The organism is Thalassotalea agariperforans, from assembly GCF_053470345.1.
In genome coordinates this window covers 115344-173014 of sequence record NZ_JBQMWH010000003.1, presented here as the reverse complement: position 1 = coordinate 173014, position 57671 = coordinate 115344, and the positions used below count along the sequence as shown (strand labels likewise).

Below are 57671 nucleotides of genomic sequence, written 5' to 3'. Positions count from 1 at the left end.
CTTATCCCAATTAATAAATTCATGTAAACCGCCATGCTGTTGCACAATATCTGTACCTGGGCGTAACATTAAATGAAAAGTATTACCTAAGATAATTTCAGCCCCAAGATCTTTGATCTCTTCGGTTTTCATGCCTTTTACCGTACCGTAGGTGCCAACAGGCATAAAAGCAGGGGTTTCAACCGTACCACGATCAAACGTTAATCGACCACGACGTGCTTTGCCGTCTTTATTGATTAACTGATAAGTCATTTTATTTTTTGCAATGCTGCTTGCAGTTTTGCTTGTCATTTGGGTTTCCTCTGCCCATCAGCGAAACAGGCTGATAGCAATAAAAACAAGTACGACATTATACTTGTTTAGTTAATTTATGTGCGCTTGCTTAATTACTTTTTGTTAAATACATGGCATCGCCATAAGAAAAAAAGCGATATTCTTGTTCAACTGCCGCTTTATACGCTGCCATAATATGCTCATAACCTGAAAAAGCACTCACCAACATTAATAATGTTGACTCTGACAAATGAAAGTTAGTGATCAAAGCATCAATAATTTCAAATTGATAACCTGGCGTAATAAAAATATCGGTATCACCATAAAATTCAGCCATAGCAATACCATTTTCTATTTGATTATTTGCTCGTGCTGCTTTGGCTGCACTTTCAATAGAACGCACTGACGTTGTACCAACCGCGACTACTTTACCGCCAGCTTGTTTCGTTTGTTGAATTTGTTTTACTACACTTTCAGGTACTTCAACATATTCAGCGTGCATCACATGATCAGCAATTTCTTCCACTTTTACCGGCTGGAAAGTACCCGCACCAACATGCAAGGTGATAAAAGCCAGTTCAATGCCTTTAGCTTTAATTTTAGCTAATAACGCATCGTCAAAATGTAAACCGGCTGTAGGAGCGGCAACCGCACCAGGTTTTTCATTGTAGACAGTTTGATAACGCTCTTTGTCAGACTCTTCATCTGGACGATCAATGTAAGGGGGTAATGGCATATGGCCAATACGCTCTAGAATATCGAGAACTTTTTCATTGTCGGGAAATTTAAGCTCAAATAACGCACCATGACGTGCAACCATAGTGACGGTGACAGAGTCTTCTAAAATAATTTCAGCGCCAGGTTTAGGCGATTTACTGCAACGAATATGTGCTAAAACACGATGTTCATCTAACATCCGTTCAACTAACACTTCAAGCTTGCCGCCAGAGGCTTTTTTGCCAAACATACGTGCAGGAATAACGCGGGTATTATTAAAAATTAATAAATCACCTGCATTTAACTTATCAATTACATCAACAAAGTGCTGATGCTCAATAACGCCACTATTACCATCAAGGGTCATCAAACGGCTAGCACTTCGATCCGCTTTTGGATAACGAGCGATTAAATGTTCAGGTAAATCAAAAGAAAAATCGGCAACACGCATAAAATTTTCAACAAAAAGTAAAACTAAATAAAACGTTAAAATCGGCATTTAAAATACACCGAAAAATCGTGCGCTAGTCTAATGTTCAGAGGCCTGAATAGCAAGTAAATTGCCGACTTTATCCACGAATCTGTCGTCTGATAAAAAAGCAAAACGGATAATAAATGAGCGAACGAACAAAAGCAGTGAATTTTCCGCTTTACCTTTACTAATCCTTGGGTATAATGCTCGTCCATTGCAGGGGTGTAGTTCCAATTGGTAGAACAGCGGTCTCCAAAACCGACGGTTGGGAGTTCGAATCTCTCCACCCCTGCCATTCTCTTTCTTATCTGATATCCATTTTATCTCAAGTTTGTTTTTAACAATTCTATTTCAAACACATTTAAATTTTTTCTGACTCCCCATAAGTTAATAATTTTCGTAATCTCTTGTTAGTCAGTTAACTAAGCTTTATGCTTTGCTTTTTTAAGTTTTACTTTTTTGATGACACTAATCCTATGGCCTTAACCGCTAAACAATTTAATTACCTTAATGAAATGGGCATTAGTCTTTGGCAACAAAAAACTAGCCAAAGTGAAACAAAAGCAACAAAACTTGCACAAAGTAGCCACTTAGCTATTGATTTAGTGACCTTAAAAAACAGCCAGCTATTTCAAGATGTTTTAGCTTACTTTCAATTAAGCGAAGGTGAATTTAAAGTCAGCGACAACCGCATACAATTCGATTTTTTTGACTGGTGTTTCTCGGTGCAAGATTCAGTTAGTTATGCTAATCATCAGTTGATCACACCGGACGTCACCAGCATTGCCCAATCAGTGTCATTAAAAAAACAACTTTGGCAACAATTACAACGTTTTTCAACTAACTAAATTTCTCAAACAGCCGCAATCTAAAGACAACTTATGACCCTTTTATATCACCCTCTTACCCAACAAGATGTAACAAATGTTATGGCGATAGAAAATGCTTGCCATTCTCACCCATGGAGTGAAAAGTTATTTGCCAGTTGTCTTGATGGTCATTATTTTGCCGAATACGCCACTTTAAACGAAAAAATACTAGGGTTCTACGTCGCACAATATGTTGCTGGAGAAGCCACGTTAATGAATATTTGTGTTAGCCCGATTGAGCAAGGTAATGGTTATGGTAAAGAACTGCTAAAGCGATTTTTAAGCCAAGCAAAAAACAAAGGCGCAGAAACCGCCTTTTTAGAACTACGCGCTAGTAATATTAGCGCGCAAATGCTGTATATTAATCAAGGTTTTTCCGAAATTGACCGACGGGTAGGCTATTACCCAAGCGCAAAAGGCTTTGGTTATGAAGACGCTATCGTCATGAGAAAAAGCCTTTAACCTATTTAGCAATTATGGGCGATGACCTTAACAATAATACCAAGGTTCACTCGTCCTAATACAGGTCACGATGATATCTACCAGCAATAGCAAGCTCATCTAGTTCATCTTCACCTAGTATCTCAATTAGCGCTTGATGCACCGCTTTCCCCATGCCTGCTAAACTACCACAAACATAGATATCACCTTGCTCAGCAATAAATTGCTTAACTAGCTGGGCTTGAGCTAATAACACCTCTTGCACATAACGCGCTTCTTGCTGTTGACGAGAATAGGTACGATCAATACGTGTTAATACATTTTGCTGTTGCCACGAGGATAACTCGCTTGCAAGGTGTTGATCCTGAGTTGGCTCTCTTTCGCCATAAACTAGCCAAACCGGACCAGCATCCGCTACCAAAGCTCGTTGTTCAATATGACCAAGTAACCCTGCTAAGCCGCTACCAGCTCCAATTAATATCAATGGTGTAGATTCTGATCGCAACTGACAAGCAGGATTGGCTCGAACTTTAACTTTAATTTCGGTTCCTATTCGGCATTGCTGAGTTAAATAACCAGAAACTAAGCCTTGTTGGCCATCAGGTTTAATATGCAAACGAACTAATAACTTAATGACATTTGTCCCAAGTTTATCACTTGCGGCACTTGCGATGGAGTAACTGCGAGGTACACAATACCCTTGCAGCTCAGGAACAACAACTTCTAATAAATCACCTGGTTGCCATGCCAAAGAAGCAACTTTTAGGCTTAATTGATATAAACCTGGGCTATTACTATTAGGGTTTAAATGCAGACATTCCTGTAATGTTGCGGTACTGAAGGTCTCAATTTCATCTCGGCTACGAGTGGGATCATTGTCATCAATACATTGCATGGGCGCAAGTGGCTGGGCACCAAACTGAGTTAGTTGATGATAAACTTTTTTACCAAAAGCACAAAACGCAGGATAACGACTATCACCAAAGGCAGTAACCGAAAACTTTACCGCTTTAAGTGTGTCGTTATTAATTTTATTGAGTGTTTTAATAAAACCACGACCATTATCAGGCGCTTCACCATCGCCATACGTACTGACATAAAAATGTAATTCTGATGCCGCGACAAAATGTTGTGGTGTTAATCGGTTTAATGGTAATAAGATTGCATCTGCTAATATCGCTAATTGTGATTGCGCAGCTGCTCGTGCTTGCCCAGTTTGGCTCGCATAAACAATAACTGGCTGACCATTTTTAATAGCAACATTAGGGCGTTTACGCCACCAAAGTATAAACACCCAAAGGCACCAAGATAATCCTAGTGCCAATGAGATAATAAGACGAAATGTTTCACTCATTAGTTACAGTGGCAACACTTCTAACGTAGCTGCATAAGCACCTTGACGGGTAGTTGCAGGCAATTGTGCTTTATCATCTTTATACGACGCTTCTAAAAAGTACATACCGGCTTCTGGCCATGTCACATTAAATTCGCCTTTGGCATTCGTTTTTAATGTTATCGTTTCAGAATCATTTCTATAACGCATACCGCCACGTACAACTTCTATTTCAACATCTTTTGCTGGTTCACCATCAATTAAAAATTTAAAGTTAGCCGTTTCCGTTGCAAATAAATCATTCGGATGAGTTAAAGGAACTAGCTCTAAACCTTTATTGCTTGGTTTTAACGTTTGTGAACTTAGCTCACCTAATGTTACAAAGGTTTCAACACGACGTGAGCTATAACTTACTTCAAGATCTTTTGCATTTTTAGGTACTGCAGTTTCAAAACTTTGGTCTTCTGCACTTTTACCTCTAGCTGGCCATCTTTTGCGATTGCCCTCTTCATCACGCCAAGCAGCACGAATTCCGGCAGAAGCTGCACCAATACGGTAGGTACCACTTTTTGTTAATTTCACATCAAAGGTAGAACGGTACTTACCTAATGACATATTTTCTAATTCAACTGAATCACCTTCTGGCCCAGTCGCGATAACACCATTTGCTCGATAGGCGGCATGATCCGCCACAAAGATGGTATTAGAAACAGCAGCATCAAACGTGACATAGCTAGTCTCACCCGACAATACGGTTTTATTCGGCTTAATCCAAACACGATGTGCCTGAACGCTAGCTGATACTGATAAAACGGTTAGCGTAGCAACCGCTAATTTAATGAACTTATTAGATAACATAAGGTGTTCTCCTACACGGCTTATTTTATTGCTGTTAATTGAATTTTTCCTAACTCACGCTTACCGGTTGCAGTTAACGGTAAAGTAGCGGCATTTAAAGGTAAAGTAATAGGTAGTTCGATAAGTTCTCTACCGCCAACTTCTCTTGCGGCTTCCACTCTTATTTTATACTTACCAGGTTTTTGTGCTTTCAATAGTGCCTCTAAATCAACACTAATTAAGTGTGCCCCAGGACCTTTAGTTGCACCTGTTACACCATCAATAGGTAAAGATAATTTTCTACCATCTCGACGCCACCATTGACGAAGATCGGCTAACCATTCTTCACCTTTTTGGTTTTTCATTTCAAAGTCATACCAAACAGCAACTTGTGTTGCTTTGCGTTGTTGATCTTCGATCCAAATAGCAACATAAGGTTTATGGTATTCCGCTACTTGTAACCGAGGAATATTTACCTCTAATTGCAATTTTGCTTGCGCATTGCTAATAAACGCCGATGTTAAAATAACAACGGTAAACAGTGCATTGAAAATTTTACGCACCTTATATCTCCTTAAACATTAAAATGTTAGTGCACAAATACCAGTAAAATAATTGCTGGGATAATGGCACCTAAAATGGTTACCGGCCAAGTCATCCAACGATGATTGGTTTGGCGATAAAGTAAAAGTAATCCCGTTAAACAAAAAACAATACATGCCACAGAAAAGACATCAAGAAACCAGCCCCAAACTACACCCGTATCTCGCCCCTTATGAAGATCATTAAGGTAGGCTATGACACCTCTATCGGTATTTTCATAACTGAGCTCGTTACTAATAAAATCAACAGCAAACCAAGTATCAAAACCTGGCCCGGCTTGAACAACATACAGCTCATCTTCTGACCATTGCGCAACCGCATGTTTTGACACTGATATTGAGTGTGTTTGCTGCAACCAAAAGGTAAGAGAAGCAGGTAATTCAGCTTCAGTAACTTCTTGTTGCGCAATTGTTTTTAAATCAACAAGTATACTTTGGGGTAAGCTTGTTTCGAGTGACGTCACTTCAGGCGTTACTTTAATATCTGTAGCGTGATTAAGCGTAATACCTGTAATAGCGAATAACAGCATACAAACCAAACAGCCTGCTGAACTTATCCAGTGCCACTGTCTTACAGATCCCAATCCCAACCGCATTACTACTCCTCATGAGCTTGCGGCATATTGTCTATGCCGCAAGTTATCATTAAAAACTAACTGAAACACTCGCCCAGAAGTTTCTGGCTTTGTCTTTCACGTTGTAATCATCTTCAAACACAACTTCACTGATAACACCACGTCCTGTTAGGTATTCATAAGTACCATCGTTATTTAAATCGTCATAACTTGTTGAATAAGAAGTAAAGTCTCTATCAAGTAAATTATTAACACGTAAATTTACCATCACATTATCATTTAGTGTCCAACGAGCGCCTAAATTTAATAATGAATAGTTTTTATAATAAAGCTCACGTTCATGAATTGAATCATAACCACGGTAACGATCTGAACGGAATTCACCTTGTAGGTACACTTCAATGGCATCAGTCGCAGACCAGCTAACATTAACATTAGCCATATGCTCTGCAGTATTGGTTAATGGTAAACCTTTTTCTGAACCACTTTTTTGCTCACTATCTGTCCATGTGTAGTTAACATAAGTTGACCATGCTTCATTGAATTGATAACGGCCTGCCATTTCAATCCCTTTTAATGAGACCTCATCAATGTTAATTTTTTGACTGTAAGTGGTGTAACCAAGCTCATCGTATTCACCAAGGTTGACACAAGGGCGAACATTGCCGGTTGTGGTACAACTTTGAATAGTGTCACCACTGGCAATTTTATCTTCAAAATCAGTGTCAAAATACGTGATGTTAAAGTTATGGCCGCCTTGATTCCAATAAAGTGCAATTTCACTATTAACACTGGTTTCAGGTTGTAATTCAGGGTTACCTGCGAATGGGCTAGTACCTTGACCACCAAACCCCGTAATACCGTCGTATAAATCGGTTGTTTTTGGTGTTTTATAACCTGTGCTGACACCACCTTTTACAGTCCATTCATCAGATAAGTTATAAACCGCATATATACGTGGTGATGATTGCTCACCAAAAACGTCATGATTATCAATACGCACACCGGCAGTTAAGGTAAAATCAGGCGTGATCATCCAGTTATCTTCCGCAAAAACTGAATACATTTTTTGTTCTTGAATTGCGCCAGCTTTACCAGATTCAAGTCCAAAAACACCATCTTGTAATTCACCATCAATAACTTGTAAGCCAACAACAAAGTTATGATCACCGGCTAAATTAGCTACTGGGATATCAAAACGTAGATCATAAGTAAATTGGCTACTGTCTAACGGACGCTCTGGACGAGGTAAAAAGGTTTCTTCGGCAAGGGCACGACGCTGTTCTTCCGTCATCCCTTGATAATCACCTGTACCGTCATACATAGCTTGTAATAACTTACGCTCAGCAACACTTAACGGTAAAGTACGGCCGTTATTTTGTGTATCAACATAAGATATAGCTGCAGAAACACCACCAAATTCAAATTCACCGGTATAGGCTAAAGACCACCATTGGCGATCAAACTCTTGTTCTGCCGCATAGCCTGCACGTGGGTTGACTTGGCCTCTACTATCCTGCCACAGACTTTCAATACTATCTTTAGTACCTAACGGATAAATAATGGTATCAGTGTCAATATTATATTCTGGTGTATTATCATATTCTTGATGAGAGTTATCATAATCAAACATTAATTCATGCCCTTTTACAGGCGTGTAATTAACACTAAAACCAAAATGTTCACTGTTGTTGTCTACCGTGCGACCACCACTACCAAATCCTAGTGATCTAACATGAACATCACCATTTGGGTCAACTGCTGGCGAAAATTGTGGCGATGAGGCGTGTTGATCATAAGCGCTGGCTCGTAAACCTAAACTTAATACGTTTTTAATAATTGGTCCTGCAACAGATATATCCGTTGTAATATCATCACCAAAGTCATCATTGGTTTGGAAACTGCGTCCGAAGGTAATCGCGCCATTCCAATTTTCGGTGTGTTTTTTAGTGATAACGTTTATCACGCCACCTAAGGCATCAGCACCATATAAGGTTGACGCTGGTCCACGAATAATTTCTACACGATCAATCGTTTCAAGTGGAGGTAAATGATTAAAAGCATTACCGCCAAAATTATTCGGATAAATATCACCATGGTTATTTTGACGTTTACCATTGATAAGTAACAAAGTGTATTCACCAGTTAGGCCACGCATACTGACACTGCCTTGCCCTGTTTTATCACGGGTTGTGCCTATATCAATCCCTTCTTGAAACTTTACAACATCTAACAATGATGTAAATGAACGTAATTTAATCGTTTCTGATGTGATAATTGAAATACTTGCTGGTGCTTGCGTTAATTTTTGTTCAAAGCCTGTCGCGGTAACAACAATGGTTTCCATCGCGCTTTCTTCTTTAGCTGATCCTGTATCAGCTTGTGCAGTACCGGTAACAGCCGTTTGCAGCGCTACGGCAATTGCCGTGTATTGAAATATATTCTTCATGCCCTTCATGAGATACCTTTAATTTTTTATTAGATAAGTGTTTGAAAATTTTAATTGTGGGCATTATACAGTTAAAAATAACATACGCAACACAAATAAGAGTGATTCTTATTTAGATTTTTATGTATCGACGTGATAAAACAATTCAATGACAAAGCCGAACAATCTGTTTACCAGCTAATATAAACACTGATCAACAGACCCTAATCAAAATGTTACCAAGCTGCGTGTATTAACCGTTTAATTATGGCTTTAAAACAATTTCAATTGCAGCTGAAAACCTCATAACAAAAACAAGCCAAGCCGCTGTTTTTATTAATGAAAAATAAATATAGCTATTTGTAACTTTCATGCTAATATCAAGCGTTTTTAACAATAGCATCAACAACAAAAATAAGGGTTAAAATGAAAAAATCGTTACTATCACAAGCATTGTTTTAGCGCTATCTTGTACTCAAGTTTACGCCGCTAAAAACGGAAAAACGCTAGAAGAGTTTTTACAGCTGCAACAGAAAAAGGCGGCTGAAAAAGGGGTTGAATACACCGAACAAATGAACAAAAATAAAACCAAATTATTTGCAAAAATGGATGCAGATAATAACGGCAAAGTTACTAACGCTGAGATAAAAGCTTACGTTGCCAGTAAGAAAAAATAATTTAGTGTGATTAAAAATGCATGATAGCGATAATTTAAACATTAATTGTCGCTATTTTTATCAACCACCTCTCTATAATCATCTGATATTAAATAAATTTATAGCTATAAGCCGAACTATCCCCCAACTTTACTATGACAGGCGCAATAAAATATTTTATAACATTACGCTGTCAAACAGCGCATGACACTAAGTTTATCAAAGGTAAAATTGACTAATCCTTATTAATTACTGTCTTGTGATAAAGTTTCAGCTATAATAGCGCGCTTTAAATTCTGTCCTATTTTATACTCATTATCACAGGTAACTAGCATGTCTGTTCAACAGCAGGAAGTCGATAAACGCCGTACGTTTGCGATAATCTCTCACCCGGATGCGGGTAAAACCACCATCACCGAAAAAGTTCTTTTATTTGGTCAAGCTTTACAAAAAGCCGGTACTGTAAAAGGGAAAAAATCGGGACAACATGCCAAATCTGACTGGATGGAAATGGAAAAAGATCGTGGTATTTCAATTACTACCTCGGTAATGCAATTTCCTTATAACAAATGTTTAGTCAACTTGCTCGATACCCCAGGTCATGAAGACTTCTCGGAAGATACTTATCGTACCTTAACTGCGGTTGACTCTTGCTTGATGGTTATTGATGTTGCTAAAGGTGTGGAAGACAGAACCATTAAATTAATGGAAGTTACTCGCTTACGTGATACGCCTATCATTACCTTTATGAACAAAATGGATCGTGATGTTCGTGATCCTATGGAAGTGATGGACGAAGTTGAAGATGTCTTAAAAATAAAGTGTGCCCCTATTACTTGGCCAATTGGCATGGGTAAAGAATTTAAAGGGGTGTACAACTTAATGACCAATGAAACTATTTTATACGCTTCAGGCCAAGGCCATACAATACAAGAAAAGCGTGTGATTAAAGGGTTAGATAATCCTGAATTAGATGCTGCTATTGGTGTTTATGCCGATGAATTACGTGAAGAATTAGAATTAGTACAAGGTGCCTCACACGAGTTTGATTTAGACGAGTTTTTAAAAGGTGAGTTAACACCCGTCTATTTTGGTACTGCCTTAGGTAACTTTGGTGTAGATCATATGCTAGATGGTTTAACCGAATGGGCTCCGAAGCCATTACCTAGAGAAACCTCTACTCGCGTAGTGAATGCGGAAGAAGAAAAGTTCTCAGGTTTTGTTTTTAAAATTCAAGCAAACATGGACCCTAAACATCGTGACCGTATCGCTTTTATGCGTATTTGCTCAGGTAAATATGAAAAAGGCATGAAAATGAAACAAGTGCGTATTGGTAAAGATGTAAAAATTGCTGATGCCGTAACCTTTATGGCAGGAGATCGTTCTAACGTTGAACAAGCTTTTGCCGGTGATATTATTGGTTTACATAACCATGGTAGCATTCAAATTGGTGACACCTTTACCGCTGGTGAAGACATGAAGTTTAGCGGTATTCCAAACTTTGCCCCTGAAATGTTCCGCCGTATTCGCTTACGTGATCCATTAAAAGCCAAGCAATTACAAAAAGGCTTAATTCAACTTTCTGAAGAAGGTGCCGTTCAAGTATTTCGCCCGTTTAACTCTAACGAAATGATTGTTGGTGCGGTGGGTGTGCTCCAGTTTGAAGTGGTAGTTCAACGCTTAAAAACCGAATATAACGTTGACGCTATTTACGAAGCAATAAGTGTTGCGACAGCTCGTTGGTGTACTTGTGATAATGAACGCACATTAGAGCAGTTTCAGAAAAAAGCTTATGACAACTTGGCATTAGATGGCGGTGATAACTTAACTTATATTGCACCTACCATGGTCAATTTGAGTTTGGCGCAGGAACGCCACCCGGATATTGAGTTCCATAAAACTCGTGAACACTAAATTTTCTGCTTAGATAGGTATTTAACGGCTTTGCTATCGTTGTTTTTTGTAGTCACATAGAAACCCTATGCTCCCACAAGAAACATCACTTCGGCTTTGTTAAATAGCTATCTACTTTGAAATTTAACATAAAATATTTAGAGTAGAGCTTAACAGCTCCTTAAAAAAACTTATCTAGCTGTGAGTTACTTCTTTCTCACAGCTGGTTCGCTCAAGAGTTAAGAAGATGCGCGAAGCATACGCATGTATGTGAGCACAACGGATGCAACTATTGAGTGAAATAGCACAGAGAAAGAGATAACGAATGAATATTAAAAACTTACTTGCCAACATCGTTTCAGAAGCAATGACAGCTGCGGGCTTACCTGAGGGGACAAACCCAGCGGTTAGCGTATCAACTAAAGCCAATTTTGGTGATTACCAAGCGAATGGCGTAATGGGTGCGGCGAAAAAGTTAAAAACTAATCCACGAGAATTAGCGGCGAAAGTTGTTGAGCAATTAGAGCCTACGCTAGTTGCCAGTGGTATTGCTGAAAAAATTGAATTAGCAGGCCCAGGTTTTATTAATATTCATTTAGCTAAATCATGGTTAAGTGCTCGTTTAAGTGACACCGCCAATGATGAAAAATTAGGTGTTAGCCAACGTGGCTCGCTTCCAGGTGAAAAGCCACAAACCGTCGTGGTTGATTATTCAGCGCCTAACCTTGCCAAAGAAATGCATGTTGGTCATTTACGTTCCACTATTATTGGTGATGCTGTCGTTCGCGCTTTAGAATTCCGTGGTGATAAGGTTATTCGTCAAAATCACATGGGTGATTGGGGCACACAATTTGGTATGCTTCTCGCCCATTTAAGTGACAAACTCGCCTCAGATGAAGTGGCTGAAACGGCGCTAGCTGACTTAGAAAACTTTTACCGTGAAGCCAAAATCCGTTTTGACGATGAAGAAGGTTTTGCCGATAGAGCACGTGATTATGTAGTAAAACTGCAAGGTGGTGACGAAGAATGCGCGACCTTATGGCAACAATTTATTGATATTTCAATTAAGCACAGTGAAGAAATTTACGAACAACTTAACGTTACTTTAAAACGTAGCGATATTATGGGTGAAAGTGCCTACAACCCAGATTTACCAAAAGTTATTGATGAGTTAATGTCACAAAACATTGCTGTTGAAGACCAAGGCGCAAAAGTTGTGTTTATTGAAGAAATGGCAAATAAAGACGGTGATCCTTCGGTGTTTATCGTGCAAAAATCAGGTGGTGGTTATTTATATGCCACCACAGATTTATCCGCCTGTCGTTACCGTGCCGGTGAATTAAACGCTGATCGCATTATTATTTTTACTGATGCCCGCCAAGCACTTCATTTTAAACAAGTGGAAATAGTTGCCCGTAAAGCAGGCTTCTTACCAGAGCATGTCGCTTATGATCATTGTCCGTTTGGCATGATGATGGGTGACGACGGTAAGCCGTTTAAAACGCGTACCGGTGGCACGATAAAATTAGCCGAATTATTAGAAGAAGCTGTCACTCGTGCAACCACGCTGATCAAAGAGAAAAATCCGGATATTAGTGAAGCGCAATTAGCAGAGATTTCACGAAAAGTAGGTATTGGCGCAGTTAAGTTTGCCGATTTATCTAAAAACCGTACCAGTGATTACATTTTCAACTGGAAAACCATGCTAAGTTTTGAGGGCGCAACCGCTCCTTATTTACAATATGCTTATTCGCGTATTCAAAGTATTTTTACCAAAGCCGGTATTAACCCTGCTGACTTACCAAGTGAGCCAAGTATCGCTGAGCCACAGGAAAAAGCCTTAGCAATGAAGTTATTACAATTAGAAGAAGTGCTTGATGCCGTTATTGCTGAAGGTACACCTAACCTACTGTGTAATTACTTATACGAATTAGCAAGTTTATACATGAGCTTTTACGAAGCTTGCCCAATCTTAAAAGACGGTATCAGCGACGAGGTAAAAACCGCCCGTTTAGTATTATGTAAATTAGTCAGTAATACCTTAAAACAAGGCTTAGATATTTTAGGTATCGATGTCATGGAACGTATGTAGTTTAAATAACCTGAGCTCAGGTTAAATACCTTACTGATAAAACTTAAAATTAAGGCGGAAAGTTGTAAATGAAAATTTTATTACTCGATGGTAAACAACAATCGCTAGTAAAATTAACTGATCTGTTAATTAAGCAAAAATATCAAACCGCTTATTTAGATGATCCAATCAAAGCACTTAACGCCTTAAAAAAATATAACTTTGATGTTCTTATTTGCGCACAAGATATCAATAAAACCAGTGCGTTAAATTTATTTAAAGCACTGGCAATTAAATTTCCAACTGTTGTTCGTATCGTGTTATTAACCACGGATAATGAACACGATCTTGATAATGTTAGCCATTATGTTTTTGAACAAAATACATCAGCGGCGCACGTTTTGAGTACGATTAAAGCTTTTGAAGACAGTAAAAAAATTATCACCAAAGAGGTAATTGTTAAAGCCGTTGCCAACGTTAAAACATTACCTAGCCCGCCAAAAGTTTATTTACAACTCAATGCTATATTAAAAAACAATACAACTGACTCCGAAAAAATTGCCGAGATCATCAGCCAAGATCCTGCACTTGTTGCTAAAGTTTTACAGTTTTCAAACACTTCGTTTATGCCTAACGGTAAAAAGCTTACTAACATTACCGAAGCGATTACTAAAATGGGGGTTGAAACCTTAAGCTGCATTGTGATGACGGCGGAATTATTTTCCTATCAACCCAACATTCCCAACTTTTCATTACAAGACGAGCAACTGCATAGTTTAGCTACCGCTCGATTTACCGCAAGCTTGGTTGATGAAACATTAAAGCATGACGCCTTACTTGCCGGTTTATTACATGACATTGGTAAATTAGTATTATTTGAAATAGATAACACTTTAACCTTAAAGTACTTTGATAATTGTGCCAGAACCGCCGATGATATTTTATTAGAGCAAAAAATATTTGCTACCGATCACTGTCAAATTGGTGCTTATTTAATGCATGTATGGAGCTTTCCATACCATATTATTGAAGCAGTGTTACATCACCATAACCCTAAAAAATTATTAACAGATAGTTTTGGCGTGGCGCAAGCGCTATATTTAGCCAATGGGTTATTAACTGACAGCGAACTTGATAAGTCATTTGTTGAACATTTTAAGCTTACTGATAATATCGCAGCGATAGAGAAAAAAGCCGCGCGTTTTAAATAGTCTAAGCTTGGATTAAATAGCCTTCAAACACAGGAACTGGCATGAAATTTACTGATAGCCACTGCCACTTAGATTTCCCTGAACTGTCGGAAAATTTGGCCGATGTAATCAGTCAATGTGCCGCTGACAATATTCATAAAATTATTATCCCTAGTGTCTCGCCTGATAACTGGCAACAAGTATTAAACTTAACTAAACAACATCACCATAAAAATTGTCGCTTATTCGCCTGCTTAGGCATTCACCCTTGGTATTTAAACAAGCTAACCAGCAAAGACCTTAATAAACTTGAAATCGCAGTAAAAAGCCAGCCACAGGATATTATCGCGATTGGAGAAACGGGTATTGATGGCAAGATTGCAGAACAAGAAAATAATTTAACCAAGCAGCTAGCGTTTTTTGAATTTCATTTACAGCTAGCTAAAAGCAGTAACAAGCCAATCATTATCCATCATCGCAAATCACATCAGCATATTGTGCCATTATTAAAAAAGATAACTGTGGATAAAACAGGCGTTATCCACGCATTTTCTGGTAGCTATCAACAAGCTAAAGACTACCTTGATCTCGGTTATAAATTAGGTATTGGTGGCACTATCACTTACCCAAGAGCTGAAAAAACGCTTAAAACAGTAAAAAAACTACCATTAGATGCCATGGTATTAGAAACCGATGCGCCAGCTATGCCACTTTATGGTAATCAGGGACAAGCAAATTCTCCGTTAAGGTTACTTGATGTATTTAACCGCCTTTGCCAATTAAGAAGCGAATCACCAGCAGTGATTGCGGAGCAGTTAGAGCTCAATGTAAAAACCGTATTTTCCCTATAACGCTTTAGCTGATGCTTTGGATGCAGACGCTTAAAGCTTGAGGCTTAAAGCTTGAGGCTTGAGGAAAAATACTAAACTTACAGGAATAGTGTCTTGCTTTTAGCTTTTAGCTTTTAGCTTTTAGCTTTTAGCTTTTAGCTTTTAGCTTTTAATCATTCTTGCCGATTAAGCTTACTTGGCAACCCTAAAACCTTGACGGCTAAAACGACTAAAACTACGAGTTAATAAAAATCCAATAACAACAGCAAAAAGTACTAACAAACGCATCACTTCATGGACATCAAAGCTTGCATTTAATAGCGGTTTTGACACCATTTTTTTATTAACGGTAAAACGTAAATAGCCAAGTAGCTCATCATTTCTAACTTCTTCAACAAAGGTTACATAAGTATCACTTTCATCTTCGGTTAATTCATCAATACCATATAACGAATTAATATTTTTAGCATTGGCCGAACTCGCTAATAATAGACCGGTCTGATCATAATAATGAATATCATAAATAATAGCCGACTCACTTAAACTATTAACATAGTCATTAATGAGCTGTGTATTTTTTTGTGGTAAAAGCACCTTTAAACCGCTCACTGCTTGCTGCAACTGTGCTTTACTTAGCTGTGAAAAGTGCTCTGTTATTACTTGCTGTTGTTGATTTTGACTATGAATTAACATATTCAATAACACGATAATAAAAATAACAGCTATAGCTAATTGCAGAATTTTATTATAAATCGGTGATATTTTAAGGTATAAAGGCAACTCAGAATTTTTCATAAACTAAAGATCTCAAATAATCTATAGTTAACTATAAATCTAATTAATCATGAATGAAACGTATTAACTAAAAAATCGCTTTAGATAATATCCTTTCTTTTCAATAATTGCTTAATTACAGCAAGGACTTAACGTGACAACTGCGGTAAATAAAGTGGCAATAGCCAATTTAACAACGACAACTTTAGCTCAACTTCTCCCGATTGAAAAAGCAGCAGGTAATTTACCTTGCGCGCTATTTATTGAACAAGATCACCTTTTTATCCAAGCTACGTTTCCTTTAACAGCTGAATTTACTGCTAGTTCGGTAGCGCTTTCTCCGATAAAAGACAGTATTGAACTAGTGGTTTTTTCAAACTTAACCTTAGATAAATTTTCAAGCTTAGCCAAGCAATGCCAACTCACGCTAACCAGCTTAAATGCTATAAATTGTCGTAATCAATTAACCAGTTATCGTTTTAATGTCGAAGTGCAAGATCTTGCCTTAGCTCGTCAGCAGTTAGTACAGTTTAACCTAGACCATAAAATTGAATCGATCTTAATTGAAAACGCGCCAAAACTTGCTAGCCCTGGCGTGTTATTAATGGATATGGATTCAACAACCATAAAAATTGAGTGTATTGACGAGTTAGCAAAACTAGCCGGTGTGGGTGAACAAGTGGCTGAAGTCACGGAACTTGCTATGCAAGGTGAATTAGACTTTGCCCAAAGCTTACATCAGCGTGTTGCTACATTAGCCGGTTCACCGGTTTCAATATTAGAAAAAGTAGTAAAGCAATTACCTTTAATGGAAGGATTAGAAACCTTAGTTGCCGAGCTACAAAAACATCAATGGCGTGTCGCTATCGCTTCCGGTGGTTTTACCTTTTTTGCTGATCATTTAAAAGAATTATTAGATCTCGACTCTGCCGTTGCCAATACCCTAGAAATTGTTGACGGTAAACTCACCGGTAAGGTTTTAGGTGATGTTATTGATGCGAAAGCGAAAGCTGATAATTTATTAGCATTAGCTGAAACCTTTGAGATTGATGAAAGACAAACGGTAGCCATGGGCGATGGCGCTAATGATTTAGTGATGATGGATGCCGCTGCATTAGGAGTTGCTTTTCATGCAAAACAGCTAGTAGTTGATAAAGCTGATGTTGGCATCAACATTTTAGGCTTAGATTGTTTATTACATTGGTTAAAATAATATCAGCCCTCTTAAGCAAAGAGCAATCAAGAGGTAACTAATCGTTGCCTCTTTTCTTTTTTGCTTATCAATTTCCCAAGACTTTCCCCATTTCTTTACGAATTTATTGCAATTGGAGCTTATGCTTTAACATCGCTTCTTGAGTAATATCATAAAACTGCATCATACCGGCAACACTATAAATTTCTTGCTCTAATTGTTTACCTCTATGTATTGCATAAGAGCCGACATAACTGAGCTCTGGATTTAAGTGTTTAATATCCGGCTTATCTACTCTAAACACCTTAATTTCAATACAGAAAAACAGCCCTTTTTTTAAGGCATTACTGATAAACATTTGCTTTAATTTGGCGCTAGCTAACTCAGAGCTGACTTTTGTGATCACCGCCTTTTCTAATGATTCAAGACTAGAATCAATGGCGATGTAAAGCACTTCTGTAAACGGTGCATCACCAACCTGCTGTTTTTTTAAGTTTTGGCTAATAACATTTTCAATAATATGATTTTTTAGTAGTGGATATAAATTATAAGCACCGCGTTTATCACTTAGTTGATTCATGGCAGAAATAAATGGGCTATCTACTTTACTAGAGGTTAGCGCTTCAAATTTATAACGACTACCACTTGTTTGAATTACAACGGCTGATGACAACATGGTTCGGCTGTAGATATTACGTAATGACTTTGCCAAACCTGGTGTCATCATGACATATTCATCTGCCGTTAATTTATCTTTATTCTTTTCAATTAACAGCTTAAAAAACGAACGTCCGATATGCTGATGCTGCTTAACATGAACCCTCAAATTAACGATGGTTTTAGCTTTGTTAATCCGCATCACTTCATAAGGTAATTTAGCTAATTCAAAACTTGAGGTGATTTTCTGTAAATTAGGAAAGGTTAAATAAACAATATCACCTTTCATTAACACTGCGGACTTTTCTAGCTCAACTTTCATCCCTGAAATTGAGAAATCTTTTGAAGTGCCTTTCCAGGTCACCTTATCTGCCTCAACAACCACTGGTGTGGTGTAGAAAAAGCGCGGTTCATTGCGGTGATTGCTATAATTAATGCCTACCGCATCAACCGGTTGCTCAAGTGGCTGACGTTTATGACCAAAGCGCTTTAATTTGTCAGTAAGAATACCTTCAAAACTAAACTGGCGGTACTCTTCAATCAAACTATCGGTTGTAATATCAGTAACCACCCCAATGGCAGCAAGGTTAGCAATAATTTCTAACACATCTTTAGAAAAGGGCTCATTTAAATAAGCATCTTTTTTTTCTAAACTTTCAGACAAAGTGATTGGTGAATGAGCATAGGATTGTTCAACATCTAATAAAGACAATTGCGTAATAGCAAAACTATTTTTGGCCGCAGCAAAGCCTAAAAATTGCTTCATAAAGACAAGATCTTCCGCTAATTGTTTGTCATCGGCTGTATAAAAATAACTCTGCCCGTTATTTTCATGAATAAAACTATAAACAATTAACGGCTTACCCAACTTTTGTGCTTTAAGTAGCTTTTCAATACGTTCAGGGGTAAATAAACAATATAAGGTTGATTGCTTACTTTCATTTGACCAATACTCAAATGTTCTTCGGTTGTCATGACAGGTTAAGGCATAACGAGGAATAAGCTGCTCTTTATTTTTGGTAAAGAATACCGGTAACTCATTAATTTTAGGTAATAAATATTGTTCAAATGTTCTTGATTGGAGGGCATTAATGGTATTGTCTAAATTAATTTTATAGCGGCGTTTGTTACCTTGAATAAAACCAAGTAAAAAGCGTCGAAAGCTATCCCTGTTTTTATCGCCACTATAAATACGCTCAGTACCGATCAGTTGCGAACGTTCAATTTGTTGAATATTTTTTATTTCGTAGCTATAGCCTTTTTCGTCATCAAATTGAAAATCTTGTTCAAGCCCAATAAAGCGAATATTGATAGTATCGCCAATGGCTAATTTAATTGGTTTTGTTAAACGAAATTTACAACCATTAACACTTAAATCTGAACTAACACACTCGGTCTTCTCTTTACCAATAGTCACTTCAAAAGGAATAGCAAAGTTCATGCGCTCTTCGATGCGATTATAATATGGACCAAAATTATAAAGCTTAGCGGGATATTGAGTTTTTTCTATTTGCTTAGCATCAACATTTTGTATTGCTGCCGTATTCGATTTTTCACGTTGATAGATAACACGAAAATTATTTTCCGTGTTAGTAACAGCTTCATACACACCAAAAGTATAACCGCCGTAATAAGCGACATTTTCTTCAAAAACTTTAATCGCTATATCATCCAAATAATGAGGACGATCATTATGTTCATAAGTCTTGCATTCGCCATCAACTAACCCCCGCAAATCGATCAAGCGAGTACAAGGTTGAGCCAAACGTTTCAGTTCCATTTTTAATAAAAAACTTTCTGATTTAGGCAATTGTTTTGTTGCGGCGGCAAATTTAGCATCAAAGCCATGAGAAAGCACTTCACCACGGAAGTTGTTTATAATCTTAGCGTACTTTGAAAAATCTTTAATCATGAGTTTGAAAAATTATCACTTAGTTTATCAATTGTTTTTGTGTTTAAATGGTATCTAGCTGAACAGTAAATAATTCATTTTACTAATTAGTGTTGTGAACTTATATCATTAGAATAGTTAACTTATAATATAATGAAAATCCATTTATAAACAAAAGCAATAAATATGCCTTTTAATGTTTAACTCATTTATTTAATAAGACAATAATTATCCCCTAAAACAAGGCTTAATATTGTATTCATTAAACACTATCATTAGAAACAATATAATATCAATAACATAAAAGTAACAATTATATTATTTTAAATAATAGCAAAATTATTGATAAGGTAGGTATCGCCAACATGGCAAAAACGTCAAAAATAGAATTTGTCTGTACTGATTGTGGAATGAATTACAATCGCTGGCAAGGACAATGTCGCTGTGGCGCATGGAATACCTTGGCAGAAATGAAAATTTCAAGTAATACCAATAAAGTAGCAAATAAATCTCGTACGGCCATTGCAGGCTATGCTGGTGGTATTGGTGGCGGCTCAAAAAAAATCAATGATATTCAATCAATTGAAGCAGAAAAGCAACTTACTGGCATCGGAGAATTAGACCGTGTGTTATGTGGTGGTGTTACTACAGGCTCTGTCAATATTATTTCGGGAGACCCTGGTGCAGGTAAAACAACACTGCTGTCCGATTTAGTTGCTCGTATGTCACAGCGCATGGCATCACTTTATTGTACAGCCGAAGAATCACTGTCGCAGTTTAAAAACCGAGTAAATCGCTTACGGTTAGAATATAACGAAAATGAATTATACCTCCTGTCGGAAACGAGTGTTGAAGCGATTATTGAAGAGTTAGACGCCAACAAAATTAAATTTGCCGTTATTGACTCTATTCAAGCCGTTATTACTGACAATGCCAATGGTAGCCCTGGCTCACCTTCTCAAGTAAAAAGTGCGGCTCAAGCCCTTACCCAATATTGTAAACAGCATGACGTAACCATGTTTATTATTGCGCATGTCAATAAAAACAATGAAATTGCAGGTCCACAAACCTTAGTGCATATTGTTGACGCTTTATTACATATTGATACCAACGACGGCCAAATTCGTACCTTAAGGGCAAATAAGAATCGCTTTGGTGATATTGATACTGTTGGTATTTTCCGTATGAGCGAACGTGGCATGATTAGCGTTGATAACCCCAGCGAAATATTTTTATCTGGCTCGACCACTGACTCCCCAGGTTCAGCTATAACTTGTATTCGCAAAGGTAACCGCAATTTATTATTGGAAATTCAATGTTTAACAACAGAAACCGAAGCTGAATTTCCTCAGCGTGTTTGTGTTGGGTTAAATATGAACCGAATAAAAATGTTAACCGGTATTTTGCGTAAACATACTAAAACGAAAATTTATCACGATACCTTTTTTAATATTGTTGGTGGCTTAAAAATTGACGAGTCTGAAACCTGTATTGATTTAGCCTTAGTAACGGCCTTATTAAGTAGCCTTAATGATTTTATTGTGCCACGCACTACCTGCATTATGGGCGAACTCAGTTTAAATGGTGACGTTCGTCCTATCGACAGTGGTGTTCCGAGAGTAAAAGAAGCCGCCCAACATGGCTTTACCGAAATATTCATTCCATTTCGTAATTACCATAAATCCATGGAAGGGCTTGGCGCGAAAATTACCGCGGTAAAAACCATTCATGAATTAATAGCTTTAATCAATTAAAAAGACCTTATAATGCTCCAGATCAGTAACAGTATTACTATTCCCGATGATGACTATGAACTCACTGCCATCCGTTCACAAGGCGCTGGAGGACAAAACGTTAATAAAGTATCGAGCGCCATACATTTACGCTTTGATATTAATAAATCATCTTTACCTGAATTTTTAAAAGAACGTATGTTAATGTTAAAAGATAGCCGCATCACTAAAGATGGCGTGGTGATCATCAAAGCGCAACAATTTCGTACCCAAGATAAAAATAAATCTGATGCTATCGAGCGCTTAATGTTGTTAATTCAAAGCGTAAATAAAGTAGAAAAAATACGCCGAGCGACAAAACCCAGCCGAAGTTCACAATTAAAACGCATGGATAAAAAGAAGCAAAGATCACAAGTAAAAACCATGCGAAGTAAAATTATGTAAGCAAAACAAAGTGATAATGTTAATAAAAAGTTAATTTTTTGGTTATTTTGTCAAAATACTTTACATGCGAATAAAGCCAACTTAACAAAAAAAATTAAAACATTTAAAAACAACACTTTAAAAAGTTGGCACAGTAATAGCTTTATAAGTATTAATTGAATATCCTTATAGATAAGTAGTAATAAAGGAAATAATAATGAAAAATATTTTTATCTTAGTTTTAGCTTTATTTGTTAGTACAGCAAACGCTGATGTTATTAATGCCTTTACCGCAGAATATGATGCGAGCAATTGGCAACTTACCCAAGATCATGGTTCAGCTGAATTTTCTGACGATAAAACCGCATTAACTTTAGTTAGTAGCAATGATGGCCAAACAGAAAATGCAATTACCGATGCAATTTTTGGCAGTGCTCATGCAGACGGTATCGTTTCATTTGATTGGTTATACAACTCTGACGATTTTCCTTTCTCCGATTATTTTGGCTGGTTATTAAATGGTGATTTTAGTTTGCTTTCAGATCGAGATGCTAACGCTGAGAGTAGACAAGAAGGCAGTGCAGCATTCGCAGTCGAACAAGGTGATATTTTTGGTTTTAGAATGGTTTCAGTTGATTCAACAGAAGGTTCAGCAAGAGCTCAAATTTCTGACTTCCAATTCACCGCTAGCGAAGTACCTGAGCCTTCATCAATGGCATTATTTGCGCTAGTGTGTATTTTCATTGGCTTAAATAGAAGAAAAATCGCTAAGTAATCTTATTTAAAAAACAACATAGTGTTCCCTATGTCGCCTCTCTCGTTTTAGTTTAAACCAGAGAGGCTTTTTATTTTTAGCGTGATTTTATCAGATTAACCTAAAATAACGTGATTTAGACACTTTCTTAAGTCATCACATCAAACTACGGTAGAAATCCACCAACTGCTTAGCTTCTCGCTCAACCGAATAATGCTCAAGCACACGTTCACGGCCATTTTTTCCCATCGTTGTTAAGCCTTCTTGATCGCTTAACAATAAATCCATTTTTTCCACCACGGCCGGTAAATCATTAATCGGCACCACATAACCGTCTGTTCCTTGACGAACGACTTCAGGCCATGCACCAGCTTCACTTGCTAATACAGCTGCGCCACTACTCATAGCTTCCAGAACCGTTAAACCAAAACCTTCATTATCACTTAACGCCACCACTAGTGATAAAGCACTAAAAATTTTAGGGATATCAGAAAAGTCCTGCTCACCTGCGAAAATAATGCGTTCACTTAAACCAGCTTGTTCAATTTCTGCCTGTAGTTCTTTAACAAAGCTTTCGTTGCTTGCGCTAATTGAGCCAACTACCACGGCAGTGTAATCAGGATATTTATCCAAAACAGCAATACAGCCCTTAACAAATAAATGCACCCCTTTTTGTGCTCTAACTCGTCCTAAAATTGCAATACCCAGTTTCCCTTTTTGCGCAGATTCCGGTAATAAATTTAACGCTTGCCACGCTGCTGATTTATTTTGAGCAGGAACATATTCATTGGTTTTAACACCATGATAAATAATGGCATCCGGTTGACGATGTAAATAACTTGCCGACGCTTTACACATGGCTAAAACCGCATCCATTTTATTGGTGATCCATAACGTAGAGCCACTGCGATATCGCTGAGCAGCACTACTAAAAATAATTTTGATTTTAGCTCTAAAAATATGTTTTAAAATTAACGCTTGGATCATTTCATCAACTCGGCGCGCATGAAAAACTCTGAATCGGCCATCTGATAACGGCTTAAAACACAATTTAACCACTTGCCAAAAACTAATATTTAACGATTTATCAGGTAAATGGTGTTTCCCCATGACCCGTAAATTAATGTGTTTCTGTTGCTCTGAAAGGAGCTGTAACATAGTGGAAGTGACTCCAGAAAAGTTCGAATTAGAATTACCGATAATTAATTCTATTTCTTTAATTTGAGTATTATCTATTTGCTGACTCATTCAGTATTCTCAAGAAGTATGATGACTTTTAATTTTGCATATTCTACGCGAAAAAAAACCACCGCAACACTTTTTGCCAAAAGAAACAGGTTATGCTTTCATACCTCGGCCTTTACCCGATATAATTAACGCCAAACATAACAAACGCAAGGCGTAGCGCTTGCGAGTAACTATGATGAATATATTGTGAGTAGCAACAAAGTTTTACAGCCCAACTTCAAACTATCGTATTTTTTACCTAAGTATTGGCTAACCTGGTTAGGGGTTATCACTCTATACACAATATCTTGGTTACCTTATCGCTGGCAATTATGGCTGGGCCGCATGATTGGCCGATTGCTCTATAAATTAGGCTACAGTCGAATCAAAGTTGCTAAACGTAACTTAGCATTATGTTTCCCTGAAAAAAGTGAAGCAGAACGAACCGCCTTATTGAAAAAAAATATCGAAAATACAGGTATTGCCTTGCTAGAAACTGGTATGGGCTGGTGGTGGCCAGATTGGCGTTTTAAAGGAAAAGTGACCATTGAAGGCATAGAAAACATTGAAAAAATTAAAGCTCAAGGCCAAGGGGTTTTAATTTTAACCATGCATTATCTTAGTACCGAAATGAACTGTCGAGGCGCTGGTGCTGCAGAGCCTATGGTGGTTTTTTATCGACCAAACAACAATGCCTTAATGGAGTATTTTCAATTTAGAGGACGTAATCGTGCCAATAAATATATGCTGGGCAAACGTGATGTTAAGGGTTTGATAAAAGCTTTAAAAGACGGTGAGTCTTGTATTTATTTACCAGATCAAGATTATGGTCGAAATAAAAGTTTGTTTATTCCTTTTTATGGGATTGATGCCGCAACCACAACCGGCACCTTAATTTTTGCCAAACAAAAAAACTGCCAAGTGTTAATGATGACACCAACACGAAATGATGACGATAGCGGCTATACCATTTCATTTTCCAAACCTTGGCAAAACTTTCCAAGTGGTGATGACGCAGCAGATTTACTACGGGTGAACCAAGAACTAGAAAAAGCGATTTCTTATAAGCCAGAGCAATACATGTGGGTACATCGACGCTTTAAAACTCGCGAAAATGAAAACGATCCGTCATTGTATAAATAAAGATTATTAAGTATGGTTAGCTAAATAACGATAACTAACCTGAACTATCAAGGGATTTATTTAATATGGGTTTTTGGATACGCAATTTAATTTTTGGCGTTATTTTAGCTGCTGCCGCATATATTCTACTTGCCAACCAAGAGTTACTGGTTGATATCATTGAGCTATTTGAAAGTGATGAAAAAGAAGTTGCAGAAACAATAGTAGTATCTGAAAGTACGAGTTCTGAAGATGTAACAGGATTAGCTTCAACACCTGCTCCCAAAAAAATAGTTAAAAACTCAGGCAACGCAGCAGCTGAAGGCTTATCACGCTTTTACGCTAGCATTAACCCAAGTTTTAATGAAAAAGGCCCACGTATTCGTGAAAACATTGTTTATTTACCGGATCCCAAAGGCAACTTAAGTGAGATCTTAGAAGCGCGAAAAAAAGTCACTCGCCCACTACGTAAAAATTGGCGAGGTAACCGCGAAGCAAGGCCTTTTAGAGTTGGTGAAACCTTGTATCAAAAGCTATCGGAATATGGCCAAGAGCAAGGTGTCGAAGTAATGTGGTGGCTTAATCGTGACTTTTTAGTAAAAGACCCCTTTCGCATTGATAAAGATATTGTAAAAACTGCATTTCAAGTAGGTAAAGCGATTGAAGGCCACTTTGAACAGGGTGTCGATATTTATTTTTGTTATAAACATCGAACCCTAGTGTTGATTGCAGAGCCCAATAGCTACTTAACGGCTGAGTGTACTCACTTATCTAATCAACAATCTACTTGGTAAAAATAATTTATTAAAATTTCCGAATCCATTGTAAATTAAGCTAAATATTTATTCACGATTTGGCTTATTGATTGAGTTTGTTCAGCAAATAATTCAGGCTCACTTTGATTCGGCTGGTTTTGTAAACTTAAGCGATGGCCAAAATCTCGCAACTGACAATAAGTCGCAATTAATTGCTCGGCCTCTTCTGGTGTAATTAACTGATATTTTGCCAATAATTCAAAAATTCGCACATTATCTGAATATTCAGTAATGTCAGGGAGTTGATGACTATTATTTAACACTAAATACTGCGCTAAAAACTCAATATCCACCAAACCTCCTTGGCCTTGTTTAACATCAAAAATAAGTTCGCTAGATTTATCTAAATGGCTGCGCATTTTAGCTCGCATATCAACAACAGCAGTTTTAAGTTCGTCGGTATTACGAGGTAAAGATAAAATCATTTGACGAATATGATTAAATTTATTTACTAAATCCAAACTGCCATAAATAGCACGAGCTCTAACTAACGCTTGGTGTTCCCATATCCATGCTTCTACTTGTTGGTATTTAGCAAAGTTATCAATATTCACCATTAATAAGCCTGAATTTCCCGATGGCCTTAAACGTAGATCCAGTTCATATAAAATACCGCTCGCCATGCGGGTATTAAAAATAAGCATCATTTTTTGCGCTAACTTAATATAAAAATGTGACGCCGTCAGCGGTTTATTGCCCGAGGTTTTATCATCTAGTTCACTATTGTGAATAAAAACCAAATCAAGATCAGAGCTATAACCCAGCTCGAGCCCCCCCATTTTACCATAACCTATCACTAACAAACCTTTATCATTGGTTGTTAACAAGCTATTAGGTACACCATGTTTTAGTGTTAATTGTCGCCAAGCAATATTAATCACTTCTGCCAAAATAGCTTCCGCTAAAGCCGTTAAGTGATCACTTACTTTCATGATCGGTAATACACCTGAAATATCGGCCGCCGCTATCCGTAATTGCTGCGCTTGCTTAAATTGTCGCAAAATATTCATTTGTGCTTCTAAGTCATCTTCAGGAATTCGCAGCATCACTTGTTGCAAATCAGAAGCGTAATGGCTTAACGCTGGCGGGTTATGCAGTAATTGTGGGTCAATCAATTCGTCCAACAAAATGGGGTGGTTAGCAATTTGCTCCGCTACCCAATTACTCGCACTACATAATTTAATTAAATGTTTAAGCGCGCCCTCATTTTCAAATAATAATTCCAAATAAGCCGTACGGGTAATAATACACTTTAAAATATGACTAACCCGCTCAAAAACCGTGATTGACGCTTTGTTTTGTTGTAAATGCCATAACAGTAGAGGTAATAACTTATCAAGTACCTGCCGCCCACGAAGACCAATTGCTCGCTTATTAATGTCATCAGTGAATTGCTTAAGCAATTGCCATACTTCCGTGCCCGACCAAAATGGCGCATATTCTTCAATATATTCAATCGACTCTTCGGCACTCCAATCACTTAACAATAAGGTTTGCCAATGCTCGTCATGCGCTTGATGATTAGGCGATTCTTCGCCAATCATTTCACTAAATGCTTGATGAACCGCCTGCATATGTTGATTAACATCAACTAAAAAATCAGACCAGCTTTGATAAGCTAAAATTGTTATTAGTCGTGCTTGATTGAGTTCATCATCCGGTAAAGTTTGGGTTTGTTGATCCGCGAAGGCTTGAATAATATTTTCAACACGTCTTAAAAAACAATAAGCATTTTCTAACGTTTTATAGCTTTCGTGTTCTATTTCTCCGTGTTCGAATAACAGGGGTAAAACCGTTAATAAATTACGCTGCTGTAATTTAGGCTCTCTGCCACCACGAATTAATTGGAATACTTGGACAATAAATTCAACTTCCCTAATTCCACCCGCGCCTAACTTTATATTATTGATTAAATGTTTACGCCGAACTTCTTGTGCAATCATGCGTTTCATTTTTCGTAAACTTTCAATCACACTAAAGTCGATATATCGACGATAAACAAAAGGTTTAATTAGTTGTTCTAATGTTTGATGATAAGGGCTATCACCGATTAAACGCGCCTTTAACATGGCATAACGTTCCCAATCTCGGCCCTGCTCTTGGTAATAACTTTCAAGTGCGCTGAAACTCATCACTAACGGGCCACTTTCTCCAAACGGCCGTAAACGCATATCAACCCGATAAACAAAACCATGCTCGGTGACTTGATGCAATGCTGTAATTAACTTTTGTCCTAAGCGAATAAAAAACTGTTGGTTATCTAAAGCACGTCTTGCGCCTACCGTTTCACCGCCAGCTGGATAACTAAAAATCAAATCAATGTCAGACGAAAAGTTAAGTTCTTTACCGCCAAGTTTTCCCATAGCAAATACTAATAAGGTTTGTCGATTACCCTGCTTATCTTGCGGTATCCCCCATTGTTTTTGGCATAAGTTAGTTAACCACTCTTGGGCGGCAATAATTAACGCCTCCGCCAGTTCAGATAATGCCGATAACGATCTTTTTAACGGTAATTGGCCAAGCATATCACCAACGGCAATCCGCACCATTTCTTGACAACGATAAAGGCGCAATATTTTGTGAAGCTCACTTTCTCTTTCGCATGTTTTAAGCTTGTTACGCAACGCGCTTAAATAATCAATATCAGCTTTAGGAAAAAGCGTTTCAGCTTGAAATAATGGAATAATGTCAGCGGCAGCGCGTTCAATACTTTGATAAACAAAATCACTTAAACTGAGCGCTTGTTTTAATAAAGCGGTTTGTTCATCGGTTAAGGTAGCGAGTTCTGCTTGATGACAAGCAACTAATTGCTGCCACCTTGTTAATTGCATAGTTAATAAAAGATCATTTTCAATAAGCACAGCCACTATGTTTCCTTAACTAGTATTCAAAGCGTAACGCCCTCTACTGTAGAGCCTTATTTTATATACAGCAAGCACAAAACGTTACAAACTAATTTCCCTTAGAACAAACAAACCATTAGACATATTATGTCTCAAATGTTACATATATCGATCTCTATTAGAATTTATGGAAATAGGATCACGGAATGCCATTTTCTCGGATATTGTTTTTTGCCTTGACCATGTTATTAAGCGCATGTTCAGACCCTGTCAAAGAACAAATCACTCAACAGATTCCCATTACTGAACAACGTATAAATGCCTTAAGCCAAGCGCTAGAAAATGGCACCGTTCGTAATGCAAATTTAATTAAACAATATGCTACTAAGGTCTTACAACTGAAACCTGAATTAGCACCATTAATTAATGAATTTAAAAAAGATGCGACCCCACAAGGGCCAATGTTTTTAGCTTTAGTTGATCGACTAAATACCATAAAAACCAATCCGCAAATGTTCACTTCCAGCCAAGCATTATACGAAGAGACCTTAAACTTATATCAAGCAGCTGATCCGGTATTATATTCAGATGCATTAAGTGATCCGTTAAATGTTTTAGCCGATATGTCAGATGGTCAATTACCGAGAGTAAATGCCTTATCCAAAAGCCAAAGTATGCAAGCGAACAAAGCACAAGATTTTGGTGTTGGTGAACAGCTGATTGGCAACCCAAGTTATGGCAGTTGGCAAACTGATAGTAGTGGCATGTCGTTTTGGGCATGGTATGGCATGTATTCTATGATGGGCGATTTATTTGGCTCTCGCCGTCACTCATACAGTAGTTGGGGGCAAAACAGAAATTACAGTTATTATAATGACTATGGCCGCACCCGTTACAGCTCCCCTTCACAATTAAAAAAACAAACAGACCTTGATACTCGCACGCGTAAATCATTCGCGCAAAGAGGGCAAAAATTTACCAGTGCTTACGATAAAAATCGCGCCGGAGCTTCTGGTATTTCAAGTAAAAGTAAACAAGCCCAAAGCAGTTTAAATAAATTTAGAAGCACTTCGACCAATAAAAGTAGCTACAGTAAATCAAGTAGCTCAAGTTTCAGAAACAGTAGTACCACAACATCTCGCGGTTTTTCTCGTGGTAAATAAGCAGAATTTTAGGAAGAAAAGATGAATAACATAATAGAAATGACCGGACTGACCCAAGACTTACTCATTTATTTAATCATTGATGTAACCATTGCCATTATTTTATTAGGTGCAATGCGATTTATTTCAGGGTTATCTGCCAACGTAAATACCACCGACGAACTATCAAAAGAAGACAACTTTGCTTTTGGTATTAGTGTTGCGGGCAGCATTGCTGCCTTAGGCATAGTATTAACTGGGGCGATCACCGGTGAAAATGCCGAGAGCTACCTCATGGAAGCCATTGGCATGTCAGCTTATGGCATATTTGGTTTAATACTGATAAAAATTGGCCGTATTATTCATGATCGTGTAGCGCTACAAAAATTAGATAAAACCGCACAAATTAAGGCAAAAAACCTAACGGTGGGTATTGTTGATGCCGCCGGTGTTATTGCCACTGCCATAGTGATCCGCGCAGTTTTACTTTGGGTGCATGGTTTAACCGTAAGTACCTTTATCGCTATTATTAGCGGGTTTTTGGTTGCTCAAACTATGTTGGTTATTGTTACTCGTATTAAAGAGCGTCAATATGCCAAATATAATCAAGACGATTGTTTACAAGAAGCCTTTGAAAATGGTCAAGTTGCATTAGCATTACGTTATGCTGGCCAAGTGATCAGCACAGCTTTAGCGATCACCGCTGCTAGCCACTTTTTTACCTACAGCCCAGAAACCTTAGTTAATAACTTATTAGGTTGGTTATTATTTGGTTTAGTGATGACTTTATTAGTGGCTTTATTAACCAACATTGCTAAACGCATTGTTTTATTCGGTATTAATTTAGTAGAAGAAGTTGATCAACAACACAACATTGGTGTTGCTGCTGTAGAAATGGCGATCAGCATTGCTATTGCGTTAATTTTAACAGCGTTAATGGCGTAATAAATGACTAAAGTTAATTACATTTTATTGAATAATTTTAGTTACTAATGAAAGCCGCTCGTCGATTATTACTAGACGATAGTTTATTGATCTTAACCATGGCCGTATTAGCCGGCTGTGGTTTGATTTATGAGTATTTACTTTCTCATTACGCTGGCCGAGTGCTGGGCGTAATGGAAAGTACGATATACACCATGATAGGTCTAATGATTGTCGCTATGGGCATGGGCGCATTTGCCGCACGTCATATCCGCTGCGCTTTTAATGGTTTTATTTGGTTAGAGCTGATCATTGCCTTATTAGGTACTAGCGCGATTTTATTGATCGGCGGATTAATCGCCATCACTCAGTTAATGCCACAAATGTTAGCGGAAACCTTTACGCTACCACCCGATGCACTACCTAAAGGTGGCATCTTCAAACAGTTAAGCTTTTTAGCTATTAATTCCCCCTACTTTTTTGGCTTTGCTTTAGGCTTTTTTATTGGTATGGAAATTCCTTTAATTGCCAGAGTACGTGAAATTCTCCACAAAAAACATTTAGAAAATAATTTAGGTACTATGTACGGTGCTGACTATATTGGTGCTGGTATCGGCGCAGCAATTTGGGTTATATTTTTACTCAGTATTGATATCAGTAAAGCATCCGCTATTACCGCAAGCTTTAATTTACTTATTGGTGGCGTATTTTTATATCGTTTTTGGCCACAATTAACATGGCGTAAAACCTTAGTCAGTTTACACTTGTTATTAGCTTTATTTATTGTCGTGATTTTTTATCAAGGTAATGCTTGGCTTAATCAAATGAGCAATATGTTGTATCTCGATAAAGTCGTTTACAGCGACAAAACCCGTTATCAACAGCTAACCTTTACCGAACGTAACATGGGTTCAAGCCATTCATCCGTGATCAACTTTTATTTAAATGGCCGCTTACAATTTTCTTCCAGTGATGAGTTTATTTACCACGATTATTTAGTCACCCCCGTACTTGCCGGCTCGGCACGCCAAGATAATATTTTAATTATCGGAGGTGGAGACGGCTTAGCATTAAGGGATGTACTTAAATGGCAGCCAAACAAAGTCACTTTAATTGATCTTGATGAGCAGTTGATTGAATTATTTAAGTATCCTGAAAACCAATTAGATCCCGATATTGCTAAACAAATTACCCTTTTGACCGAAAATAGCCTGTTAGACAAACGTGCTCATATTATTACCGCGGATGCTTTTCTAGCCATTGATGAACTATTAGCCAATGGTGAAGTGTTTGATGCCATTATTGTCGATTTACCCGATCCAAGCCATCCTGATCTCAATAAGTTATATTCGGTGAATTTTTATGCTCGCTTAAAACAACTTTTAGCAGGAGATGGCTTAATTGGCATTCAATCAACTAGCCCTTATCATGCCAAAGATGCTTTTATTGCTATTGCTAAGACTGTCGCAGCTGCTGATTTTAATGCCGTAGAGCAATACCATGACAATGTCCCTAGCTTTGGCGAATGGGGCTGGACCATTGCCAGTAAAATGGGCGCTAAGCCTTCAACACGCTTAGCTAATATTGAAAAATTACCGGTAACAGGCCATTGGCTAAATATTGATTTATTAAAAGCCGCTTTTATTTTTCCTGAAAACTTTTATAAACATGCCGCTCAGGTGCCAATAAACTATCTCGGTAGCCATGCAATATACCAATTGCATCAACAAGCATGGCGAGATCAACAAGGGCTAAATAATGCCTATTTGCAAATTAACAAAAATAATTAGTATTTAGTTGTTGACATATTATGTCTTAATGCTACATTTAACTCTGGTGACATAATATGTCACCTATAAAAATTAACGCGCGATTATCCGCCTTAATTTTTGCTACTTATCAACATGAGGAACAACATGAACATTCATAAGATAGCGGATCACTTAAACACACTTGCTGATAATTCAGACACAGGAATGGTTTTTGATTGCCAGCCAATTTCAGGCGAAGTAGACGTATTACAAATCTCGATCATTGGCCGTGAAGAATTACCGATATTTTTATCTGTAACCGATGATCAAATTCTTTGTATTACTTACCTTTGGGGTAAGGATGAAGTTAAGCCCGAATGTTTTGCTGCCATGCATGAAAGCATGCTAGAAATGAATATTCCAATGCCATTATCATCGTTTTCAAAAATTGGCGATAAATACGTAATTTTTGGCGCCTTAGCCATTAGCTCGTCATTTGATGATATTGAGCATGAGTTAACTGTACTAAACAACAATGCCATCGAAGTTATCGATGACATGAGTGAATACTTAATCTAATTTCAGGAGCTATTTTATGAGCATTTTTAAAAAAATTATGACGGCAATTCGTGGCGGTGCAACTGAAGTTGGTGAAGCTATTGTTGATGCCAACGCAACCCGTATTTTTGAACAAGAGATCCGTGATGCCGAAAATCATTTAACTCAAGCTAAACGTGACTTAACTGGTGTTATGGCACAGCAAATGGCAGCAAGTCGTGAAGTTGATCGCGTTAAACGTGAAATTGTTGAACACGAAGGCTACGCTGTCCAAGCTTTAGAAAAAGGTGATGAAACCTTAGCCTTAGCAGTCGCTGAAAAAATTGCCGCCTTAGAAAGCGAATTAACAACCCAGCAACAAGCGTTAGAAAGCTTTGAAGGTAACGCTAATCGTTTGAAAGAGTTAGTGAAAAAGAGTGAACGCCAAGTGGCAGAATACAAACGCCAGTTATCTATGGTAAAAACCACGGAAAGCGTGCAAAAAGCAACGTCTGCTATCACAGATAACTTTTCATCAAGTAACTCTAAGTTATTAAATGCAAAAGACTCGTTAGAGCGTATTAAAGCTAAACAACAAAAGTTTGATGATCGCATGAAAGCTGCTGAAGTATTAGAGTCTGAAAACTCAGATAACTCGTTAGAAGCAAAATTAAAAGAAGCAGGTATTGGTCAAGCGGATGCCAGTGCCAATTCAGTGTTAGAGCGCTTAAAAGCAAAACAAAAATAAGGTTTTGTTATTAAATAAGCGGTTACCAAGTCATTGGTAGCCGCTTATTGCGTTTAAGTACAACCCATTAAGAGTAACGTTACGATGAGCTTTCTAAAAAAAATATTTGGTGAAAAAAAAGAAATTCGCCAACTCAATTCCGTTAAAGATCTCACTACCGGTGATATTATTGTGTTAACCGACAGCTTTGCCTTACCTGCAAATCTGCGTCAACAACAATTTCAAGTAACCGCGGTTAATAGTTATGAATATGAGCGATTAACACAAACCGAGTGGGTATTAACCGGTGAAAACGCAGCGGAACTTTATCTAACCCTTGAAGAGGATGATAAAAGTTATTTAAAATTCTCTTTAAAGATTGAGCATGCAGACGTTGAAAGCTTATTTGATTTAGAGCAGTTTTCTGACATTTTTGAAGAAAATAACCAAGCGCAATTAACCCGACAAACAGACAACGATAAAACGCAAGGCTGGACAAGCGAGCTTTATCAACAACATGTGTTCGCCCAAGTCGGTTATTTTCATAAAAAAGACCATCGTAGTGAAACATTAAGTGCTTATGAAGGAAAAGAGGCTGGCGAGCAATTTGAGCTCTATACTTTATATGATCCCGCAGAAGATCGTGGTATTGATGTAGAAGTATGGTCTGACGGTGATACGGATGTATTCTTAACCTTATTTAGACCTCTAACCGACATTGTCGACATGTATCCAGGAAGTTAATTGTGGCAAGAAAAATCCCTGAGAAATGGCAATCATCCGTTACGGCCGCAAAAGCAACACAAATTGCTTTTGATATGGATGAAAAAATTCAAATGGCGATCCGACGAGAAGCACTCGAAGCCGGTATTAGCCCCTCAGACCAAATTCGTACCATTTTAGGATTAACAACAAATAAACGGCCAAAACGTCCAAGATTAACCGTGAGTTTATCACCTGATGACTATATTGAACTTGCCGAAAAATACCAGCTCTCGCCGGATCAACAATTAGAAATCAAAAAGAAACTGATGGAAGAGTTGATTAGTTATGTCATCGATAACGCTTAAGTTAAACAGTGTTAATATATCGTTAATATAAAACTCGACAGCTTTATCAATTTACTGCCATACTGTATTTGCATGAATACTTAAGGACAGGAATACAATATGTTAATTAAAAAAATAACTATCGCAGCTACGATCATTTTAATGGCGGGTTGTGCCAGCAATGAAGCATTAGAGCAACAGGTATCAACATTAAGCAATAAAGTTGATACTTTATCTAGCCAAGTTGCCGATCTTAAAAAGCAGCAAAGCGCTGCCAACAAGTCAGTTGAAGCTGCAAAAAACGCAGCTGAAAAAGCAAAAATGTTAGCAGAAGATGCTAATAGCAAAGTTGACAATATGGTTGCTAGCTATAAAAAATAGCCAACATTGGCTGTAAAATTTACTTGTTATAAAACCGCTTTATTGCGGTTTTATTTTATCTGTACCACTAAGCCTGATGCTTGATTGATTAGCTCAGTTAACGCCGATTCAGATAAATCTTCACCGACAAAATGACGAAGCTGCTGCAATGATTTTTGATATAACTGGCTATTGGTATCACTTAACGGCTGATGGATTTCAAGATGCTTTTGCTGGCCACCTTCATATGACATTTTTATTGGCTGATCAATAATAGTAACGGCAGTTTTTACCGGCACATGATTAAATAGCCATTCAATATCCGCATCAAACATCCGAATACAGCCTGAACTTGCCCGCATACCAATGCCAAACCGTTGATTAGTGCCATGAATTAAATATTCGCTAGTACCCAGTCTTAATGCGTATTTACCAAAAGGATTATTCTCTCCTGGGGGCACAACATCCGCTAAAGGTTTACCATGTTGCTGCAAATAACGCGCTTTCATTTCAGCCGTTGGCCGCCAAACAGGATCTTTACGTTTATCACTAATAAAGCTCACCGTGCTTGGTGTTTTTAATCCTTCCCGACCAATACCCACCGGAAAAACATGCACAACATTTTGCTCTGGCTCAAAATAATACAAACGTAATTCCGCTAAATTAATAACAATGCCATGATGTTTAATAAAGGGCAAAATCAATCTTGTAGGAATAACAAGTTCGGTATTAGGTGCAGGTAAAAAAGGATCAACATTAGGATTTGCAGCCATTAACGCTAAAAATCCTACATTAAAATCTTCAGCAACTTGCTGAAAATAATCGCCCTTTTGTACTTGATAATAGGTATTTTCACCAATAACTCTTAAGCCATTATCAGGTAAAACATACTCTTTGGCTGAACTGGAAAAAAAACAGCAAACTAATAAAGCACCAAAAAAAAGTTTGTTCATTAACTTCGCCAATAAGGAGGAACCACTAACGCCATTTGCCGAGAAGCATCTAACGCTGTTAATAAGTTTTCTATTTTACATTCCAACCAGTTAACTAACTTCTCAGGTTGATCTTCAACCGCTTGTAATTGTAATAATTGCTGCTTAAGCATACATAAGGTTTCTAACTCAGTGATGCCATGCATAATGTCAAGCCAAGGAGCACGATAATCAGCGCGTGCTTTGTCATCAAACAATTGGCCGCACCAACTTCCTGTTAACAAGCTGCGGTTTAAAATACGTTTATAGGATAAATACTGCTCGGCACTGATCGAACTTTCAAAAGAAATATCATCAGCTAATGCATTTAAGCTTTTTTCTAAAGCACTGGCACAAAAACTAAAAATAGACTGATTGTGTTCGCTTGTTGCTTTTAAGCCTTTTTCACCAGCTAAAATCATTTGCAAAACAGAAAGTTGTAATTGATTAAAACGGCTCGACATTAACATTTCTAACACTTGCTCTGTCGATGGAAAGCGGCGTTCTTCAAGTTTAAGTTGTTTAACTAATTTTTGGCTATATTCTATTTTTTTTCGAAAAGCACTCTGCTTAGTAATAATATCATGCAGATTTTTTGCGTTATTTTGCCAAGCTAATAGCTTTAAAAAATGCGAAAGTTCTTTACGGATTGCTAAATGCTCATCAGAAATCAAATCATCAAATAACCAAAAGGCATGGCGCATTAATAACAATGCATGATTTATTTGACTCAATAACGATAACGACGGCTGATTAAAATAGCGATCAATCACTTTTTGTAAATGTGACAAACTAAACGTCAAACCATTAATTAAAGCACTTTCACAAGTATCAAAATCCGAGAGAGGAATAAAAGGAAATTCCGCTATCTCTTGCTCATCACTCTGGTTATGCCATAACTGATAACCACGCGCAGCTTTACTTTTAGTACCTGGACGCATTAATAAAACATTTGATAGTTGCTGCGCTAACGAAAAAATCGCCGCTTCTTCACCTGAGAGCAACTCAAGTTCAATTTCACAAATTGGTAACTCTCGACCTGATGAGCTAACACTGCCAACATCAAAGGCTAATTCAATGACACTTTTTTCATACGTTATCGTCCAAGTATGGCGCACAAAATCAGTAGAAAACAGCACAATAAGATCATCCTGCCATTGTGCTAAGTTGGTATTTTTTGGCCAAATTTCATCAGGAAACAAGGACAAATCAGGAAAGTTATCGGTAATATCAATATTATATTCGGGGCGTTTATGCAGGCCACCAATGGTCTGCCCTGCTGTTTTAATAGTTTGCTCACGTTGTTCATTTTTACTTCTAACACGTAAACCAAAATCATGTTTTCGAAAAGAAAGTGCTTTAGTATCAAAGTAACAGTTGGTTAGCGTATTATTAGCAACCGTATAGTGATATTTTTTTTCATCTAATAAGTTGTTAATGCGCTCTACAACCTGTTCATTAACCACTAAATATTTTAATTCTATTTCGGTTTCCATAATTTCCTGAATATTTAAAAATAATCTGTTTAGCCGAGTAAATTTATCACAACCTTACCACAAAACACTTTCTAGACTCATTTCTTTTATTTATTAAAGAATATTACAAAGTTATGCTTGCGATAGGTATCTCAAACACCTACTATTTTAGTTTTATTGTTCAAACTTCATATTGGTTAATAAATGCGCTTATTTAAAGATTTCCTTGCCTTTTCTGTTTTACTATTTTCTTTTTCATCTATTGCTCAAGACGAAACCACCACTAACGCCTATATTAGCGATGACTTATTTATTTATATGCTGGCAGGTGCTGGGAAAAATTACCGTATTTTAGGAACAATTCAAGCGGGTAGTGAAATTCAAATAACCGGTGAAGAAGCCAATGGCTACAGCCAAATTATTGCGCCAAACGGCAAAACCACTTGGATTGAAAGTCAATACATCAGCCAAAATCCAAGTTTACGTAATGTCATTGCCGAATTAAATACCAAGTTAGCACAATACAGTGAAAGTGAGCTAAGTAACCAAACAACGATAGCGAATGCCAACGACACAATTGCTTTACTAACGTCAAAAAATGAAGAGCTCACTAAAGAAATTGCAAATTTGAATAACGAATTAACTAGTGTCAAAAGTAAACTCAAACATCAAGATCAAGAAATCCTAACGCAGTGGTTTTTTAATGGTGCCATAGTGCTAGGTATTGGGTTATTATTAGGCGGCCTGTTACCGCGCCTGATCGGCAGAAAACGCAAACCTGCCTCTTGGACTTAAACCTAGCAAGCTGATAAAGAAATAAAATGTTTAAAATAAAAGTTTTTCTTTTCTTCGTGCTATCTTATGTAAACATAGCTAGTGCCGAGCCCTTTATTAATACGGCGGACCTTTCTCTTAAAGCTAGTATTAATCACTTAGCCAATGCTGGCCATATCAATACCCCGATCAACACTTACCCTTTAATGTGGGTTGATATTCATACGGCATTAAAAAAAATAGATCTCACTCGATTAAATAATAGCGAAAAACAAAGTTATTTTTATATTAACGATGCTTTTTACAAAGCACGTCGAAAAAACCTTACGCTGGCGGCTAACACTTCAACTGCCGCCAAACGTTTTACCAGTTTTGGTGACGACTTTCGTAACAAAAATAACATCACGTTATCCGCGAGTAGCGTGTCTGATTATATCGCCTACAAATTATCGCCTTCAATTACCTCTTCAAGCCTTGAAGGTGACAATATTCAATTTAATGACAGCTACGTTGCTTTACGACTAGGTAATTGGAATTTATCTCTGGGGACGCAAGATCGCTGGTGGGGACCTGGTTGGGACAGTAATATCGGGTTAACCAATAATGCACGGCCTATCTTATCTGCTGCGATTACCCGTAATGTCGCTATCCCTTTTACTGTGCCTTTTACCAATAATTATCAAGTGCCATGGAATGTCACCACCTTTATGGGAAAAATGGAAGCAGACCGACACATACCTAATACCTTACTTTGGGGCTTTCGCCTAAGCTTTATCCCGATTGAAAACTTAGAAGTATCAATTATTCGCCTAGCGCAATGGGGGGGAGATAATCGTTCAAAAAGCTTAAGTACTTTTATCGACTTATTTTTAGGTAAAGATAATTGCGATGTTGGTGGTTTAGATTGTGGTGTTAATAAAGAAAATGAACCCGGTAATCAACAAGCGGGTTTTGATTTTCGTTATTCCTTTAATTTCCAAAACGCACCGATGAGTTTTTATGGCCAATATTTTGGTGAAGATGGTAATGCAGATAACGGCTTAAACTTTATCACTAAACCAGCTGTTCAATTAGGGCTTGATGGACAAGCAAGCTTATTTAATCAACCATTAACTTGGTTTGCCGAATATAATGGCACTTATGAAATTTGCGGTAAAGAAAAGGTTATCGGTGATTGTTTTTTCGAACATCATATTTACCAAACCGGCATGCGCTATAAAAACCGTAATATAGGCCATTTATATGATAATGACGCTGAATCAATCGTCTTAGGTATGATCGGGCAAACTGAAAGCGGCATCAAGTGGGATACACGGTTACGGTTCGTTGAATTAAATAAAGATAATTCAGACAGTTTCCCTAACGATGACAACAAAGGCAATACAGTGACAAAAATAGCTGAAGATTTAATCATGCTATCAGGTAACATTGCTAAAAAAATCAATAATATTACTTACAAAATAGGTACTGAGTTAAGTCAATCAAGTTTTATTAGTCAAGATACGCAATATGACGCCAACATCTCTTTTGGCATAAATTACCAGCTTTAAAAAAGTAAATCCTTATGAATATATTAGTAGTTCCAGACATTGGTCGTTCATATAACAGCGTTAGACCAGAAGCCGAAGTTTATATCGGTTTAGCTAAACTTGGCCATAACATCACCATCATGACTGACCTCAATAGCGCCTATGTTAAGCATTATCAAGATGCGGGCATAGAAGTTATTCATTTGCCAATGGATAAAAAGCTTTCATTAAATTATATAAAAAAAATACGCCAGCAAATTTTCACTAAAAACATTGATATTGTCTACGCCACTAAATCTAAAACAATACCTAATGCAGCTTTCGCTTGCATAGGTACCAAAGCCAAAATGATCGCCTATCGCGGCACAACTGGCGGGCTTCATAGAAGTGATTTAAGTAATTATATCACCACATTACATCCAAGGATTGATGGTGTTATCTGTGTTGCTAAAGGGGTAGAAGACAGCGTTAAAAGCAAAGTAAAAAAATCGATTCACCCGTTTGTGCAAACGATTTATAAAGGCCATGACTTCTCATGGTATCAAGAACCTACAACCGATTTAACAACCATAAATTCAGATGAAAAATACTTTAATGTCATGTGTGTTGGCGCACTTAGAGGGCATAAAGGAACAAAAAATGTTATTGATGCCATGGCACTGTTATCCGATTTAAACGACTTAAGGTTGTTATTAGTTGGTAATAATATGGAAAAAGAACCTTTTAATAGCTTAATTGAAAACAGTCCTGCCAAAAATTTGATTATTCGAACCGGTTTTCGTAACGACGTTCCGCAATTAGCAAAAGCCGCTGACTTTACCTTGTTACCTTCAACACGAAAAGAGGGGCTACCTCGAACAATATTAGAGTCATTGTCAAATGGAACCCCAGTGATCACATCAAATATAGAGGGGTCTTTAGAAATAATCACAGATGGTGAAAATGGTTTGGTTTACCCTGCAGATGATATTCAAGCACTTGCTAATACTATCCGTAAAGTTTATGAAAATAGAGAGTTGGCAATTCAGTTAAGAAAAAATGCCAAGAACATAATCGACGATAAATTTTCACACCAACAAACCATTAAAAATTACGAAAAATACTTTCTCTCTTTATTATCGTAATTTAAAACTGCCAATAACCAAGCCGTTTTCTCATTTTTATTTGACGTAAAATATTTAACGGCTTTTTCTTTTTAACCGACACCTTACCAGATAACACCTCATCAACAGCTTGTAAAACCCGCTCAGAAGAACGGCCATCATGATAAGGATGTGTTTGTTCGATAAAATGTTGAATATTATCCATTAAAGGTTTAGGTTTTGCTAAGCCATGCTCAATTGATTGCTCGAGTAAATCAGGCTCAGTAATATTAATTAAATAATCTTTTGGCGCAATATTGTTAAAAGTAACCACTGGCTTATTTAATAATAAAAACATCAATAACACTGACGATGTATCACAAACCATCAAATCAGCTTCTTGTAATAATGGAATGACATTATCTGTTTCAACAAAGGTTAAATAATCATTTTCAATGGTTTTATATTTTTCTACAATTTCAGCTGGCATCTTAGGGTGAAATTGCACCAACCAACGCCATTTTCCTGAAGCACTTAAGCGCTTAATTTCATCAAATAAATGTGGCGCGCTGGTTAAATTTCTTGAAAAGGTAGAACAAAACAGCACCGTAGGTAATGAGTTTTTATCAACTGCTTTCTGCTGTTGATAAAGCGGATCGATTGCACACCAGCCCGTTTCTTTGACATGGAAAAAACCATATTGCTCGGCTAAATCCTTAAATTGCTCGGTTGTATTTGGCCCTTGTGTACAATAAAGATCAAAACTTCCACGAATAGTAAAATGATCCTCTCTGCCTTTTCTATTTTTCTTACCTGCATTAAATCCATGAAAAACACCAACCTTTAAACCCGGTATAAAGCTAGGTACAACATTCCCCGGTACAAATACCGCATCAGGTTGATAAGCTTGAATTTCTTTTACTGAAAGTAAGCGTTGTTCATCCGAGTGAAAAAAATCTACATTTACTTGTTTACCTTCCATAAACCAAGCAGCAACATCACCTCTCGCTAAAATAGCTTGTTGCAAGGGACGTAAAATGGCAAAACTATAGTTTTGAGAAATATAAAAAAGGAAACGTTTTTGACTCATATTATTTTTTACAGCAAGAGGTTATTTAAATACCCCGCCATTATAATTCATCACTTTTGAAAAGATAGCTTGAACAGCCATAATCAAAAGATAAAGCCAGACAACAGTTATTTGTTTACATTAATTTTAACTTAACTATTGCAGTTTATTTTTAAATACGTTAAAACATCACCATAGATTCAATAAATCGAATAAATACATTAAATAATCATGAAAATTTTACGCAACAACACAACTTTATTACTGCTCCTCGTATTAAAAATACGCGGAAGATTTGTTATTGCTTAAAATTTATAAAGAATAAACATCAAACCCGCGTTATAATTCGCGGGTTTTTTTTTGCCTGCGCTTTTTACGTGATCAAAAATACGTTTTAAAATTACTGAGGAATTACGCATGACTGCTAACACAAATGATAAAGTAATCATCTTTGACACCACATTACGCGATGGCGAGCAGGCCTTAACCGCCAGTTTATCTGTTCACGAAAAAATTCAAATCGCCCAAGCTATTGAGCGTTTAGGGGTTGATATTATTGAAGCAGGCTTCCCTGTTTCTTCACCTGGCGATTTCAACTCAGTTCAAGAAATTGCTCGCACGGTGAAAAACTCGATAGTTTGTGGTTTATCACGTGCTGTAGAAGCTGATATTAAAGCTTGTGCTGATGCCATGAAAGTAGCGGATCAATTCCGTATTCACACTTTTATTTCAACCTCTGATGTACACGTACAACAAAAATTACGTAAAGGTTTTGATGATGTTGAAGCGATGGCGATTCATGCCATTAAATACGCGCGTCAATTTACTAACGATGTTGAGTTTTCTTGTGAAGATGCTGGCCGTACGCCAATTGATAATTTATGCCGCATGGTAGAAAACGCCATTAAAGCCGGTGCAACAACCATCAATATTCCTGATACGGTAGGTTATACCTTGCCAAATGAGTTTGGCGGTATTATTACCCAATTATTTAATCGCGTACCAAACATTGACCAAGCGGTAATTTCTGTACATTGTCATAACGATTTAGGTTTAGCAGTAGCTAATTCTATGTCTGCGGTGCAGGCTGGTGCTCGTCAAATTGAATGTACCATTAACGGTATTGGTGAACGTGCGGGTAACTGTTCATTAGAAGAAGTGGCGATGATCATGAAAACTCGCCAAGACTTATTAGGTGTGCATACCAACATTAACCATCAAGAAATCGCACGTACTTCCAAGTTAGTGAGCCACTTATGTAATATGCCTGTACAACCAAACAAAGCAATTGTCGGTAGTAATGCCTTTTCTCATTCGTCAGGTATTCACCAAGATGGCATGTTAAAAGCGTCAAACACTTATGAGATCATGACACCAGAAAGTGTCGGAATTAGTAAAACCAAATTAAATTTAACCTCACGTAGTGGTCGTCATGTTATCAAACATCGCATGGGTACTTTAGGGTATAATGAAGCTGATTTTGATTTAGAAACCTTATACCAAGATTTCTTAAAATTAGCCGATAAAAAAGGCCAAGTGTTTGATGATGATTTAGAAGCCTTATTATTTAACATTCAGCAACACGACACCCAAGAGCATTATCAAATCATTAATGTGAATGTTCAGTCAGGCAGTGGTGAATTTGCCACCGCTGGTGTTAAAATACGCGTTGGTGACAGTGTTCAAACACAATCAGCCACGGGTAATGGTCCGGTTGACGCTTTATACCAAGCAATTAAAAAAACCGTTGATGAAGATATTCAAGTTGCTGACTATAAAATATCAAATAAAGGTGCCGGTGAAGACGGTTTAGGCGTTGCTAACTTAGTGGTAAAATGGAATGAGCGTAATTTCCATGGTTATGGTATTGCCACTGATGTCATTGAAGCTTCAGGGCAAGCATTTGTTTCAGCATTAAATGCTATTGAACGCGCTAAGCACATAGCCTCATTACGCGAAGAGCGCCAGCAAGCAAGTAAATAATTAATTAAATACACAGAAAAAACGCAAAATTTAAGCAAAAAACTTAATAGGAAAATTATGTCTAACATAGCAATATTAGCCGGTGACGGTATCGGACCAGAAGTAATGAGTGAAGCTAAAAAAGTATTAGCCACTGTTGCGGAAAAGTTCAACTTCAGCTTAACCTTAAATGACTATGATGTAGGTGGCTGTGCTATCGACAATCATGGTGAAGCCTTACCAAAGAGCACCATTGAAGGTTGTGAGCAAAGCGATGCTATTTTATTCGGTTCAGTAGGTGGCCCTAAATGGGAAGGTTTACCTCCAGCAGAGCAACCTGAACGTGCTTCATTATTAGGTTTACGTGGTCATTTTGGTTTGTTCTGTAATATGCGCCCTGCTAGCTTATTATCAGCCATGTCGCACTTATCGCCTTTACGCGCTGATATTTCATCGGCAGGTTTTGACATTTTAGTAATGCGTGAATTAACCGGTGGCATTTATTTTGGCGAACCAAAAGGACGTAGCGGTGACGCAGGCAGCGATGAAGAGTATGGTTTTGATACCATGGTATATTCTCGTAAAGAAATTAGCCGTATTGCTCACTTAGGCTTCCAAGCCGCGCAAAAACGTAACAAACGCGTAATGTCTATCGACAAAGCCAACGTATTACAAGCTTCAGTTTTATGGCGTGAAGTGGTTAATCAAGTAGCCACTGAATACCCAGATGTTGAATTAGCTCATATGTATGTTGACAACGCAGCCATGCAGCTGGTTAAAAATCCGGCACAATTCGACGTTATGTTATGTTCAAACCTAATGGGTGATATTCTTTCTGATATTTGCGCCATGATCACAGGCTCTATGGGGTTATTACCATCAGCAAGCTTAAATGAAAGTGGTTTTGGTATGTATGAACCAGCCGGTGGCAGCGCACCTGACATTGCAGGAAAAGGTATTGCTAACCCAATTGCTCAAATTTTATCTGCTGCCCTAATGCTCCGCTATAGCCTCAACCAAGGTGACGCGGCAACAGCGATTGAAAATGCCGTTTCAAAAGCATTAGAAGATGGCAACTTTACTGGTGATTTATTAACACCAGGTAGTACAGTTAAAGCAAAATCAACCCGTGAAATGGGCGACATTATTTGCGCCAATATTGCAGCTCAATAAGCGCTGGTATTAAAAACAATACTCAGCACAATACGCAATAACGGCACAGCAACAAAATAAGGATTTATAAGATGGCTTCCACCTTATATGAAAAATTATATTACCAACATTTAGTTGAAGAAAAAGAAGGCGAAACGCCACTTTTATACGTTGACCGTCACTTAATTCACGAAGTGACGTCTCCGCAAGCGTTTGCAAATTTAAAATTCCATAATCGTCCAGTGCGTAGACCAGGTCAAACCATTGCAACCATGGATCACAACATCTCTACGCGTTCAGCCGATATCGACGCTGCTGGTGAAGGTGCCGCTAATCAATTACGCACCTTGAAGAAAAACTGTGAAGAGTTTGGCATTCAATTATTTGGCATGGGTCACAAAAACCAAGGTATTGTCCATGTTATGGGGCCGGAGTTAGGGATCACACAACCTGGTCAAATTATCGTTTGTGGTGACTCGCACACTGCAACACATGGTGCTTTTGGTGCTTTAGCTTTTGGTATTGGTACCTCGGAAGTTGAACATGTGTTAGCAACACAAACTTTACGTCAACATCGTGCTAAAACCATGAAAATTGAAGTGACTGGCAAAGTTGGTAAAGGCATCAGCGCTAAAGATATTATTTTAGCTATTATTGGTAAAACTGGCTCTGCCGGTGCTACCGGTTATGTGGTTGAATACTGTGGTAGCGCTATTGAAGCGTTAACCATGGAAGAGCGTATGACCATTTGTAACATGAGTATTGAATTTGGTGCTAAAGCGGGTTTAGTCGCGCCAGATCAAACCACGTTTGATTACTTACAGCACAAAGAATATGCGCCTAAGTTAGACGATTGGGATGCTGCTGTTGCTTATTGGAAAACCTTAAAAACGGATGACGATGCAACGTTTGACACAACCTTAACCTTAAAAGGTGAAGAAATTAAAGCGCAAATGACTTGGGGTACTACTCCTGGTCAAGTAACGTCAATTGATTCTGTCGTACCATCACCTGATGACTTTTCAGATCCAGTTGAAAAAGAGTCTTGTATTAATGCCTTAAAATATATGGGCTTAACCGCAGGTACTAAATTAACTGAAGTTACCGTTAATAAAGTATTCATCGGTTCATGTACTAACTCGCGTATTGAAGATTTACGCGCTGCTGCTGACATCGTTCGTAGTTATTTAGCAAAAGGCCAAAAAGTGTCTGATAAAGTGGATGCGATTGTTGTACCTGGCTCTTACCGCGTAAAAGCACAAGCTGAAGCAGAAGGTTTAGCACAAGTATTTATTGATGCCGGTTTTGAATGGCGCTTACCGGGTTGTTCAATGTGTTTGGGTATGAACGATGACCGTTTAGAAGAAGGCGATCGCTGTGCATCAACGTCAAACCGTAACTTTGAAGGCCGTCAAGGTCGTGGTAGCCGTACTCACTTAGTAAGCCCAGAAGTTGCCGCAGCTGCAGCAATTGAAGCGCGCTTTGTTGACTTAAACGCCGACTTATCAGCTTAGGAGCAAAACAATGGAAAAATTTACATCATATACAGGTTTAGTTGCTCCGTTAGATATGGCTAACGTTGACACCGACCAAATTATTCCAAAACAGTTTTTACAAAAAACTGAACGTATTGGTTTTGCTCCCCACTTATTTCACGATTGGCGTTACCTTGATTTTGAAGGCACAAAACCAAACCCTGATTTTGTTTTGAACTATCCAAAATACCAAGGTGCTACAGTATTACTAACGCGTGAAAACTTTGGTTGTGGCTCAAGTCGTGAGCATGCGCCTTGGGCACTACAAGAGTTTGGTTTTAAAGTGATTATTTCATCAAGCTTTGCTGATATCTTTTACGGTAACTGTATCAACATCGGTATTGTCCCTGTTAAACTAAGCGAAGCAGAAGTTCAGCAGTTATTTGAAGCCTCGGCAGAAAAAGAAATCAACATCACGGTTGATTTACCATCACAAACAGTGACTTGTGGTGACTTAAGCTTTAGTTTCCCATTAAATGGCTTCCATAAATACTGCTTAGCGGAAGGTGTTGACAGTGTTGGCTGGACATTAAATAAAATCGATTTAATTGAAGCCTATGAAGCGAAACGTCCAAGCTGGGCATAAGCTTTAACAAAATCAATAATATCGAAAAAAACCGCGGAAACGCGGTTTTTTATTGTAAAAAGATTTGGCAGGCTCTAAATTATTAAGCTTATTTATTCCCAACTTGATAATGACGGCAGGCTAAACTGCTCACCTTTATATTGTAAAATCACCAGTTGACGCTCAACCGCTATCAGCTCAAGATCGTCGCTGATCATATCACCCACAAACTTTTCTTGGCCGTTAACTTTCACCGAGCCAAAACCATCTGATTCATATAAATGCATTTCAAAGTTTAGCTTTGGAACGCCATTTTGAACCCAAGCCGGCATGTCGGTTAAGGTTTTAACTTGCCACGGTGTTTTGTCTGATTGTGGTGGTTTATAGCTGGTTTCTGCTGCATCTAATGCTTTAGTTTCTTCAATAGCGGTTTGAAATAACGATAATAATTCATCTGATACACCATCGGTTTGTTCCACTTTAAAGTCGGGCACTTTTCGAGGATTACCATCAACCGCTAACAGTTCAGGTTCCACCAGCTGTTTTTCTTTATTTTTTTGAATTTCAGCTACTTCCTCTACAGGGGCTTTTTGTTCAGTTGGAACTTGCTCATCCCCCAAGATTTGTTTACTTGCATAGTTAGCTTCAGGTTCAATATAAACTTCAGGCTTGATAACTGGCTCTGGGGTTATCTTTTGAGCTGTTGAGGTATTTACCACTTGCTCTGGCTCAGGAGCAACAACTGGTGGCGGTGGTGTCGCTACAATACGAGTGTTTTGTTGATTAGCAAACCAAAAGCCGGTAAATAAAGCCGCTGATACTAAAACAGCCACTGTAATAGCAACCACAAAAGTAACTTTAAATAATGCTTGTTGCGACCATTTTGGCGCTTGTTTTTCCTGACCTAGCGCTTCATATGAAGCACTAAGCACCGTTTTTTTATTTACTAAGGTTTGATTACTGCTATAAGCTCTTAATAATGAGCGGTCGCATAATAAATTTATCAACCTAGGAATGCCATTCGATAATTTATGGATCAAACTAATCGCACTGTCGTTAAATAACATTCGTGGACTTTTAGCAACATCTAAACGGTGTTTTATATACTGTACAACTTCTTGCTTAGTAAGTGGCATTAAGTGATAACGAGCAGTAATGCGTTGTGCTAACTGACGAAGATCCTGACGTTGTAATAACTGCTGTAACTCAGGCTGACCTATTAAGATCACTTGCAATAATTTTTTTGTATTGGTTTCTAAATTGGTTAATAACCTAAGTTGCTCTAATACTTCAGGCTGCAAGTGCTGAGCTTCATCAATAATTAAAACAGTATTTAAACCAGACTCATGATTTTTTAACAGTTTTTCTTGAATTTTATCGGTTAAGGTTTTTAACGTAGCACCGGTTTTGCGATAACGAATTTTAAGCTCATCACAAATCGTTGCTAATAATTCTTGTGCTGACAGGGTCGGGTTTAAAATAAATGCCACTTGTGTATTTTCAGGTAATTGCTGTAAAACACAACGGCTTACTGTTGTTTTACCGGTACCAACTTCGCCAGTTAGCAAAACAAAGCCGCCAGTATCTCCTAGGCCATAAGTTAAATGAGTTAATGCCTCACGGTGGCGATCACTCATAAACATAAAATCAGGATTAGGTGCAATGGAAAAAGGCAATTCTTGCAAGCCGAAATAATTGGTATACATAGTTAACCGGTCAATGAAATTTAATAACGATGAAAAACTACCCCGTTAAGCGCCATAAGTCAAAAGCTTAACTTATTTGATTATCCTTAATTTAACCGTCTATGGTATTATTTAGTTATTAACCTCAAACATATTCTAGTCTAAACAATGCCAAAACAATCAATAACTGACACACTAAATATATACCTTGTTGGGGGCGCGGTGCGCGACCAATTATTAAAACGTGAAGTTATTGAACGTGATTATTTAGTCGTTGGCAGTACGGTTGATGAAATGCTGTCACTTGGTTTTACACAAGTGGGTAAAGACTTTCCGGTATTTTTACACCCACAAACAAAAGCAGAATATGCCCTCGCCCGCACGGAAAAAAAAGCCGGTCAAGGTTACACTGGTTTTACTTGTTACGCAGCGCCTGATGTGACCATAGAAGAAGATTTATTACGCCGAGACCTTACGGTAAATGCCATGGCATTAGCCGATAATGGTGACTTAATCGACCCTTATAACGGCCAACAGGATCTAAACAACAAAGTGTTACGTCATGTGTCATCAGCTTTTGTTGAAGATCCATTGCGCGTGTTAAGAGTGGCACGTTTTGCCGCTTGTTATCATTCTTATGGTTTCACCGTGGCTGAAGAAACCATGGCCTTAATGCAAGATATTGCGGCTAGCGGCGAGTTACAAGCGTTAAGTGCTGAGCGAGTTTTCAAAGAACTTCAACGTAGCCTTGAAGAAGACCACCCCGACATTTTTATTCAAGTACTCAAAGACTGTGGCGCTTTAGCTATTTTATTGCCGGAAATTGACTGCTTATGGGGAGTACCAAATCCGGCAAACTGGCATCCTGAAATTTGTACCGGCATACATACCCTTTTAGTTTTACAGCAAGCCGTTAAGTTGTCGCCAAAAGCATCGGTTAGGTTTGCCGCCCTGTGTCATGATTTAGGCAAAGGTATAACACCACAAGAACATTGGCCAAAACATCATGGCCATGAAACCAGTGGTTTACCATTAGTGAAAGCCGTTTGTCAGCGTTTAAAAGTTCCTAACGACTATCAACAACTTGCATTAAAAGTGTGTGAATTTCATTTACATTGCCATAAAGCGTTTGAATTAAAACCGTCAACTATCTTGCGAGTATTTAATGCCTTAGATGTGTGGCGAAAACCTGAAGAATTTGAAGACTTTTTGTTAGCTTGTACTGCCGATGCGCGAGGTAGAACCGGCTTTGAAAATAGAGACTATCCACAAACCGAATATTTAGCAAAAGCAGCTGATGCTGCCAGAGCTGTGTCGGCTCAACCTTATATCGAACAAGGGTTACAAGGCAAAGCGATCAAACAAGCAATTGACAATGAAAAGTTAGCTAAAATTAGCCAAATAAAACAACAATATTCTGATAAATAAAAAAGCTTAAAACCAAGTCGGCTTTAAGCTTTTTATTTTATAGTTAAGTTTAAGGTTAAGTTTTACATTTAAGTAAAATTAAAAGCTGTAAGTTGCTTTCATATAATAGAAGCCACCATTGTAATCAAACGGACCACTTTCATAATACACACCACCAATCGCACCATAAGCTCCTCCTTGTTGCAGCTTTTGCGCTTCTTGGTCAAATAAGTTATTCGCCCCTGCGGCAACTTTCCAAGCATCATTAACAAAATAGCTCATTTCGGCATCAATAGTGATAGCAGAATCTGCTGTTTCGCTCCATTGAGGATCATTTTCATCGGCATGTACGGCAAAATATTCGCCAAAATAATTAGCTCGAATAAACATGCTGACATCATCCCAATTTTGATAAATGGTAAATGTGCCTCTATGTTCAGGAATACCTTCTTCTAACCGTCTAACTTTAAAGTCTGATGTATATTGCCCCTTATTATCAACCTCAGTCGCATTATAGTTATACGCTAAGCTGAATTTTGTATCACCACCAAATAGCCCCATACTGTAATTAGCAACCACATCCAAGCCTTGTGTGGTGGTATCAAAGTCATTAGCAAAAAAGGTCACTAAATCTAGGGTTTCAGGAAACTCCACTCCAGCGCTGCGTAAGCCTGCATAATCTGATGGTAGAACTGATATTTTACTGGTTTGAGCGATGCGATCCGTCACCTCAATATGGTAATAATCTGCCGTTAAGAAAAATCCGCTGTTTTCATAAACGACACCAAAAGCAAAACTTTCAGACTCTTCCGGTTGTAACGCCATACCACCATAATAAACCGAGACAGGGTGCATCGGTGGGTAAGTAGCTGCTTGTACTAAATTACCGTTAAAATTAGTTGTTTGTGTGTTAACGACATTTTCTTGGCCTACAGTTGGCGCACGAAAGCCTGTACTATGAGATGCACGTAACGAAATTTCATCACTTAGCATATATTGTGCGGTTAATTTGTAGTTAGTGGTATCGCCAAACGATGAATAGTCTTCATAGCGTAATGCAGCCCCCACTAAAAAGTCTTCTGTTAAGTTTGCTTCCACATCAATATAAGCGGCAAAACTTCGACGGGTATTTTCCCCTTGCGATTCAGGACTAAAACCGGCAAAACCATGCGCACCAGCAACAAATTCTTGCTCTGCTAAACGGCCTTTTAACCAAGAAGCTTCTTCGCCTGAAATTATTTCAAAGGTATCTTCTCGCCACTCAAGCCCTGTTGCTACATTCATCGGATCTAATAAGCCAACATCAACTTGTTGGGTTAAATCAAAGTTAAATGCTTTTTCTAATTGAATATATTTACCAGTATTAAAAAAGTTAGGAGAATCAGGCCCCATTGATGGGTTAACAGTATTACCTAAGAAAAATTTAGATTCATTACGCCCAACCGAGCCACTAATATCATAATAAGCTTCGTCTAAAAATCCGCCTTTAATTTCACCTTTAGTGCCTACCACTAAAGAAGTATCTGTTATATTGCCACCAAATTCAGGCGTATATCCACCAGGATACATCTCGTTAAAAGCAAAACAGTTTTGGCCTACAGCAGTGTTAGGATCGGCAATTAACGCATAATCGGCTTGTGTTAACACATTATCGGTAGTGATATTAACGGTTGGACAAGTCACTCCTTGATTTAAACCATCAAGATCGCCGACTAATAATGTACTACCTTCATCTAATGAGTAAACATTGCCACGCGTGTGGGGATTTCGATAATAAAAACCACCGGTAACATCTCGTTCGGAATAATTTCCAAAAAGATAAAATTCTTTATCATTACCTAAATCTAAACCGACATTGGCAAACAAAGTAATATCATCATCAATTTCAGGATTACCCCATACTTGCGCAGCTGGTGTCCTGATCGCCGTATTACCGGCATCTAATATAGCTTGGGCATCTGGCCGTTGCACACTTCGGCTAGTAGCATCGGCGGCTTTATATTGCATAGATAAATTAACAAAGCCTTGATCGGTAAAAGGTAAGCCAATGTTGCCATCTAAAACAGTAGTATCGCCATCACCTTCATAATAAGAGCCTTGACGAAGTGAAACAGAGCCACCGTCGGCATCATCTTTTAAAACAAAATTCATTACCCCAGCAATGGCATCTGAGCCATATTGTGCCGCGGCACCGTCACGAAGTACTTCTACTTGTTTTAAGGCAATACTTGGAATAACTGAAATATCAGGCCCTTGTGCGCCATCATTAACACCACCGCCTTGAAAAGCAATTACTGACGCTCGATGCCGACGTTTACCATTTAATAAAATTAACGTGCTATCACTAGATAAACCACGCAAGTTAACCGGACGGATCAAAGTAGCGGCATCACTGATAGGTTGTGTGCGAGCACTAAAAGAAGGAACCGCGGCCTGTAATTGATCAAGCATATCGGCAGAAGCATTTTTTCCTAATTCATCGCCCCCCACAATATCAACAGGTACAGGTGAATCAGCAATCGATCTTGGCGCAGCACGAGAACCCACTACGGCGATACGTTCAATATCGGTGGCTTTAGCTTCTTGTGCAAGAGTATTAAATGAAGTAGTTCCAAGCGCACAACTGATCGCTAGTGCAAGTGAACTAGTGGATACATAGTTAGACTTATTCATCCCTTAATTTCCCTTTAATCATCATATTTTTAGGTAATATTTATTACAACTTAATGTAAACAAGACATTTTTTAAAAAATGTTTAAGTTAAATTGAGTTATTAAAGGTATAAGACAGGAATCTACGCTTTACAAGTTTATGTGGATTTTTTACTCTAAACATAAGTTAAACTAAAAAGTACAAGCATAAAAAAAGCTTCTAAAAAGAAGCTTTTTTTATCAACCTGAACTCAGGTTAATCAGTAACTTTCGATGAACAATTAAACCGCAGTAAAATACTTCACTTGATAAGGTAACAGTTCATTATCACCAGCTGTTGCCATTTCAAGCCCATGCCCTACTAGCAAGGTGAGCTCAGTTGCTTGCGGTAAGTTAATAACCTGCTTTTGGCCACTAAAATTAAAACATGCAAATATCGCTTGTCCTTGATAACGACGAATAAATGCCAAAGTATTTGGATTATTAGTTTCAACAAATTCAATATCGCCATATAACAAACAAGCTTGTTCTTTGCGCCAAGTAATGAATTGACAATAGGCTTGTAATACTGAGTTTGGTTGAGCTAATTGAACATCAACACTGCCACTAATATGTTCTTCACTAACGGGTAACCAAGTTTTATCTGCCTTTGAAAAACCACCATGACTGGCATTTTTCAGCCAAGGCATTGGTGTCCGACAACCATCACGGCCTTTAAAGTTAGGCCAAAAAGCAATGCCGTACGGATCTTGTAAATCTTCAAAAGCAATATCCGCTTCGATTAAACCTAACTCTTCACCTTGATAACTACAAACACTGCCACGTAACGACATTAACATGGCATTTAACATTTTCATTTGCTCGGTAGGATCACCGCCATTGCCCCAACGGGAAATAACTCGGGCAACATCATGATTGCCAATCGCCCAACATGGCCAACCATCGGTCATTTTTTCTTCTAATTCTTCAACAGTTTTTTGAATATAAGCTGGGCTACCATCATTGCCTAATAATTCAAAACTGTAAGACATATGCAAACGCTTACTTCCCGAAGTATAGTCCGCCATAGTTTGCAGTGAATCTTCCGATGATATTTCACCTAAAGTCACCACATCAGGATACTTATCCATCAAGGCACGAATATCTTCCATAAAACCGATATTTTCAGGCTGAGTATTATTGTAATAATGATATTGAAACGCATAAGGGTTATCTTCGCTAAAACCACTGCCTTTTCTCGCCTCTAACGGTTTAGCTGGGTTATCTCTTAATAACTTGTCATGAAAACAGAAATTAATCGCGTCTAGGCGGAAACCGTCAACTCCTTTTTTCAGCCAATATTCTACATTATCAAGAACCGCATCTCTGACATCTTCATTATGAAAATTGAGATCCGGTTGCGAGGTTAAAAAGTTGTGTAAATAATATTGGCCACGACGCGGCTCCCATTGCCAAGCAACACCACCAAAAATAGACAACCAATTATTCGGCGGGCTACCATCAGGTTTAGCATCCGCCCAAACATACCAATCGGCTTTAGGGTTATCTCGGCTTTGGCGACTTTCTTCGAACCAAGCATGTTGATCTGAAGTGTGGCTGAGCACCTGATCTATGACAATTTTGATATCAAAGGTTTTAGCTTTGCTAACTAACTCATCAAAATCGTCCATAGTGCCAAACATAGGGTCCACTTCGCGATAATCACTAATATCATAACCAAAGTCATTCATCGGCGATTTAAAAAATGGCGAAATCCAAATAGCATCAACGCCGAGGCTATTAATATAAGGTAATTTTTCAATAATACCGGGTAGATCACCGATGCCATCATTATTGGCATCCATATAACTACGTGGGTAAATTTGATAAATTACTGCGCCACGCCACCATGCTTCTTGTTTCATAATAATCCCGAGTTTTCTTTTTGTAACCTAGACTTAACTTAACAAAGTAAAACCTGCTACCTATAATAGTGCTTAAATCATAGGAATCTCACAAATTTAGTGCAACCAAGTGCATACGTATGCATGCTGAAATAATAACAAATCAAGCATGCATACGTATGTAATACGTTGCTCGGAGAATAGACATCGGCATAATTCATCATCAGATTTCTATTTTATTTTTACTTGTGGTCTATATCTTGTAGGAAGATCTATGCTTAGCATTTATTATGTAGTAGTCACAAGCGCTAGGGAATTACTTTGTAATTTAAAACCTTAACTTTCGTTGCTGGATATTTAATATGGTCTAGCAACATAACTAATAAGATTATTATTATGGTTAGTAAGAATTCACAAGTAACAAGTGCTCAATTAAAAGCAGCCATTGAACATCATTTAAAATTTACCCAAAATGAATTATCAGATACTGATAATCGTGATGCTTATTGGCAGGCAACCTGCTTAGCCGTAAATGATTTAGTGGTCAGTAAATTACAAGCCACTCGCTCACGCCAAAGCGATGAAAACTTACGTAGTGTTAACTATTTATCGCTTGAATACTTAATGGGTCGTTTATTATCAAACAATCTCCATAATTTAGATATTTACCAACAGGCAAAAGCCGCGGTTGCCGAGCTAGGTTATGACTTAACTGATTTATGTGAACAAGGCGCTGATTTAGCCTTAGGTAATGGTGGTTTAGGTCGTTTGGCGGCTTGTTTTCTTGATTCCTTAGCAACTTTAGATTACCCGGCAACCGGTTACGGCATTCATTATCAACACGGTTTATTCAAACAAAGTTTTGACAACTGCCGACAAGTAGAGATGCCCGATATTTGGCGTGAATATGGCAACCCTTGGGAAGTTTGTCGGCCAGAGTCTTCGCAGCATATTCCTTTGTATGGCCACGTTGAACACCAAACACAAGCTGACGGTAAGGTAAAATCTATTTGGCACCACAGCACTAAGATCAAAGGTGTTGCTTGGGATATTCCTATTGTTGGCTACAATACTGATACCGTGAACGTATTACGCTTATGGGAAAGTAGAGCCGATGAAGCATTTAACTGGCACCTATTTAACATGGGTGACTATTTACGTTCGCATAACTCAAACGTATTAGCTGAAACCGTATCGAAAGTACTTTACCCTAACGATGAACATGATGCCGGTAAAGAACTACGTTTTATTCAACAGTATTTTTTCTGCGCTTGTTCCATTAAAGATATTATTGCCCGCCATCAGAAAAAACACGGTATAAATTGGCAAGAATTTACCAAACAAACGGCGATACAATTAAATGATACCCACCCTACCATTGCTATTTTGGAATTAATGCGTACCTTAGTGGATGAATACGAGATGCCTTGGGATGACGCGTGGACTATGTGTCGTCAAATATTCTCTTACACTAACCATACGCTATTACCAGAAGCATTAGAAAAATGGTCGGTTAAATTATTTGAAAAAGTGTTGCCACGCCATTTAGAAATTCTTTATCACATTAACGAAGATTTTTTAAATAAAGAAGTTCAAGCAAAATGGCCAAATGATTTTCACATGCGAGGTAAGCTTTCAATTATTGCCGAAGGGCAAGAGCGACAAGTACGCATGGCAAATTTATGTGTTATTGCTTCACATAAAGTTAACGGTGTGGCTGAAATTCATTCTAAACTAGTGAAACAAGATCTGTTTCCTGAGTTTCATGCTTTATGGCCTGATAAATTAACCAATGTAACCAACGGTATTACGCCACGTCGTTGGTTAAAATCATGTAACCCGTTATTGGCTGAGCTATTATCAAAATATGTAGATGGCGACTGGGCGAAAAATTTAGACAGTTTAACTTCGTTAAAAACTTTGGCTGACGATGATAAGTTTCAGCAAGAATTTATGGCGATAAAACGTAAAAATAAAGAAAGCTTAGCCGAAGAAATTTTAAAATTAACCGGTGTAAAAGTGAGTGCCGATGCCATTTTTGATGTACAAATTAAACGCTTACACGAATATAAGCGCCAGCATTTAAACTTTTTGCATATTTTGGCCTTGTACCATAGGTTATTAGCTAATCCATCACTCGAAATGCAACCAAGAGTTTTTATCTTTGGCGCGAAAGCAGCACCGGGATATTACCTAGCAAAAGAGATTATTTATGCCATTAATAAAGTGGCTGAAAAAATTAATAACGATGAGCGTATTCAAAACAAGTTAAAAGTTGTATTTTTACCTAATTATCGCGTTAGCCTAGCTGAAAAGATCATTCCCGCCGCTGATGTTTCTGAGCAAATATCAACGGCAGGTAAAGAAGCTTCTGGTACCGGTAATATGAAATTAGCATTGAATGGTGCCGTAACTATCGGTACCTTAGATGGTGCAAACATTGAAATAGCAGAAGAAGTAGGTAACGACAATATATTTATCTTTGGTAATACGGTTGAGCAAGTAAAAGAAATACGCGCTAAGGGCTATAACCCTTTCGCTTTTTATACTTCCAACCCTGAGCTAAAAACGATATTAGACTGGTTAGATAGTGACTTTTTCACGCCAGGACACCCTTATGAGCTATCCGCTATCAAGCACAGTTTATTAGATGGTGGTGACCCATATTTAGTTTTAGCTGACTATCAATCATATTGTGATGCCCAACAAAAACTCGATTTTGCCTACCGCGACTCAAAACGCTGGGCTCGTATGGCAATAATGAATACCGCGATGATGGGTAAATTTAACTCAGATCGCTCAATTGAAGATTATGTTAAAAAT

Annotated in this window: 46 protein-coding genes and 1 tRNA gene (2 of these 47 cut by a window edge); 30 read left to right on the top strand and 17 right to left on the bottom strand. The window is 37.9% G+C overall.

What is annotated here, in order from left to right:
- Together tgt and queA are read right to left on the bottom strand one after the other, a co-directional pair.
- Window positions 1-252, bottom strand: the start of a protein-coding gene (tgt, locus tag ACSLUO_RS06085; protein WP_448247522.1) for a tRNA guanosine(34) transglycosylase Tgt. 882 nt of this gene lie to the left of the window's left edge; 252 of the gene's 1134 nt are visible here — the first part of the coding sequence; the start codon lies at window positions 250-252; its stop codon lies off the left edge, out of view.
- Between the two features lie 130 nt (window positions 253-382).
- The gene (queA, locus tag ACSLUO_RS06080) at window positions 383-1441 is read right to left on the bottom strand and encodes a tRNA preQ1(34) S-adenosylmethionine ribosyltransferase-isomerase QueA (RefSeq protein WP_448247520.1); all 1059 of its coding nucleotides are present in this window, start codon (window positions 1439-1441) and stop codon (window positions 383-385) included.
- 239 nt (window positions 1442-1680) lie between these two features.
- Between queA and ACSLUO_RS06075 the strand changes: the two genes are divergently transcribed.
- The 3 genes from ACSLUO_RS06075 (at window position 1681) to rimI (ending at window position 2793) form a co-directional block, all read left to right on the top strand.
- Window positions 1681-1757, top strand: a tRNA-Trp gene (locus ACSLUO_RS06075).
- Between the two features lie 136 nt (window positions 1758-1893).
- A complete protein-coding gene (locus tag ACSLUO_RS06070) occupies window positions 1894-2310 on the top strand; it encodes a DNA polymerase III subunit psi (protein ID WP_448247100.1) in 417 nt (138 codons plus the stop codon).
- 33 nt (window positions 2311-2343) lie between these two features.
- The gene (gene rimI / locus ACSLUO_RS06065) at window positions 2344-2793 is read left to right on the top strand and encodes a ribosomal protein S18-alanine N-acetyltransferase (protein WP_448247098.1); all 450 of its coding nucleotides are present in this window, start codon (window positions 2344-2346) and stop codon (window positions 2791-2793) included.
- A 55-nt stretch (window positions 2794-2848) separates the two neighbouring features.
- Here the strand turns inward: rimI and ACSLUO_RS06060 are convergent, their stop codons facing one another.
- Genes ACSLUO_RS06060 through ACSLUO_RS06040 form a run of 5 tightly spaced genes read right to left on the bottom strand, consistent with a single transcriptional unit; the run spans window position 2849 to window position 8568 of the window.
- Window positions 2849-4126 carry an NADPH cytochrome P450 oxidoreductase family protein gene (locus ACSLUO_RS06060; protein WP_448247096.1) on the bottom strand — a complete coding sequence of 426 codons (1278 nt, stop codon included), beginning with the start codon at window positions 4124-4126 and terminating at the stop codon, window positions 2849-2851.
- Between the two features lie 3 nt (window positions 4127-4129).
- The gene (locus tag ACSLUO_RS06055) at window positions 4130-4963 is read right to left on the bottom strand and encodes a DUF4198 domain-containing protein (protein ID WP_448247095.1); all 834 of its coding nucleotides are present in this window, start codon (window positions 4961-4963) and stop codon (window positions 4130-4132) included.
- A 20-nt stretch (window positions 4964-4983) separates the two neighbouring features.
- Complete coding sequence (locus tag ACSLUO_RS06050; RefSeq protein WP_448247093.1) at window positions 4984-5505, bottom strand: DUF2271 domain-containing protein; 522 nt, start codon at window positions 5503-5505, stop codon at window positions 4984-4986.
- A 26-nt stretch (window positions 5506-5531) separates the two neighbouring features.
- Entirely contained in the window at window positions 5532-6140 is a 609-nt protein-coding gene (locus ACSLUO_RS06045) for a PepSY-associated TM helix domain-containing protein (protein ID WP_448247091.1), read from the bottom strand.
- 49 nt (window positions 6141-6189) lie between these two features.
- A complete protein-coding gene (locus tag ACSLUO_RS06040; RefSeq protein ID WP_448247089.1) occupies window positions 6190-8568 on the bottom strand; it encodes a TonB-dependent receptor domain-containing protein in 2379 nt (792 codons plus the stop codon).
- 968 nt (window positions 8569-9536) lie between these two features.
- Between ACSLUO_RS06040 and prfC the strand changes: the two genes are divergently transcribed.
- From prfC to ACSLUO_RS06020, 4 genes are all read left to right on the top strand, one after another.
- Window positions 9537-11117: a peptide chain release factor 3 gene (gene prfC / locus ACSLUO_RS06035; protein WP_448247087.1), complete on the top strand. Its 1581-nt coding sequence runs from the start codon at window positions 9537-9539 to the stop codon at window positions 11115-11117.
- A 304-nt stretch (window positions 11118-11421) separates the two neighbouring features.
- Entirely contained in the window at window positions 11422-13188 is a 1767-nt protein-coding gene (gene argS, locus ACSLUO_RS06030; RefSeq protein WP_448247085.1) for an arginine--tRNA ligase, read from the top strand.
- A 68-nt stretch (window positions 13189-13256) separates the two neighbouring features.
- Window positions 13257-14378, top strand: coding sequence for an HDOD domain-containing protein (locus ACSLUO_RS06025; RefSeq protein ID WP_448247083.1), 1122 nt, complete (start codon window positions 13257-13259; stop codon window positions 14376-14378).
- A 41-nt stretch (window positions 14379-14419) separates the two neighbouring features.
- On the top strand, window positions 14420-15208 hold the full coding sequence (locus ACSLUO_RS06020; RefSeq protein WP_448247081.1) for a TatD family hydrolase: 789 nt from the start codon (window positions 14420-14422) through the stop codon (window positions 15206-15208).
- 171 nt (window positions 15209-15379) lie between these two features.
- Here the strand turns inward: ACSLUO_RS06020 and ACSLUO_RS06015 are convergent, their stop codons facing one another.
- Window positions 15380-15982: an AhpA/YtjB family protein gene (locus ACSLUO_RS06015; protein WP_448247079.1), complete on the bottom strand. Its 603-nt coding sequence runs from the start codon at window positions 15980-15982 to the stop codon at window positions 15380-15382.
- 133 nt (window positions 15983-16115) lie between these two features.
- Here ACSLUO_RS06015 and serB point away from each other — a divergent pair, with 133 nt between their 5' ends.
- Window positions 16116-17174, top strand: a complete 1059-nt coding sequence (gene serB, locus ACSLUO_RS06010; protein WP_448247078.1) for a phosphoserine phosphatase SerB — start codon at window positions 16116-16118, stop codon at window positions 17172-17174.
- A gap of 103 nt (window positions 17175-17277) precedes the next feature.
- On the opposite strand, the gene ACSLUO_RS06005 is transcribed toward serB, so the two are convergent.
- Window positions 17278-19722 carry a PilZ domain-containing protein gene (locus ACSLUO_RS06005; RefSeq protein ID WP_448247076.1) on the bottom strand — a complete coding sequence of 815 codons (2445 nt, stop codon included), beginning with the start codon at window positions 19720-19722 and terminating at the stop codon, window positions 17278-17280.
- Between the two features lie 344 nt (window positions 19723-20066).
- Here ACSLUO_RS06005 and radA point away from each other — a divergent pair, with 344 nt between their 5' ends.
- The 3 genes from radA (at window position 20067) to ACSLUO_RS05990 (ending at window position 22632) form a co-directional block, all read left to right on the top strand.
- Complete coding sequence (radA, locus tag ACSLUO_RS06000; protein WP_448247074.1) at window positions 20067-21455, top strand: DNA repair protein RadA; 1389 nt, start codon at window positions 20067-20069, stop codon at window positions 21453-21455.
- A 12-nt stretch (window positions 21456-21467) separates the two neighbouring features.
- Complete coding sequence (gene arfB / locus ACSLUO_RS05995; protein ID WP_448247072.1) at window positions 21468-21878, top strand: alternative ribosome rescue aminoacyl-tRNA hydrolase ArfB; 411 nt, start codon at window positions 21468-21470, stop codon at window positions 21876-21878.
- Between the two features lie 196 nt (window positions 21879-22074).
- A complete protein-coding gene (locus ACSLUO_RS05990; RefSeq protein ID WP_448247070.1) occupies window positions 22075-22632 on the top strand; it encodes a PEP-CTERM sorting domain-containing protein in 558 nt (185 codons plus the stop codon).
- Between the two features lie 135 nt (window positions 22633-22767).
- Here ACSLUO_RS05990 and ACSLUO_RS05985 read toward each other — a convergent pair whose 3' ends face one another.
- Complete coding sequence (locus ACSLUO_RS05985; RefSeq protein WP_448247068.1) at window positions 22768-23859, bottom strand: glycosyltransferase family 4 protein; 1092 nt, start codon at window positions 23857-23859, stop codon at window positions 22768-22770.
- A gap of 186 nt (window positions 23860-24045) precedes the next feature.
- On the opposite strand from ACSLUO_RS05985, the gene lpxL reads away from it, so the two are divergent.
- Together lpxL and ACSLUO_RS05975 are read left to right on the top strand one after the other, a co-directional pair.
- Complete coding sequence (gene lpxL, locus ACSLUO_RS05980; protein ID WP_448247067.1) at window positions 24046-24981, top strand: LpxL/LpxP family Kdo(2)-lipid IV(A) lauroyl/palmitoleoyl acyltransferase; 936 nt, start codon at window positions 24046-24048, stop codon at window positions 24979-24981.
- A gap of 65 nt (window positions 24982-25046) precedes the next feature.
- On the top strand, window positions 25047-25754 hold the full coding sequence (locus ACSLUO_RS05975; RefSeq protein WP_448247065.1) for a TcpQ domain-containing protein: 708 nt from the start codon (window positions 25047-25049) through the stop codon (window positions 25752-25754).
- A 35-nt stretch (window positions 25755-25789) separates the two neighbouring features.
- On the opposite strand, the gene glnE is transcribed toward ACSLUO_RS05975, so the two are convergent.
- On the bottom strand, window positions 25790-28642 hold the full coding sequence (glnE, locus tag ACSLUO_RS05970; protein ID WP_448247063.1) for a bifunctional [glutamate--ammonia ligase]-adenylyl-L-tyrosine phosphorylase/[glutamate--ammonia-ligase] adenylyltransferase: 2853 nt from the start codon (window positions 28640-28642) through the stop codon (window positions 25790-25792).
- 182 nt (window positions 28643-28824) lie between these two features.
- Between glnE and ACSLUO_RS05965 the strand changes: the two genes are divergently transcribed.
- The 8 genes from ACSLUO_RS05965 (at window position 28825) to ACSLUO_RS05930 (ending at window position 35129) form a co-directional block, all read left to right on the top strand.
- The gene (locus ACSLUO_RS05965; RefSeq protein ID WP_448247061.1) at window positions 28825-29781 is read left to right on the top strand and encodes a hypothetical protein; all 957 of its coding nucleotides are present in this window, start codon (window positions 28825-28827) and stop codon (window positions 29779-29781) included.
- A 21-nt stretch (window positions 29782-29802) separates the two neighbouring features.
- Window positions 29803-30705, top strand: coding sequence for a DUF350 domain-containing protein (locus ACSLUO_RS05960; protein ID WP_448247059.1), 903 nt, complete (start codon window positions 29803-29805; stop codon window positions 30703-30705).
- Window positions 30706-30752: 47 nt separating this feature from the next.
- Window positions 30753-32474: a polyamine aminopropyltransferase gene (locus ACSLUO_RS05955; RefSeq protein ID WP_448247058.1), complete on the top strand. Its 1722-nt coding sequence runs from the start codon at window positions 30753-30755 to the stop codon at window positions 32472-32474.
- Window positions 32475-32600: 126 nt separating this feature from the next.
- A complete protein-coding gene (locus ACSLUO_RS05950; RefSeq protein ID WP_448247056.1) occupies window positions 32601-33014 on the top strand; it encodes a YjfI family protein in 414 nt (137 codons plus the stop codon).
- Between the two features lie 16 nt (window positions 33015-33030).
- Window positions 33031-33720 (top strand): PspA/IM30 family protein, encoded by a 690-nt coding sequence (locus ACSLUO_RS05945; protein WP_448247054.1) that lies wholly within the window; start codon window positions 33031-33033, stop codon window positions 33718-33720.
- Window positions 33721-33804: 84 nt separating this feature from the next.
- Entirely contained in the window at window positions 33805-34443 is a 639-nt protein-coding gene (locus tag ACSLUO_RS05940) for a hypothetical protein (protein WP_448247052.1), read from the top strand.
- A 2-nt stretch (window positions 34444-34445) separates the two neighbouring features.
- The gene (locus ACSLUO_RS05935) at window positions 34446-34769 is read left to right on the top strand and encodes a hypothetical protein (RefSeq protein WP_448247050.1); all 324 of its coding nucleotides are present in this window, start codon (window positions 34446-34448) and stop codon (window positions 34767-34769) included.
- Between the two features lie 99 nt (window positions 34770-34868).
- Complete coding sequence (locus ACSLUO_RS05930; protein ID WP_448247048.1) at window positions 34869-35129, top strand: Lpp/OprI family alanine-zipper lipoprotein; 261 nt, start codon at window positions 34869-34871, stop codon at window positions 35127-35129.
- Between the two features lie 50 nt (window positions 35130-35179).
- Here the strand turns inward: ACSLUO_RS05930 and ACSLUO_RS05925 are convergent, their stop codons facing one another.
- Window positions 35180-36061 (bottom strand): L,D-transpeptidase family protein, encoded by an 882-nt coding sequence (locus tag ACSLUO_RS05925; protein ID WP_448247046.1) that lies wholly within the window; start codon window positions 36059-36061, stop codon window positions 35180-35182.
- Window positions 36061-37575: a CYTH and CHAD domain-containing protein gene (locus ACSLUO_RS05920; RefSeq protein WP_448247045.1), complete on the bottom strand. Its 1515-nt coding sequence runs from the start codon at window positions 37573-37575 to the stop codon at window positions 36061-36063. Before ACSLUO_RS05920 ends, ACSLUO_RS05925 begins: the two co-directional genes overlap by 1 nt.
- Window positions 37576-37758: 183 nt before the next feature.
- Here ACSLUO_RS05920 and ACSLUO_RS05915 point away from each other — a divergent pair, with 183 nt between their 5' ends.
- Genes ACSLUO_RS05915 through ACSLUO_RS05905 form a run of 3 tightly spaced genes read left to right on the top strand, consistent with a single transcriptional unit; the run spans window position 37759 to window position 40981 of the window.
- Window positions 37759-38349: a TIGR04211 family SH3 domain-containing protein gene (locus ACSLUO_RS05915; RefSeq protein WP_448247043.1), complete on the top strand. Its 591-nt coding sequence runs from the start codon at window positions 37759-37761 to the stop codon at window positions 38347-38349.
- A 26-nt stretch (window positions 38350-38375) separates the two neighbouring features.
- The gene (locus tag ACSLUO_RS05910; RefSeq protein ID WP_448247042.1) at window positions 38376-39878 is read left to right on the top strand and encodes a capsule assembly Wzi family protein; all 1503 of its coding nucleotides are present in this window, start codon (window positions 38376-38378) and stop codon (window positions 39876-39878) included.
- A gap of 14 nt (window positions 39879-39892) precedes the next feature.
- Window positions 39893-40981: a glycosyltransferase family 4 protein gene (locus tag ACSLUO_RS05905; RefSeq protein WP_448247040.1), complete on the top strand. Its 1089-nt coding sequence runs from the start codon at window positions 39893-39895 to the stop codon at window positions 40979-40981.
- Between the two features lies 1 nt (window position 40982).
- On the opposite strand, the gene ACSLUO_RS05900 is transcribed toward ACSLUO_RS05905, so the two are convergent.
- Entirely contained in the window at window positions 40983-42029 is a 1047-nt protein-coding gene (locus ACSLUO_RS05900; protein WP_448247038.1) for a CDP-glycerol glycerophosphotransferase family protein, read from the bottom strand.
- 396 nt (window positions 42030-42425) lie between these two features.
- Here ACSLUO_RS05900 and leuA point away from each other — a divergent pair, with 396 nt between their 5' ends.
- The 4 genes from leuA (at window position 42426) to leuD (ending at window position 47243) form a co-directional block, all read left to right on the top strand.
- A complete protein-coding gene (gene leuA / locus ACSLUO_RS05895) occupies window positions 42426-43991 on the top strand; it encodes a 2-isopropylmalate synthase (RefSeq protein ID WP_448247037.1) in 1566 nt (521 codons plus the stop codon).
- A 54-nt stretch (window positions 43992-44045) separates the two neighbouring features.
- On the top strand, window positions 44046-45143 hold the full coding sequence (gene leuB / locus ACSLUO_RS05890) for a 3-isopropylmalate dehydrogenase (RefSeq protein WP_448247519.1): 1098 nt from the start codon (window positions 44046-44048) through the stop codon (window positions 45141-45143).
- A 71-nt stretch (window positions 45144-45214) separates the two neighbouring features.
- On the top strand, window positions 45215-46636 hold the full coding sequence (leuC, locus tag ACSLUO_RS05885) for a 3-isopropylmalate dehydratase large subunit (RefSeq protein WP_448247035.1): 1422 nt from the start codon (window positions 45215-45217) through the stop codon (window positions 46634-46636).
- Window positions 46637-46646: 10 nt separating this feature from the next.
- Entirely contained in the window at window positions 46647-47243 is a 597-nt protein-coding gene (leuD, locus tag ACSLUO_RS05880; protein WP_448247033.1) for a 3-isopropylmalate dehydratase small subunit, read from the top strand.
- 92 nt (window positions 47244-47335) lie between these two features.
- Here the strand turns inward: leuD and ACSLUO_RS05875 are convergent, their stop codons facing one another.
- Window positions 47336-48928 carry an AAA family ATPase gene (locus ACSLUO_RS05875; RefSeq protein WP_448247031.1) on the bottom strand — a complete coding sequence of 531 codons (1593 nt, stop codon included), beginning with the start codon at window positions 48926-48928 and terminating at the stop codon, window positions 47336-47338.
- 147 nt (window positions 48929-49075) lie between these two features.
- On the opposite strand from ACSLUO_RS05875, the gene ACSLUO_RS05870 reads away from it, so the two are divergent.
- Window positions 49076-50335, top strand: coding sequence for a multifunctional CCA addition/repair protein (locus ACSLUO_RS05870; protein WP_448247029.1), 1260 nt, complete (start codon window positions 49076-49078; stop codon window positions 50333-50335).
- A gap of 78 nt (window positions 50336-50413) precedes the next feature.
- Here ACSLUO_RS05870 and ACSLUO_RS05865 read toward each other — a convergent pair whose 3' ends face one another.
- Window positions 50414-52987 carry a TonB-dependent receptor plug domain-containing protein gene (locus ACSLUO_RS05865; RefSeq protein WP_448247028.1) on the bottom strand — a complete coding sequence of 858 codons (2574 nt, stop codon included), beginning with the start codon at window positions 52985-52987 and terminating at the stop codon, window positions 50414-50416.
- A 259-nt stretch (window positions 52988-53246) separates the two neighbouring features.
- Window positions 53247-54869 carry an alpha-glucosidase family protein gene (locus ACSLUO_RS05860; protein WP_448247026.1) on the bottom strand — a complete coding sequence of 541 codons (1623 nt, stop codon included), beginning with the start codon at window positions 54867-54869 and terminating at the stop codon, window positions 53247-53249.
- Between the two features lie 375 nt (window positions 54870-55244).
- Here ACSLUO_RS05860 and ACSLUO_RS05855 point away from each other — a divergent pair, with 375 nt between their 5' ends.
- On the top strand, window positions 55245-57671 hold the 5' portion of the coding sequence (locus ACSLUO_RS05855; RefSeq protein WP_448247024.1) for a glycogen/starch/alpha-glucan phosphorylase. It continues 30 nt past the right edge of the window; 2427 of the gene's 2457 nt are visible here — the first part of the coding sequence; its start codon is at window positions 55245-55247; its stop codon lies off the right edge, out of view.

Coding starts and splice junctions, on each gene's coding strand:
- ACSLUO_RS06055 (WP_448247095.1), bottom strand. CDS start 4,963: ATGTTATCTAATAAGTTCATTAAATTAGCGGTTGCTACGCTAACCGTT.
- ACSLUO_RS05990 (WP_448247070.1), top strand. CDS start 22,075: ATGAAAAATATTTTTATCTTAGTTTTAGCTTTATTTGTTAGTACAGCA.
- ACSLUO_RS05900 (WP_448247038.1), bottom strand. CDS start 42,029: ATGAGTCAAAAACGTTTCCTTTTTTATATTTCTCAAAACTATAGTTTT.
- leuD (WP_448247033.1), top strand. CDS start 46,647: ATGGAAAAATTTACATCATATACAGGTTTAGTTGCTCCGTTAGATATG.
- ACSLUO_RS05975 (WP_448247065.1), top strand. CDS start 25,047: ATGGGTTTTTGGATACGCAATTTAATTTTTGGCGTTATTTTAGCTGCT.
- ACSLUO_RS05985 (WP_448247068.1), bottom strand. CDS start 23,859: ATGAGTCAGCAAATAGATAATACTCAAATTAAAGAAATAGAATTAATT.
- ACSLUO_RS05920 (WP_448247045.1), bottom strand. CDS start 37,575: ATGGAAACCGAAATAGAATTAAAATATTTAGTGGTTAATGAACAGGTT.
- ACSLUO_RS05860 (WP_448247026.1), bottom strand. CDS start 54,869: ATGAAACAAGAAGCATGGTGGCGTGGCGCAGTAATTTATCAAATTTAC.
- ACSLUO_RS05965 (WP_448247061.1), top strand. CDS start 28,825: ATGCCATTTTCTCGGATATTGTTTTTTGCCTTGACCATGTTATTAAGC.
- ACSLUO_RS05960 (WP_448247059.1), top strand. CDS start 29,803: ATGAATAACATAATAGAAATGACCGGACTGACCCAAGACTTACTCATT.
- ACSLUO_RS05915 (WP_448247043.1), top strand. CDS start 37,759: ATGCGCTTATTTAAAGATTTCCTTGCCTTTTCTGTTTTACTATTTTCT.
- ACSLUO_RS06015 (WP_448247079.1), bottom strand. CDS start 15,982: ATGAAAAATTCTGAGTTGCCTTTATACCTTAAAATATCACCGATTTAT.
- rimI (WP_448247098.1), top strand. CDS start 2,344: ATGACCCTTTTATATCACCCTCTTACCCAACAAGATGTAACAAATGTT.
- ACSLUO_RS05910 (WP_448247042.1), top strand. CDS start 38,376: ATGTTTAAAATAAAAGTTTTTCTTTTCTTCGTGCTATCTTATGTAAAC.
- ACSLUO_RS06060 (WP_448247096.1), bottom strand. CDS start 4,126: ATGAGTGAAACATTTCGTCTTATTATCTCATTGGCACTAGGATTATCT.
- ACSLUO_RS05930 (WP_448247048.1), top strand. CDS start 34,869: ATGTTAATTAAAAAAATAACTATCGCAGCTACGATCATTTTAATGGCG.
- argS (WP_448247085.1), top strand. CDS start 11,422: ATGAATATTAAAAACTTACTTGCCAACATCGTTTCAGAAGCAATGACA.
- arfB (WP_448247072.1), top strand. CDS start 21,468: ATGCTCCAGATCAGTAACAGTATTACTATTCCCGATGATGACTATGAA.
- ACSLUO_RS05865 (WP_448247028.1), bottom strand. CDS start 52,987: ATGAATAAGTCTAACTATGTATCCACTAGTTCACTTGCACTAGCGATC.
- ACSLUO_RS06025 (WP_448247083.1), top strand. CDS start 13,257: ATGAAAATTTTATTACTCGATGGTAAACAACAATCGCTAGTAAAATTA.
- ACSLUO_RS06005 (WP_448247076.1), bottom strand. CDS start 19,722: ATGATTAAAGATTTTTCAAAGTACGCTAAGATTATAAACAACTTCCGT.
- ACSLUO_RS05940 (WP_448247052.1), top strand. CDS start 33,805: ATGAGCTTTCTAAAAAAAATATTTGGTGAAAAAAAAGAAATTCGCCAA.
- ACSLUO_RS05925 (WP_448247046.1), bottom strand. CDS start 36,061: ATGAACAAACTTTTTTTTGGTGCTTTATTAGTTTGCTGTTTTTTTTCC.
- ACSLUO_RS05955 (WP_448247058.1), top strand. CDS start 30,753: ATGAAAGCCGCTCGTCGATTATTACTAGACGATAGTTTATTGATCTTA.
- radA (WP_448247074.1), top strand. CDS start 20,067: ATGGCAAAAACGTCAAAAATAGAATTTGTCTGTACTGATTGTGGAATG.
- leuA (WP_448247037.1), top strand. CDS start 42,426: ATGACTGCTAACACAAATGATAAAGTAATCATCTTTGACACCACATTA.
- ACSLUO_RS06070 (WP_448247100.1), top strand. CDS start 1,894: ATGCTTTGCTTTTTTAAGTTTTACTTTTTTGATGACACTAATCCTATG.
- ACSLUO_RS06045 (WP_448247091.1), bottom strand. CDS start 6,140: ATGCGGTTGGGATTGGGATCTGTAAGACAGTGGCACTGGATAAGTTCA.
- ACSLUO_RS05950 (WP_448247056.1), top strand. CDS start 32,601: ATGAACATTCATAAGATAGCGGATCACTTAAACACACTTGCTGATAAT.
- ACSLUO_RS06020 (WP_448247081.1), top strand. CDS start 14,420: ATGAAATTTACTGATAGCCACTGCCACTTAGATTTCCCTGAACTGTCG.
- ACSLUO_RS06040 (WP_448247089.1), bottom strand. CDS start 8,568: ATGAAGAATATATTTCAATACACGGCAATTGCCGTAGCGCTGCAAACG.
- ACSLUO_RS05875 (WP_448247031.1), bottom strand. CDS start 48,928: ATGTATACCAATTATTTCGGCTTGCAAGAATTGCCTTTTTCCATTGCA.
- leuC (WP_448247035.1), top strand. CDS start 45,215: ATGGCTTCCACCTTATATGAAAAATTATATTACCAACATTTAGTTGAA.
- queA (WP_448247520.1), bottom strand. CDS start 1,441: ATGCGTGTTGCCGATTTTTCTTTTGATTTACCTGAACATTTAATCGCT.
- ACSLUO_RS05945 (WP_448247054.1), top strand. CDS start 33,031: ATGAGCATTTTTAAAAAAATTATGACGGCAATTCGTGGCGGTGCAACT.
- ACSLUO_RS05870 (WP_448247029.1), top strand. CDS start 49,076: ATGCCAAAACAATCAATAACTGACACACTAAATATATACCTTGTTGGG.
- prfC (WP_448247087.1), top strand. CDS start 9,537: ATGTCTGTTCAACAGCAGGAAGTCGATAAACGCCGTACGTTTGCGATA.
- ACSLUO_RS05905 (WP_448247040.1), top strand. CDS start 39,893: ATGAATATATTAGTAGTTCCAGACATTGGTCGTTCATATAACAGCGTT.